Annotated in this window: 57 protein-coding genes, 7 pseudogenes and 3 riboswitches (1 of these 67 only partly in view); of the genes and pseudogenes, 56 read left to right on the forward strand and 8 right to left on the reverse strand. The window is 50.1% G+C overall.

Annotated features, from left to right (window positions below; all coding sequences use genetic code 11):
• The first annotated feature begins 250 nt into the window (after window positions 1-250).
• From ACGCCZ_RS09465 to ACGCCZ_RS09475, 3 genes are all read left to right on the forward strand, one after another.
• The gene (locus ACGCCZ_RS09465) at window positions 251-976 is read left to right on the forward strand and encodes an RICIN domain-containing protein (RefSeq protein ID WP_085532956.1); all 726 of its coding nucleotides are present in this window, start codon (window positions 251-253) and stop codon (window positions 974-976) included.
• A gap of 264 nt (window positions 977-1,240) precedes the next feature.
• Window positions 1,241-1,741, forward strand: a complete 501-nt coding sequence (locus ACGCCZ_RS09470) for a hypothetical protein (RefSeq protein WP_411655890.1) — start codon at window positions 1,241-1,243, stop codon at window positions 1,739-1,741.
• A gap of 25 nt (window positions 1,742-1,766) precedes the next feature.
• On the forward strand, window positions 1,767-1,964 hold the full coding sequence (locus tag ACGCCZ_RS09475; RefSeq protein ID WP_411655891.1) for a hypothetical protein: 198 nt from the start codon (window positions 1,767-1,769) through the stop codon (window positions 1,962-1,964).
• Window positions 1,965-2,046: 82 nt separating this feature from the next.
• Here ACGCCZ_RS09475 and ACGCCZ_RS09480 read toward each other — a convergent pair whose 3' ends face one another.
• On the reverse strand, window positions 2,047-5,298 hold the full coding sequence (locus tag ACGCCZ_RS09480; RefSeq protein WP_411655892.1) for a 5'-nucleotidase C-terminal domain-containing protein: 3,252 nt from the start codon (window positions 5,296-5,298) through the stop codon (window positions 2,047-2,049).
• Window positions 5,299-5,525: 227 nt separating this feature from the next.
• On the opposite strand from ACGCCZ_RS09480, the gene sdaAB reads away from it, so the two are divergent.
• Together sdaAB and sdaAA are read left to right on the forward strand one after the other, a co-directional pair.
• Window positions 5,526-6,197 (forward strand): L-serine ammonia-lyase, iron-sulfur-dependent subunit beta, encoded by a 672-nt coding sequence (gene sdaAB, locus ACGCCZ_RS09485; protein WP_054324244.1) that lies wholly within the window; start codon window positions 5,526-5,528, stop codon window positions 6,195-6,197.
• Window positions 6,198-7,067 (forward strand): L-serine ammonia-lyase, iron-sulfur-dependent, subunit alpha, encoded by an 870-nt coding sequence (gene sdaAA, locus ACGCCZ_RS09490; protein ID WP_054324245.1) that lies wholly within the window; start codon window positions 6,198-6,200, stop codon window positions 7,065-7,067.
• Between the two features lie 685 nt (window positions 7,068-7,752).
• Here the strand turns inward: sdaAA and ACGCCZ_RS09495 are convergent.
• Window positions 7,753-8,589 (reverse strand): hypothetical protein, encoded by an 837-nt coding sequence (locus ACGCCZ_RS09495; protein WP_411655893.1) that lies wholly within the window; start codon window positions 8,587-8,589, stop codon window positions 7,753-7,755.
• Between the two features lie 371 nt (window positions 8,590-8,960).
• Here ACGCCZ_RS09495 and ACGCCZ_RS09500 point away from each other — a divergent pair, with 371 nt between their 5' ends.
• A complete protein-coding gene (locus ACGCCZ_RS09500) occupies window positions 8,961-9,812 on the forward strand; it encodes an alpha/beta fold hydrolase (RefSeq protein WP_411655894.1) in 852 nt (283 codons plus the stop codon).
• Between the two features lie 156 nt (window positions 9,813-9,968).
• Here ACGCCZ_RS09500 and ACGCCZ_RS09505 read toward each other — a convergent pair whose 3' ends face one another.
• Entirely contained in the window at window positions 9,969-10,547 is a 579-nt protein-coding gene (locus ACGCCZ_RS09505; protein WP_143255277.1) for a folate family ECF transporter S component, read from the reverse strand.
• A 90-nt stretch (window positions 10,548-10,637) separates the two neighbouring features.
• A riboswitch (THF riboswitch) is annotated at window positions 10,638-10,735 on the reverse strand.
• Window positions 10,736-11,473: 738 nt separating this feature from the next.
• On the opposite strand from ACGCCZ_RS09505, the gene ACGCCZ_RS09510 reads away from it, so the two are divergent.
• The 3 genes and pseudogenes from ACGCCZ_RS09510 (at window position 11,474) to pdaA (ending at window position 18,041) form a co-directional block, all read left to right on the forward strand.
• The gene (locus ACGCCZ_RS09510) at window positions 11,474-15,943 is read left to right on the forward strand and encodes a GLUG motif-containing protein (RefSeq protein WP_411655895.1); all 4,470 of its coding nucleotides are present in this window, start codon (window positions 11,474-11,476) and stop codon (window positions 15,941-15,943) included.
• Window positions 15,927-16,961 (forward strand): hypothetical protein, encoded by a 1,035-nt coding sequence (locus ACGCCZ_RS09515; protein ID WP_411655921.1) that lies wholly within the window; start codon window positions 15,927-15,929, stop codon window positions 16,959-16,961. Before ACGCCZ_RS09510 ends, ACGCCZ_RS09515 begins: the two co-directional genes overlap by 17 nt.
• Window positions 16,962-17,235: 274 nt before the next feature.
• Window positions 17,236-18,041: pseudogene (pdaA, locus tag ACGCCZ_RS09520) on the forward strand (delta-lactam-biosynthetic de-N-acetylase).
• A 339-nt stretch (window positions 18,042-18,380) separates the two neighbouring features.
• Here the strand turns inward: pdaA and ACGCCZ_RS09525 are convergent.
• The 3 genes from ACGCCZ_RS09525 to ACGCCZ_RS09535 are packed head-to-tail and all read right to left on the reverse strand — an operon-like array spanning window position 18,381 to window position 19,574.
• A complete protein-coding gene (locus ACGCCZ_RS09525; RefSeq protein WP_411655922.1) occupies window positions 18,381-18,578 on the reverse strand; it encodes a divergent PAP2 family protein in 198 nt (65 codons plus the stop codon).
• Window positions 18,535-18,795, reverse strand: coding sequence for a divergent PAP2 family protein (locus ACGCCZ_RS09530; protein ID WP_411655896.1), 261 nt, complete (start codon window positions 18,793-18,795; stop codon window positions 18,535-18,537). The genes ACGCCZ_RS09525 and ACGCCZ_RS09530 overlap by 44 nt, the downstream gene beginning before the upstream one ends.
• Window positions 18,792-19,574: a TVP38/TMEM64 family protein gene (locus ACGCCZ_RS09535; RefSeq protein ID WP_411655897.1), complete on the reverse strand. Its 783-nt coding sequence runs from the start codon at window positions 19,572-19,574 to the stop codon at window positions 18,792-18,794. The genes ACGCCZ_RS09530 and ACGCCZ_RS09535 overlap by 4 nt, the downstream gene beginning before the upstream one ends.
• A gap of 136 nt (window positions 19,575-19,710) precedes the next feature.
• Between ACGCCZ_RS09535 and ACGCCZ_RS09540 the strand changes: the two genes are divergently transcribed.
• From ACGCCZ_RS09540 to ACGCCZ_RS09670, 27 genes and pseudogenes are all read left to right on the forward strand, one after another.
• Window positions 19,711-20,646 (forward strand): TIGR01212 family radical SAM protein, encoded by a 936-nt coding sequence (locus tag ACGCCZ_RS09540; protein WP_411655898.1) that lies wholly within the window; start codon window positions 19,711-19,713, stop codon window positions 20,644-20,646.
• A gap of 330 nt (window positions 20,647-20,976) precedes the next feature.
• Window positions 20,977-22,035: an alcohol dehydrogenase gene (locus tag ACGCCZ_RS09545; RefSeq protein ID WP_085532939.1), complete on the forward strand. Its 1,059-nt coding sequence runs from the start codon at window positions 20,977-20,979 to the stop codon at window positions 22,033-22,035.
• Between the two features lie 13 nt (window positions 22,036-22,048).
• Window positions 22,049-22,606, forward strand: a complete 558-nt coding sequence (locus ACGCCZ_RS09550; protein WP_054323439.1) for a hypothetical protein — start codon at window positions 22,049-22,051, stop codon at window positions 22,604-22,606.
• Between the two features lie 14 nt (window positions 22,607-22,620).
• Window positions 22,621-23,814 carry an alanyl-tRNA editing protein gene (locus ACGCCZ_RS09555; RefSeq protein ID WP_411655899.1) on the forward strand — a complete coding sequence of 398 codons (1,194 nt, stop codon included), beginning with the start codon at window positions 22,621-22,623 and terminating at the stop codon, window positions 23,812-23,814.
• Window positions 23,815-23,941: 127 nt separating this feature from the next.
• On the forward strand, window positions 23,942-24,961 hold the full coding sequence (locus ACGCCZ_RS09560; RefSeq protein WP_085532935.1) for an ATPase, T2SS/T4P/T4SS family: 1,020 nt from the start codon (window positions 23,942-23,944) through the stop codon (window positions 24,959-24,961).
• A complete protein-coding gene (locus ACGCCZ_RS09565) occupies window positions 24,882-25,208 on the forward strand; it encodes a hypothetical protein (protein WP_411655900.1) in 327 nt (108 codons plus the stop codon). The genes ACGCCZ_RS09560 and ACGCCZ_RS09565 overlap by 80 nt, the downstream gene beginning before the upstream one ends.
• A complete protein-coding gene (locus ACGCCZ_RS09570) occupies window positions 25,205-25,390 on the forward strand; it encodes a stage III sporulation protein AB (RefSeq protein WP_411655901.1) in 186 nt (61 codons plus the stop codon). The genes ACGCCZ_RS09565 and ACGCCZ_RS09570 overlap by 4 nt, the downstream gene beginning before the upstream one ends.
• A 58-nt stretch (window positions 25,391-25,448) precedes the next feature.
• Entirely contained in the window at window positions 25,449-25,643 is a 195-nt protein-coding gene (gene spoIIIAC / locus ACGCCZ_RS09575) for a stage III sporulation protein AC (protein ID WP_050698074.1), read from the forward strand.
• A gap of 37 nt (window positions 25,644-25,680) precedes the next feature.
• Window positions 25,681-26,070: a SpoIIIAC/SpoIIIAD family protein gene (locus tag ACGCCZ_RS09580; RefSeq protein WP_054323435.1), complete on the forward strand. Its 390-nt coding sequence runs from the start codon at window positions 25,681-25,683 to the stop codon at window positions 26,068-26,070.
• Window positions 26,071-26,191: 121 nt separating this feature from the next.
• Window positions 26,192-26,326 (forward strand): hypothetical protein, encoded by a 135-nt coding sequence (locus tag ACGCCZ_RS09585; protein ID WP_411655902.1) that lies wholly within the window; start codon window positions 26,192-26,194, stop codon window positions 26,324-26,326.
• 185 nt (window positions 26,327-26,511) lie between these two features.
• Window positions 26,512-27,204: pseudogene (locus ACGCCZ_RS09590) on the forward strand (stage III sporulation protein AE); the annotation flags it as partial.
• A 124-nt stretch (window positions 27,205-27,328) separates the two neighbouring features.
• Window positions 27,329-27,718 carry a hypothetical protein gene (locus tag ACGCCZ_RS09595; RefSeq protein WP_411655903.1) on the forward strand — a complete coding sequence of 130 codons (390 nt, stop codon included), beginning with the start codon at window positions 27,329-27,331 and terminating at the stop codon, window positions 27,716-27,718.
• Window positions 27,699-28,265: a hypothetical protein gene (locus tag ACGCCZ_RS09600; protein ID WP_054323433.1), complete on the forward strand. Its 567-nt coding sequence runs from the start codon at window positions 27,699-27,701 to the stop codon at window positions 28,263-28,265. The genes ACGCCZ_RS09595 and ACGCCZ_RS09600 overlap by 20 nt, the downstream gene beginning before the upstream one ends.
• Window positions 28,266-28,338: 73 nt before the next feature.
• Complete coding sequence (locus ACGCCZ_RS09605; protein WP_054323432.1) at window positions 28,339-28,923, forward strand: SpoIIIAH-like family protein; 585 nt, start codon at window positions 28,339-28,341, stop codon at window positions 28,921-28,923.
• 142 nt (window positions 28,924-29,065) lie between these two features.
• The gene (gene nusB, locus ACGCCZ_RS09610; RefSeq protein ID WP_054323431.1) at window positions 29,066-29,473 is read left to right on the forward strand and encodes a transcription antitermination factor NusB; all 408 of its coding nucleotides are present in this window, start codon (window positions 29,066-29,068) and stop codon (window positions 29,471-29,473) included.
• A complete protein-coding gene (locus tag ACGCCZ_RS09615) occupies window positions 29,466-30,401 on the forward strand; it encodes a peptidase M22 (protein WP_411655904.1) in 936 nt (311 codons plus the stop codon). Before nusB ends, ACGCCZ_RS09615 begins: the two co-directional genes overlap by 8 nt.
• Before the next feature lie 221 nt (window positions 30,402-30,622).
• Window positions 30,623-30,688, forward strand: a pseudogene (locus ACGCCZ_RS09620) (exodeoxyribonuclease VII large subunit); the annotation flags it as partial.
• 154 nt (window positions 30,689-30,842) lie between these two features.
• Entirely contained in the window at window positions 30,843-31,001 is a 159-nt protein-coding gene (locus tag ACGCCZ_RS09625; RefSeq protein ID WP_411655923.1) for a hypothetical protein, read from the forward strand.
• Window positions 30,949-31,698 (forward strand): exodeoxyribonuclease VII large subunit, encoded by a 750-nt coding sequence (xseA, locus tag ACGCCZ_RS09630; protein ID WP_411655924.1) that lies wholly within the window; start codon window positions 30,949-30,951, stop codon window positions 31,696-31,698. The genes ACGCCZ_RS09625 and xseA overlap by 53 nt, the downstream gene beginning before the upstream one ends.
• Window positions 31,673-31,882 (forward strand): exodeoxyribonuclease VII small subunit, encoded by a 210-nt coding sequence (gene xseB, locus ACGCCZ_RS09635; RefSeq protein ID WP_054323429.1) that lies wholly within the window; start codon window positions 31,673-31,675, stop codon window positions 31,880-31,882. The genes xseA and xseB overlap by 26 nt, the downstream gene beginning before the upstream one ends.
• 20 nt (window positions 31,883-31,902) lie before the next feature.
• Window positions 31,903-32,756 (forward strand): annotated as a pseudogene (locus ACGCCZ_RS09640) (polyprenyl synthetase family protein).
• 125 nt (window positions 32,757-32,881) lie between these two features.
• A complete protein-coding gene (rplU, locus tag ACGCCZ_RS09645; RefSeq protein ID WP_054323428.1) occupies window positions 32,882-33,190 on the forward strand; it encodes a 50S ribosomal protein L21 in 309 nt (102 codons plus the stop codon).
• A complete protein-coding gene (locus ACGCCZ_RS09650; RefSeq protein ID WP_054323427.1) occupies window positions 33,190-33,510 on the forward strand; it encodes a ribosomal-processing cysteine protease Prp in 321 nt (106 codons plus the stop codon). Before rplU ends, ACGCCZ_RS09650 begins: the two co-directional genes overlap by 1 nt.
• Before the next feature lie 3 nt (window positions 33,511-33,513).
• Window positions 33,514-33,798, forward strand: coding sequence for a 50S ribosomal protein L27 (rpmA, locus tag ACGCCZ_RS09655; protein ID WP_050698087.1), 285 nt, complete (start codon window positions 33,514-33,516; stop codon window positions 33,796-33,798).
• 155 nt (window positions 33,799-33,953) lie between these two features.
• Window positions 33,954-35,227: pseudogene (gene obgE / locus ACGCCZ_RS09660) on the forward strand (GTPase ObgE).
• Window positions 35,227-35,658, forward strand: a complete 432-nt coding sequence (locus tag ACGCCZ_RS09665) for a Mini-ribonuclease 3 (protein ID WP_411655905.1) — start codon at window positions 35,227-35,229, stop codon at window positions 35,656-35,658. The pseudogene obgE and the gene ACGCCZ_RS09665 overlap by 1 nt, the downstream one beginning before the upstream one ends.
• Before the next feature lie 15 nt (window positions 35,659-35,673).
• A complete protein-coding gene (locus ACGCCZ_RS09670; protein ID WP_411655906.1) occupies window positions 35,674-36,621 on the forward strand; it encodes a YitT family protein in 948 nt (315 codons plus the stop codon).
• A gap of 140 nt (window positions 36,622-36,761) precedes the next feature.
• On the opposite strand, the gene ACGCCZ_RS09675 is transcribed toward ACGCCZ_RS09670, so the two are convergent.
• A complete protein-coding gene (locus ACGCCZ_RS09675) occupies window positions 36,762-36,962 on the reverse strand; it encodes a hypothetical protein (protein WP_082402102.1) in 201 nt (66 codons plus the stop codon).
• A 110-nt stretch (window positions 36,963-37,072) separates the two neighbouring features.
• Here ACGCCZ_RS09675 and ACGCCZ_RS09680 point away from each other — a divergent pair, with 110 nt between their 5' ends.
• From ACGCCZ_RS09680 to ACGCCZ_RS09765, 18 genes and pseudogenes are all read left to right on the forward strand, one after another.
• Window positions 37,073-37,435: a CPCC family cysteine-rich protein gene (locus ACGCCZ_RS09680; protein WP_054323424.1), complete on the forward strand. Its 363-nt coding sequence runs from the start codon at window positions 37,073-37,075 to the stop codon at window positions 37,433-37,435.
• The gene (locus ACGCCZ_RS09685; RefSeq protein WP_054323423.1) at window positions 37,432-38,778 is read left to right on the forward strand and encodes an RsmF rRNA methyltransferase first C-terminal domain-containing protein; all 1,347 of its coding nucleotides are present in this window, start codon (window positions 37,432-37,434) and stop codon (window positions 38,776-38,778) included. Before ACGCCZ_RS09680 ends, ACGCCZ_RS09685 begins: the two co-directional genes overlap by 4 nt.
• 214 nt (window positions 38,779-38,992) lie before the next feature.
• Window positions 38,993-40,063, forward strand: a complete 1,071-nt coding sequence (locus ACGCCZ_RS09690; protein WP_054323422.1) for a branched-chain amino acid aminotransferase — start codon at window positions 38,993-38,995, stop codon at window positions 40,061-40,063.
• An 87-nt stretch (window positions 40,064-40,150) separates the two neighbouring features.
• On the forward strand, window positions 40,151-40,321 hold the full coding sequence (locus ACGCCZ_RS09695; protein WP_411655907.1) for a hypothetical protein: 171 nt from the start codon (window positions 40,151-40,153) through the stop codon (window positions 40,319-40,321).
• Between the two features lie 68 nt (window positions 40,322-40,389).
• Window positions 40,390-40,650: a pseudouridine synthase gene (locus ACGCCZ_RS09700; RefSeq protein WP_411655908.1), complete on the forward strand. Its 261-nt coding sequence runs from the start codon at window positions 40,390-40,392 to the stop codon at window positions 40,648-40,650.
• Window positions 40,651-40,712: 62 nt separating this feature from the next.
• A complete protein-coding gene (locus tag ACGCCZ_RS09705; protein WP_411655909.1) occupies window positions 40,713-41,072 on the forward strand; it encodes a pseudouridine synthase in 360 nt (119 codons plus the stop codon).
• Window positions 41,073-41,180: 108 nt separating this feature from the next.
• On the forward strand, window positions 41,181-41,945 hold the full coding sequence (locus tag ACGCCZ_RS09710; protein WP_411655910.1) for a basic amino acid ABC transporter substrate-binding protein: 765 nt from the start codon (window positions 41,181-41,183) through the stop codon (window positions 41,943-41,945).
• A gap of 92 nt (window positions 41,946-42,037) precedes the next feature.
• Window positions 42,038-42,763, forward strand: coding sequence for an amino acid ABC transporter permease (locus tag ACGCCZ_RS09715; protein ID WP_054323420.1), 726 nt, complete (start codon window positions 42,038-42,040; stop codon window positions 42,761-42,763).
• Window positions 42,750-43,484, forward strand: coding sequence for an amino acid ABC transporter ATP-binding protein (locus tag ACGCCZ_RS09720; protein ID WP_054323419.1), 735 nt, complete (start codon window positions 42,750-42,752; stop codon window positions 43,482-43,484). Before ACGCCZ_RS09715 ends, ACGCCZ_RS09720 begins: the two co-directional genes overlap by 14 nt.
• Window positions 43,485-43,575: 91 nt before the next feature.
• A complete protein-coding gene (locus ACGCCZ_RS09725; RefSeq protein WP_411655911.1) occupies window positions 43,576-44,430 on the forward strand; it encodes a zinc dependent phospholipase C family protein in 855 nt (284 codons plus the stop codon).
• An 80-nt stretch (window positions 44,431-44,510) separates the two neighbouring features.
• Window positions 44,511-44,969, forward strand: a complete 459-nt coding sequence (locus ACGCCZ_RS09730) for an S-ribosylhomocysteine lyase (protein ID WP_085532909.1) — start codon at window positions 44,511-44,513, stop codon at window positions 44,967-44,969.
• A 379-nt stretch (window positions 44,970-45,348) separates the two neighbouring features.
• Window positions 45,349-46,502: pseudogene (locus tag ACGCCZ_RS09735) on the forward strand (CapA family protein).
• 40 nt (window positions 46,503-46,542) lie between these two features.
• A riboswitch (FMN riboswitch) is annotated at window positions 46,543-46,673 on the forward strand.
• 79 nt (window positions 46,674-46,752) lie between these two features.
• Window positions 46,753-47,322, forward strand: coding sequence for an ECF transporter S component (locus tag ACGCCZ_RS09740; protein WP_054323416.1), 570 nt, complete (start codon window positions 46,753-46,755; stop codon window positions 47,320-47,322).
• Between the two features lie 83 nt (window positions 47,323-47,405).
• Window positions 47,406-47,503, forward strand: a riboswitch (SAM riboswitch).
• A 124-nt stretch (window positions 47,504-47,627) separates the two neighbouring features.
• A pseudogene (metK, locus tag ACGCCZ_RS09745) lies at window positions 47,628-48,813 on the forward strand (methionine adenosyltransferase).
• A 68-nt stretch (window positions 48,814-48,881) separates the two neighbouring features.
• Entirely contained in the window at window positions 48,882-49,220 is a 339-nt protein-coding gene (locus tag ACGCCZ_RS09750; protein ID WP_054323414.1) for a hypothetical protein, read from the forward strand.
• A gap of 233 nt (window positions 49,221-49,453) precedes the next feature.
• Entirely contained in the window at window positions 49,454-51,589 is a 2,136-nt protein-coding gene (locus ACGCCZ_RS09755; RefSeq protein ID WP_411655912.1) for an SF1B family DNA helicase RecD2, read from the forward strand.
• Window positions 51,590-51,595: 6 nt separating this feature from the next.
• Complete coding sequence (locus ACGCCZ_RS09760; protein ID WP_054323412.1) at window positions 51,596-52,285, forward strand: ComF family protein; 690 nt, start codon at window positions 51,596-51,598, stop codon at window positions 52,283-52,285.
• Between the two features lie 145 nt (window positions 52,286-52,430).
• Window positions 52,431-53,456, forward strand: a complete 1,026-nt coding sequence (locus ACGCCZ_RS09765) for a rod shape-determining protein (protein WP_054323411.1) — start codon at window positions 52,431-52,433, stop codon at window positions 53,454-53,456.
• 743 nt (window positions 53,457-54,199) lie between these two features.
• Here the strand turns inward: ACGCCZ_RS09765 and murC are convergent.
• Window positions 54,200-55,582: a UDP-N-acetylmuramate--L-alanine ligase gene (gene murC, locus ACGCCZ_RS09770; RefSeq protein WP_054323410.1), complete on the reverse strand. Its 1,383-nt coding sequence runs from the start codon at window positions 55,580-55,582 to the stop codon at window positions 54,200-54,202.
• A 290-nt stretch (window positions 55,583-55,872) separates the two neighbouring features.
• On the opposite strand from murC, the gene dpsA reads away from it, so the two are divergent.
• Both dpsA and ACGCCZ_RS09780 read left to right on the forward strand, forming a co-directional pair.
• Window positions 55,873-56,733 carry a dipicolinate synthase subunit DpsA gene (gene dpsA / locus ACGCCZ_RS09775; protein ID WP_242967278.1) on the forward strand — a complete coding sequence of 287 codons (861 nt, stop codon included), beginning with the start codon at window positions 55,873-55,875 and terminating at the stop codon, window positions 56,731-56,733.
• A gap of 5 nt (window positions 56,734-56,738) precedes the next feature.
• A protein-coding gene (locus tag ACGCCZ_RS09780) for a dipicolinate synthase subunit B (protein ID WP_085532899.1) crosses the window boundary here: on the forward strand, window positions 56,739-56,742 show its beginning. The gene runs 569 nt beyond the window's last position; the window shows 4 of its 573 coding nt (coding positions 1-4); its start codon is at window positions 56,739-56,741; its stop codon lies beyond the right edge, outside the window.

The following is a 56,742-nucleotide window of genomic DNA, read 5'->3' on the forward strand; positions in this document are numbered from 1 at the left end:
TTGATGCGATATTAACAAACGACTTCCATACTCGTGTAGTTTTCGCATTTATCGTGAAACGCTTTCGCGTTTTTCGTGCGCCGCTCATAAACCCGTGGGCAATATGACTGGTTTTATTTTTGGAAACAATTTACTTTCTGTGGTCTGTTCCAAAGATGAAAGACGTAGCGTTGACTTTCCCCGCCCACGTGCTATAATAAACATCATAGAATTAAAACTTAAAATTCTGTAGGCAGAAGGGGTGTTGAACATGAGTGGACAGGCGAAAAACACTTTCTCCAATAAAGTATACAGTATTCGATCGAAGCAGAGCGAGAAAGCGCTGGAAGCAGAACTCTGTGAAGGCAGCAACAAAGTTCAGATGAATCCGTATAATGGCGGCGACAATCAACAATGGCAGTTTGTAGCTAGTGAAGATCAATATTACAAGCTGCTCAATAAGAGCACTGGCAAGGCACTGGACATTATGCTGGGTGGCTCAGAAAATGGCACATGGTTGCATCAGTGGGACAGTGTATCTTCGGATAGCCAGCTCTGGTATGTGGAAGAGACATCGGATGGATTTTATAAGATCAAATCCAAAGTCTCTGGAAAATGTGTGGATATTGTGGGGATGTCCCAAGAGGACGGTACACGTCTGCAAATCTGGGAAGATCTGAATGGTGACAATCAACAGTGGAAGTTGGAACAGATTGTTGAAAAGAAGCCGGCAAAGACAACAGAAAAGAAGGAAGCATCCCCTGTAAAGGAAATGGTTCCAGAAGCGCCCAAAGCGGTCGTTAAGGCAGAAACCAAGACTACTGCAAAGACAAAGGAGGCTTCTGCGCCAGCCAAGAAAACCTCTACAAGAGCGACAAAAGCAAAAGCAGCGCAAGAGAAAAACGAGACAACCGCTCCAGTTGTTGAGGAAAAAGCAGCTGCAAAAACACCAGCTAAAAAGACACCGGCAAAGAAAACTACCCGCGCAAAGAAATAATGTATGATCGTGTAAAAGCCCATGGGCGGTCGATATTCCGCCTGCGGGCTTTTTCTTTTTCACATGGGGAGATTTTCCACCCGAAACGGGGCTGGACTTTTTGTAGGTTTTGGATATACTTATCTTTTATAGCCCTGCGTCAGAAGTAGGGAATTGGCGACTGGGTGGTCGGCAACCAAAAAGATGGCTGGGTAAGCTACAACCGTTGCGCTGGATTTGTATGACGATGATTTATAGGGCGCTGTTCCCTTTAGGAGGATTTTTATGAGAAAGATAAAGCAGTGGAATTGGAGTAAAATCCTATCGATGTTTGTTTTTGCGTCTCTGTTGGTTTCGGCAATCTTTGTGGCTGTTCGTTTGGTTCTGGCGCCTTCGCAGCCGGATGGCAGCAATTTTGAGCGGTTGAAAAGCGATTATGTTCTGATGTTGGTGCAATGCGTTTTGGGAATGGTAGTCCTTCTTTTGCCAAGTGTGATTGCAAGGCGTCTTAAAATTGAAATTCCTTCTGGAATGATGATTTTATTTGTCATCTTTCTCTATTGTGCAATTTATTTGGGCGAGGTCAGGAGCTTTTATTATCATATTCAGTCGTGGGATACCGTGCTGCACTGGTTCAGCGGAGCGATGATTGGCGCTTTGGGCTTCTCATTTGTTGCATTATTCAACAATTCTGAGCGAATTCCCGTCAATCTGGAGTCCATTTTTTGTAGCAGCATTTGCCTTTTGCTTCGCCGTGACGTTGGGTGTATTTTGGGAATTCTATGAATACTCTTTCGATGGCCTGTTGGGATTGAACATGCAGAAATTCGCGCTAGAAGATGGGACGCAGTTGGTTGGGCGCGCTGCCTTGCAGGACACGATGAAGGATTTGGTGGTAGATGCTGTCGGCGCGTTTGCAGCCAGTTTAATTGGGTATATCTCCTTGAAACACAAGAAAGGCTGGATTGAGAAATTTCAGATCATTCGGAAAAAGCATAGCGAAAAATAAAAAATCCAACCAAACAAACAGAGAAGGCTCCAGGACGAACCCGGAGCCTTCTCTGTTTTTATGTTTTTGGGAGGAGGTCCTTTTAATCGATAGTAACGCTGCAATGACGTTGTGGCACAGTGCCGGAAAGCTGTGTATAAACTCCCGCGCTCTGACCAGGTGTGCCGATCGCATAGACACGGAAATAAAAATCATTTCCAATTTGAGCGACAAACTGCGTTTTTAGAATGGAGCCGTCTCCAACTGTGAAATTAGGAACCAATCCATTCCCATTGATCACTGTCATTTTGAAGCAATAAGCAGAACCGTGCTTCAGAGAGAATGGCAGAGTCGTATCGCAGACTACATATGCCTTTGGAGCAGATGCACCAACAATGGCGGTTCCCTCTGCTCCATAAAGGGAAGCAGACGAATTCGACTTTGAGGAAGAACCGCTCTGATGGTGCTGAGAGGTCGAGAGGCTCTTCAACACAGTGCGTAGATTTTCCTCTTCGGCGGCAATCGCTTCTTCATCGGCAAACGGATCAGCAAGTGTGTTTAAAGCGCGGTCCAATGCGGATTCTAGACGAGCAGCATCCTTTGCGTTCAGACGATTTGCTGGAACCTGTTGTGCTTCTTCGATCAGGGCTTTCAAAGCATCTTTGTTGGGAATCTTGCGCAATTCGGCAATTGCCGTGTTTAAAGCAGAAGCCGCTTGATCGACCTGCTCTTGTAAACATTCCTCCGTAATTTTACAAGCAGCGGCGAGTGCATCCCGGAAAGCTTTGAATGAATCTTGATGAATGTCCACATACTCACTTTCGAGTTTTGGCTCAATTTCATTGGCTTTGTCGATCAACAGCTGCAATTGGTGGAGATCTGCTTTATATTGAAGGGTATCAATCGCAGAGGAAAGAGCCTGACGAGCTTCCTGAATCTCATCCTCCATTGCATCGGGGTTGTCATAGACAATCTGTGCGGCCTCTAGAGCTTTTTCAAACGCATTCCAACTGGATGTAGTAAAATCATCCTTTTGCAGAAGATCGGCGACTGCAAGGAGCTCTTCGAGAGCCGTTTTATCGCCAGCCTGGAAAGAGAGGTACTGGATTGCGTCCATCAATTTTTGCCAGGCGGTATCGATATCTTCTTGCGTGACATCCTGTGTATCATCGATCTGTTTAGCCTTTTCCAGGGCTTTATCGAAACGCTTTTGAACGGTGGGAACAGCGCCAGCATATTCCTCGCTATCCTGCAAGCCTTCCGCGATTTGGATCACTGTGCGCAGAATTTCTTTATTCACAACTGTGAATTGGAAATCCAGCAGAACGGTCCCGTTGGGCATATCAAAAGAGTGCGTGTACTCTTCAGAGCTATCCAGTACGAGGGACTCTCCATTCAATGTTGCAGAAGCAAGTTTCCGTCCAGAGACTGTGGGAGCAAAGGTCAGTTCAACCGACTCACCTGCCATGACGGAGGCTTGATAGTTGCCAGTGAGGTTTGCAAAGCCAACGTCGCCATCTGCCAGGGAGAGTTGTACCTTCTTGGGATCAAAGGTGGAATAGAGTGCATGCGCCGCATCCGGGACATCGCTTTCCCGCCCATAAATACGCCAGGTACTGGTAATTTCTGGGGAGATCGTTCCCTGCTCTCGGATATACTCTGCGAGCAAATTGCGAACCTGTCCTTCGTCCTCGCCAATCTGTTCCTGGGTGGAGAAAGTCACTCGGCTCTTGTCATCTGGCTGCATGGTAGGCACATGTGCGATATAGTCACCACCGCCGGTGAAACGATAGTTGTTCATTGCAACGGTAAAGATTTCATCGTCAGAAACGGGACGCCCCTGGTAGGTCATATTTTGGATGCGTTCCCCTTCTGGCGCATAAAGATGAATTTCGTAATCCATACCGTATAGGACGTCTAAATAGATACCGCCGCCGCTGACCGCACCGGTTTCCGGATTCACCCGGTACTTCGTTGCAGCAAACTCCATCCAGTCTTTAATTTCCCGGACAGACATTTTTACACTGTATAACCAGTTTTCATACTTGTAAAGACGGTACATCAGCCCCAGGGAAATGTCCCCTTTGGGGATCAAATTTTCGCCGCCTCCAGACGTCAGGGGGGCACAAATGGAAAGTTGCGCCCCAGTTGCCTCGATCTGAACCTTGTTTACCAAGTCCATAAAGGCGCTTGGCACCAATGCAAGATCTTTAGAGGAGAAATCTCCGGTTGCAGTTCCAAGCGGTTGTTCCAGATATTCCCATGTGCGGTCTTCATAGGGCTGTAAAGCAGCTTTTAACTCTGCATCTTCTTCAACTCCGCGCATGCTAATAATTTCCTTGGAGGCGACGGTGACCTTTTCGCCTTCTGCAGCATCAGGGTTTACCACCAAATCTACATAAGCTAACCCATTTGCCTTTGTGCCAGGGCTTACAACAGGGATTTCTTTTCCTTCCTTATTGGTGACAGTAGCATTGGCGTTGCTGATATGAAGATGGCCGCTGAATACCAAGTCGATGCCTGTTGTGTTTTCAATGAGTGCACGAACTTGGTTTTCCGAATTCTCCGGATGAGCGCCATCTTCCGAATGCTCACTTTCTACGCCGGCGTGTGCCGCGACGACAATGACGTCACAGCCCTCTTCCTCTTTCATAATGTCAATGTAATGTTCATAAGTAGGGACGAAATTACGAAAATCGATTCCCTCGTAGTTTTCGGCTTTTTCCCATTGCGGGATATTCGGTGTATCAACACCAAGGACGCCAACCTTGACGGTTGTTCCCGTTTCCGTATCTTCAAACTCTTTTACAATGTAGGCTTCGTTGCCCTCCCAAGGTTCCCACTCCGTTCCCTCTTGTACAAAGTTGGCGGCGAGGACCGGAACATGGCTTTCGTCTCCCGAAGAGGGCGCCTTGGCCTGGTCCATTTGGCGTGTCAGAATATCCAGGCCGTAGTTAAATTCATGGTTGCCTAGTACCCATGCATCATATCCCATAAGACGCAACGCCTTGATCGCTGGGTCAACTTCTTCCGGAACCTCGAAGGCGTGATAATACGTCAACGGTGTACCTTGTATGGTATCTCCCACGTCGATCAGAAGAGAATTGGGATTTGCCTCACGGAGCGCCTTGACCTTTGTGGCGACTCGAGTCAGACCACCACTTGTAGTCCCATGCGTTGAATAGTCGGTTGCTAAGATTGCGCCGTGAACGTCGGAGGTTGCCATGACCTGCACGTGCATCCCATCGAGATCCTCAACAGGAGCTGCCGCGGACGCTGTTGTCGGTACCCATACGCTAAACAGCATTGCGACCGACAAGGTTAACGCCCAGAATCTTTGCTTGATTTGTTTCATTTTGATTCCTCCTTCTCCTTTTTACGTGGCAACGAATTGCCTTCTACTTGTTCATATTAGCACAAGTTTCCAGTTTCATAAAGTGTTTTGTTATAAAATAATCGTAAAATTAAGGAAATAATAAAATATTCTGTTGGAATTGGAACATTTTTTCACAAGCCTTGTCATAATGAGGAATCTAAGATTACAATAAAGGATAGAAAGTTTTCTTGGAAGCAGGGGTATGAATGAGTATTTTTGATATTTTAGGACCAGTGATGGTGGGGCCATCCAGCTCGCACACAGCGGGCGCTGTGCGAATCGGGTATATTACACGGGAACTCTTGGGGGAAGAGCCAGTGGAGATTGCTATGTTTTTGCATGGCTCATTTGCAGAAACCGGAGAGGGCCATGGGACAGACCGAGCGTTGATTGCCGGTGTATTGGGAATGCAGCCCGACGATGAACGCATCCCTCATAGCTTTGAACTTGCACGGGAAAGTGGAATTTCGATTGAAAAAGCGAGCATTCACCTGCGCAATGTACATCCCAATACGGTTTTGTTAAAAGTAACGGGACAGAATAACCGGGTACTCGAAGTGGTGGGTTCGTCGCTGGGTGGAGGACGTATTCAGATCTGCCAAATCGATGGGATGAAAACCCGATTCAGTGGAGAAGCGCCTACTTTAGTGGTACGTAATTTCGACCAGCCTGGTCACGTTGCAGACGTCACAAGGCTTTTGGCAGAGGAGCAGGTGAACATCGCCTCCATGCATATTTCCCGCGATGTACGCGGCGGATATGCTGTGATGGTAATTGAGACAGATCATCCCATTCCAGAACCTCTGCTAAAAGACTTAAGAACTCTTGACGGAATTTTACAAGTGACCTGTATCAACCTTAGTAGGGAGGAGAAATAAATGAGCTTTCAATCCATTGAAGAGCTTCTGCATACAGCAGGAAGCGGTCCGCTGTGGCAAGCAGTCCTGAAAGAGGATTGTAAAGATCGCAACGTGGAAGAACATGCATCGTTTGAACGTATGAAGGGAATGTGGAACGCGATGTGCGCTTCAGATCGTGCCTATGATGGAGCGTTGCATTCGGCAAGTGGCCTAGTGGGTGGAGATGGAAACAGGGTTCAGTATTCTGTTGAAAAAGGGAGAACAATCTGTGGTACTTTTCTGGGCGAGGTTATCGCCAGAGCTTTAAAAATGGGGGAGTCCAATGCTTGTATGAAACGAATTGTCGCTGCGCCTACTGCAGGCTCTTGCGGCGTAATTCCGGCAGTATTGATTACCTATCAGAAACATTATGGGACAAAAGACGATGAAATGGTGCAGGCCTTGTTTGTGGCTGCGGGGTTTGGACAGGTTATTGCCGAACGTGCCAGCATCGCAGGCGCACAAGGCGGCTGTCAGGCAGAAATTGGCTCAGCGTCGGCCATGGCTGCCGCTGCCGCTACCGCCCTGCGGGGAGGAACTTCTGAGATGGCATCGCACGCTTTTTCTATGGCCCTGAAAAACCTGTTGGGCCTGGTATGTGATCCAGTTGCCGGTTTGGTCGAGGTGCCTTGTGTCAAGCGCAATGTAGTGGGAGCGGTCAATGCCCTCGCTTGCGCCGATATGGCCCTCGCTGGTGTGGAAAGTCGTATCCCACCCGATGAAGTGATTGACGCTATGCGCGAAATAGGAGATGCAATGCCGTCATCTTTAAAAGAGACGGGAAAGGGTGGACTTGCAGCAACGCCAACCGGTTGCCGAATTTGCCAGCAGATGAAGAACTTGTTTTAAACGGAAAGATTATCAAGAGCGAATTCGGAAGAAGGCCCCCAGCCGATTGTTGGCTGGGGGCCTTCTTCCGATCGTTTCTTTTGTATTAAAGATCGCTGATTTTATGAATGGTGATGTTAATCCCAGTATATAAAAATGATTGGCCATCTCCGACCACGTTGAGTGTAGCCGGTACAGTTGTAACGGGAAAAATCTGTGAGAATGAGAAATTGACGACTTCTCCGGAGGTTTGGAATGTGTGGCTAATATCAGTTCCCAATACTTGCGCCCCCTGCAATTGCAAATAAGACGATAATTACCATTGGAAAAGTAGGAGAACCAAAAGGGCTGATGGTTCCGTGGAAAGAAACCTCATAGTAACCGGTTTGCTGAATTAGAAAATTTGCGGTTCTGGGTGTATGAACAATTGCGCTACCCTGAATTGCTCCATCTCGGTCAAAAACGAAGGGGGTTCGGTTAGCTCCTGGTTGAGGAGGAGTGGAATAAGCTGTATACAGTTCAGAGGAAATCCCGCTACCACCGGTTGCCCCTCTGGGGATGACAAAGTTCAAAATTGCGTTTTGTTCAGTTCCTGAGTTGGTAACTTCTGCAGGTGTCCCGGGTTCCCCTGTAGTAACTGTTCCGATCTGAATCGTTGCAGCATTTCCTTGAGGCCCGGTTGCACCCGTTGGACCTGTATTACCAGCTATTCCTTGTGGACCCTGTGGCCCAGGACCCCTTGAATCCCCTGAACGCCTGTTGGCCCTGTAGCACCGCGTGGGCCGGTTGTACCGACTGGCCCGGTTGGTCCAGTAGGACCTTGTAAACCTCGTACACCAGTCGGCCCCATTGGCCCAACGGGGCCTGGAGCTCCTTCTGGTCCCTGCGGGCCGGTAGAACCCATGCTGCCGGTTGGCCCAGTAGGCCCAGTCGGTCCGGTGTTACCGGTAGGCCCAATGGGACCCGTAACACCTTGTAGGCCGCGTACACCAGTCGGCCCTATTGGCCCAACGGGGCCTGGAGCTCCTTCTGACCCCTGTGGTCCGGCGGGCCCCATGCTGCCGGTCGGTCCAGTAGGCCCAGCCGGTCCGGTGTTACCGGTAGGCCCAATGGGACCTGTAACGCCTTGTAGGCCGCGTACGCCAGTGGGACCAATGGGTCCAGCGGGTCCAGGGGCCCCTTCCGGTCCTTGTGGCCCTGTGGAACCCGTATTACCGGTTACACCAGTAGCGCCAGTTGGCCCGGGAATACCGGCGGGGCCCATCGGTCCCGTGGGACCTTGAAGGCCGCGTACGCCAGTGGGTCCGACTGGTCCAGCGGGCCCGGGAGCCCCTTCAGGCCCCTGCAACCCGGTGGGTCCTGTATTTCCGATAGGTCCCGGAACGCCTTGTGGGCCTTCTGGCCCAGGGACGCCTTGAATCCCCTGCGGGCCTGCGGGGCCGGTTGCACCTCTGGCTCCCGTGGGGCAGAGGCATCCGAGCGGTGGACAAGGGACCCAACAGGGTGGACAAGCATTGCAATTGTGATTTGAGTAGATATTCAAAAAATCACCTCCTGACCTTATCAGTGTATGCAGGGCAATCCGTAAGGGAATTTCGATCTTATTTGCATACATTTTGTGAACATCATTTCTTGACATATTCGGAAATACATGGTAGTGTGAAGCTGTCAATATTTGGCAAATTATAAAATATTTTGGAGATGATAAGATGAATCGTAAATGGTTGGCATGTTTTTTGGCAGGGGCAATGCTTCTGGCAGCCCTAGGCGGTTGTGGAACCCAGCAGGATACGGTATCGAGCGAACTACCAGATAGCAGCGAGATCTCTTCCAGCGAGATTTCCTCGCAGGAGGAAGTGTCGTCTGCTGCACCGGTCTCTGAGGGACAAGAGGATTGGTCTACACTGGTATCCGTTGATTGGGAAGAAAACAGTATGGATTCTGGATACGGGCATCAAGATGACCTACTTGACTTGTGGGCCAGAAGATGGAATTCCACTGTTGCTGATTCACGGAGCGACCGACAGCCGTATTTCCTGGTCGCAGGTGGCGCCAAAGTTGGCAGACGCCGGTTTCCGTTGCTATATTCCGGAATTACGCGGACATGGTAAGACAGATAAGCCTGAGGCAGGAGAAGAGGGATACACTGCGGAAATGCATTGTGCGGATGTCCTGAATCTCATGGACAAGTTAGAAGTTGAAAAATTCATTCCGGTAGGTCATTCTCTAGGTTCTCTGATTGCACAGGAGATTATGATTACGGCGCCTGAACGTGTAGAGCGTGGCGTTTTGATTTCCTCCAGCACCAAGATGGGCGGCAATCCAACGCTCGATTGGATTTTGCAGGGCGATGGGACCGATTTCTTAGGCGTTCGCGGGTATGATGAAGAACAGAAAATTCCGGATGACTTCATCAAATCTTGGACGGAAACCACCAATGAGGATGAAAATTTCTGCAAAGCGATCTATGAACATGCTTCTTCATTGCCTTATGCAGATTGGTACAATATCTTTGGAGGTTGTTCAACATTTGACAGTACGGATAGGCTTTCCGGCGTAACATGCCCGGTGGACATCATTTGGGGTTCGGCTGATGTATTCTTCTCACAGGAGGACGAGGAACAACTTCAGAAGGCCCTGAGCAATGCAGAAGTGAACTTCTGTCCGATCGAGGGCGCAAGCCACAATATCCACTGGGACAGTGCAGAAACCTGTGAGGCAGTTGCCTCTGAGATCATACGTTTTGCAGGGGAATCGACGCTGTAAGTGAGAAGGCGTTTTTTGGGAACCTCCTATTGACAAACAGAAATCTGTGATGCTTAATAAAAAAGCAACGCCAGTCCATTGGCGTTGCTTTTTTATTTTTCTCTTTTGAAAACGAAAATGCTTTCTCATCGCCTAGGGTTCAAAAATATTGGACCATTATGCAGCAAACACACGCCGGGAGATCTTTTGTACGGCTTTTCCAACGATATAGAGTAAAGCGATCTCCACAGGTAGTAGCATTAAATTTTTGGTTAGGCGCACAGGGAACAAAGCGGTAAAAGATTTTCCATACAGGATGACCATCCAAAACGTGTTTAACAAAACGTTTAACAGAAGGCTAATGGACGCTTTTGCAACGATCGTACGTGGTAAAGAAATGGGACGACGATACAGAAAAAATCCGTAAATCAGGCCGCCCAGCGCAGCCGTGATGGTAAAGCCAGGAAAATAGGCGCCATCCGGCCGAATCAGATAGGACAGTACATCTCCCACCGCACCCGCCGTAGCTGCTACCACAGGGCCATAGAGCATACCGGTGATTGCATTGGTCAAGAAGCCGAAACCGACGCGCATCTGTGGGGTCAGATACACATGGACGCTGGCCAATGCAATGTTCATAGCGATCATCATGGCAGTTACAACGATGGTCTGGGGCTTCTTTTGCTCAGCAGCAGATTCACGAAGTAGGGTAGCAAAGCGAGGGGGATTCAGAGAGTTGTTGGTCAATTTGGACATAAAAAAGACACCTCCATCAAATTCATCGCGGAAAAGCAGGCACGTCAAAAAACGCACATATTGCCGCAAGATGGGATGTCCCAATGATGCAGCAGCGGGATGCGGAGGTCGCACCGCAAGCAAATGCTTTTCGTTCAGCGGCAACTCCCCGTCCGACTGACACTTTACGCGCGAACCCCTACTCTGCTTTATTCGACTGTAAACCAGATTATAGCATACTTTACAGAGAAGTACAAGTGTTGCATGGCATCACATTCATGAACAAAATGGTCAGATTTTCTTAATTGTTGGAATCACAATCGAAATGAATAAGGCGGCCGTATATTATAACATTATCAAATTAATCCAAAATATTTTATATTTAAATTATATCATTTATAAAGAGAATAATATGTATTGAGAAAATTATTATCTTCATCACAGGAAAAAAGGTGCATGAAAAGGGAATTAATGTACACTTTTGCATACTCATAAGGGTTGGTGCTTGCGAAAAAATTCCATAAAATGTTATAATACACATATTAATTAGGAGACAAATATGAGGGAATATTGTGCAAAATGCCCTTTTTAAAGGCGGAAGTTTCATCATACTGTCTCTAAATTCTATATTTCCATTGAAATATAGAAGAAATAATAAAAAGGGGGAGTGTATGAATCTGCCGGGATGAAAAAGGCAGAGAACCAAACTGAAAAGTAGTGGGAAGAAATAAAGAAGGAGGTCTAAAAGTAGATGAGACAAAAACGTTCGACGAAGATCTTATCTTTGCTGCTGTCACTGACCATGGTCCTGGGAATGTTCACAGGAAATCTTGCATTTGCGGCGGAAAAAGACGTGAAAGACTCGACAACATCTTTCCTGTCTGAAGACTTCGACGGAAGGCGAGACTCGTACGTATGTCCTGCATCCCTCTGGATTAACAAAAGGAATGTCGGTTGTCGTACCGATCGGTGAAACAGCGGTTGTCAGCTGGGAGTGGGATCAAGAGGAAAACGGCTATATCCCTCACATCAACGGCGTAAAAATGCGCGATGATCTGACGTTTGATGCGGAGGCCATTGCCCCGATTGTATGTAATCCGCTTAGCGATGACGGCAAGCAGGTTGTCGGCGGCCTTCAGAAAATTCGTTCTGTCCCGGATCAGGAATATGTCCTGGCGCCGACAGAGGAGACGACGGATGAGGAACTGGATATCCTTGTGGGGAGACACTCTCCGGACGTACCGTATACGATCCAGTACATAGACCAGGACGGCGTCTTGGTGAAAGAAGTCGAGAAAGTAGCCACACTGTTTGACGATGAATTCTTTGTGAGCTCTTCCATGAAAGATCTTAAGGATTTGGAAGACATCGATGAAATTGAGATCCTTCGTCCAACCTACACAACGATCAATGTGACGAAGGATGAATATGGCAATAATGTCGCGATTCCGGATGTCGTACAGTTTAACGTGAAGGTTACCCGCTATTCGGCGACAAGGGATATCACCATCCGTTATATGATGGGTAACACAGAGGTTGGAACGGGAACGGTTACCCTGAACCGCGGCGACCCTACGGTTACAATCCATGCCGAAAATCCACCCGAGGGTTATTATTTTAGCCCAGAGGATCAGTCTTATAAAGCAGAATACACAGATGATGGTAAAATTAAAATTGACGGCAGAGTCGTTACAGGCGATCCGGTGATTACCTTTACGGTGAAAAAGACGCCGCCTCCGAAGGCCTATTACGACATCGTTGTCAATGGAGAAAAAGCGTTTACCCTGGGGATTGGCGAGGGAACCTCTGCAACCTTACAGTGGAAGAAATACCAGCCGCCGTATGTTGACGGATATCCGCAGAAGCCAGCCTACAACCGTCTGGAATTGGTAACGGGCGGAAAGACCTATTATCCGGAAACGGTAACAGATTCGGATGGGACGGAAACAAACGGCTTTAAGTCTCATGAAATTGTTTTGAACGGTAAAAACATCGACGTGACCGGCGCATACAATATGCCGCAGGAAGTCCGCGATGTTCCCCTTGACAGTACCATCGAGCCTATGGTAATTGACCTGACCACGGAAAAAGGCGATGCTGAAAAGTATCCGAAGAGCGCTCCAAAACAGATGGCTGTGACCATCACGAATCAGGTTCCGGTTGTCACAGGAGTCAAGATTTCTCATCCAAATGAGAAGATTGAAAAGGGAACCACCGAACACTTTACGGCAACGGTGGAGGGCGAACATGTATCGCAAGAAGTCACATGGTCGGTGATCGGAACAAAACACAGCTCCATCGATGCGGACGGTGTCCTGACTGTTCCGGAAGAGGAACCTTATGATATTTTCCGGGTTCGTGCAACGTCGGTAGATGATCCAACGAAGTATGCGGAGGTTGAAGTAAGGCTCGTCCCAGCCGGCATGCCGCAGGGAGCCGGCACGGAAGAAGATCCTTACATCATTACGACCGCCAAGGAACTCAATGCAATGCGCGAGCTGTCCAGTACGTATTCGCCCGAGTATTTCAAAATTGCCAACGACATCGATCTGTCGGAATATGCAGATACCTGGACGCCGATTGGCGACGATTATAACCAGGAATTCGGCGGCATTGTCGATGGCAATGGAAAGACCATCCGCGGCCTAAATGTGGATCAGGCGGATGGAAGATATGTGGGGCTTTTTGGCTATCTCAGAAATTCTACCATTAAGAATTTAACCGTCGAGGTTGAGAAAGTCAATGGACGTACGTATATGGGCGGTTTGGCCGGTTATGCCAATGATTCCATTATCGATCATTGTGCAGTGCGTGCGGCGTCTGAGGATAGTATCATTTCCGGTTCCAGCAACGCTGGCGGCCTGGTTGGTACGGCCCTGGGAACAACGGTTACAAATTCCTATGCAGAAGTTGACGTGAAGGCGGCTAAGTTGGTCGCAGGCCTGATCGGCAGCTTTAGCGGCGATACTTCCGTATATGTAGAGAACTGCTATGCGACCGGCGACGTCACTTCGACCAATACCGATTTGAACACCCATATTCACGCGGGCGGTCTGATCGGCAACGCACAGAAGGCGGACATCCGCAACTGCTTTGCAACAGGTGACATTACAGCAACCGGTATTCGCATCGGCGGCTTGACTGCAACGCTTGCAGCGGCAACCAAGGGCGTGGGCATTGAGAACAGCTACGCATCCGGCACAATCCATGCGGGAGAAGGCTCTACATGGGTTGGCGGTTTGGTTGGTTCCCTGCAGAGCAGTGCTGTTCTTAAAAATACATACTATAATAGCGAGTGCGGTGTAGAGGCCGGCTGTGGAACCGTTTCCAGCGGTCTGGAGGATACGTCTGTCGGCAAGACGGAAGCAGAACTCAAGAGCCGCGATTTTGCATTGTTGCTCAATGCAAATACAGCCTCGGAATCCTCATGGGCAAAATGGGGCTTTGACGCGAATGTCAACAACAGCTACCCGGTCCTGACTGGGATCGGCGTCGGTACAGATGTCGATGAGGTTACAGAGGAAGATCAGTATGTCCACTACAACGTTATGCTGGACAATGTCGGCGGACTGCTACAGACCAATTTTGAAATCGATGTCAAAGTAGGCGACACACTTCAGCTTGGCTATGAATATGCGGTAACGGCAGATTCCAGAGACGACTTTGGTTATTGGCTTACGATCAATGGTAAGAAGGTGTCTCCTAACAAAAACAACGGAAAATTCTATTTTGAATATAATGGAGAAACCATCCAGGTAGGCGCCAATATCGGTTGTATCACTTCGAAGTTGCCGCCAGAGAATCCTCCGGCGCTCGTTCCGACAGAGGACATGGTTGGGGAAACGCAGAATGTCATCATGCCGCTGCGCGACTTTACCCAGAATGTAATCACCATTCCGATCGTAGCAGGTAACTGGTATGACGAGCAGGTCGGTTCGTTCACCTTTGAGGTGGATCATTATACCAAGAGCGACCGTTTCCAAGTGAGCAAGCTCACGCAGTCCAACATTGACGTCACAATGAATGAGGGCTATACCATTGAAGACTGTGTACCGGAAAGCTCAATGGGCTATGCTGTGGTCATGGGTGCAGATGGTGTCGCACGTTTGGGGACTACATCCCCGGCGTTGAATCAGTTCCGCGTGGAAGTCACAAAGGAAGAGACGGTCACCTTCAAGAGCGCAGGAAATGGCTTCTTGAATGATTTGACGAATGCACAAACGCCAGTAATTGAAACAGGAGCGATTGGTTCCGAAGTTCCGGTTCCGACAACTCGTCCGGCCAGCGGCTGTGAGTTTGTTTACTGGACCAATAGTGAAGGCGAAAAGGTAGAGCTCGGCGAAACGGTAAAGGTTCCGCTTGGAGGAGAAACCTATACGGCACACTTTGCAAAGGTGAAGTATACTGTACGCTTTGAGATCACAGATCCGAAATATGGCACCTTGGTAGCCAAAGGAAGTGGCGGCGCACAGGTCGATCCACAGACCGTTGAAGCGACAGGCTATGACTATAATACAGCCAGCTATCCAGAGGTTAAACCTGCAGATGGCTATACATGGTCCGGTTGGAGAGACAAGAATGATCCGGATGGTGAGATTCACAAGTGGGTAGGTACCTTCCAGTTCAGAGAGAATATCACCTATGAAGCGGTCATTGTTCCGGAGAACCATATTGACATTCAGTATCAGTTTGTAGCTCCTGGCGTAGAAAAACCGATTTTGAAGTATAGTGGTAAGCTGTTCTTGAATGAACCCAAGAATTTCATTACAGAAAAGACGATCGAAAATCTGGCAAAGAAGGGCTATCGTCTGGAACCGGCCGAGCAGGCAAATTGGGAAGTTCTTTACAGCGATGTCGGAGTCATTACGCTGAATGGCGAACCGGTTGAATGGCAAGGGCAGGATACCCTGATTACCTACACGGTTGTTCCAACGGCGCCACAGAGCTTGACGGTTTCGTATGGCAAGAACGTCAAGTTGGAAGTCAACGGCGTAAGCCAGCCGATAGCGGATCTAATCGGCAAGTATCAGTTAGATGAGGTGGAGAGCGGCACGGCATTCACCTTTACCTTTACACCTCGTGTAGACGGACAGGCGTTCCGTTCTGTTCAGATTGGCGACGCAGAACCGATTCTCATCAGTGGCACGTCCTATACGTATGAGTTCGAAATGCCGGTAACAGAGACCAATCTGAGCTTTACCTTTGAAATGACCGATAAGACGACGTTGCAGCAGGTTTATGATTATGCGAAGACGTATGTCGAAGATGGAACCGTTGACAAGCTGATTGAAAGTGTAAAGACCGCTTTCATGGAAGCTTATAACCACGCCAAGACTGTTTTGGACGACCCGGCTGCAACCCAGACAGACATCAATGAAGCATGGGTTAGGTTTGCTGGATATGATCCACTATCTTGAGTTTACCCCTGGCGATAAGGCAGACTTGCTGGAACTTTTGAAAATCGCCAATAGCCTGAATTCAGAAGATTACACAGCATCCAGTTGGGACGCCCTTGTTAAGATGCGTACCGCGGCTCAGTCCGTCGCAGACGATGCAGAGGCATTGGAAAATGACATTCAGAAGGCTCGTGATAACCTTTACAATGCGCTCATGGCGTTGGTATATGCGGCCAACCGCAGCCAGTTGGATCTGCTGATTGCAGAAGCAGAAGAAATTCTGCCGCAGTTGGAATCCAAGTATCGCCCGGATGGTCAGGAAGAATTCAAGGCAGCTTTGCAGGCTGCAAAGGACTTGACGGACGAAGCAACGCAGAGCGAGGTCGATCAAGCAGCGCTTCGCCTTTCCAATGCGATTGCAGCTCTGCGGTTGATCCCCAATCGAGATGAACTGAAAGCATTGATTGACGAAGTGAAGCGCTTGGATATGAGCGATTACACGGCTACGAGTGCTTCTGCTTGCCTGGCGGCATTGCACATCGCAGAAAATGCCTACAACAATGCGCAGGCAACTCCAAAGGAAATCATGGAAGCGTTTGATCTTTTGGAAGATACAAAAGCAAATCTGAAGATCAATAACAACCATAATAGTTCCAGCGGTTCCAGCAGTTCCGGCGGTAAGGGCGGCAGTTCTTCCGGTAGCACTGGTGGGACGGCAATTGCGGCGACGTCTCCAGTTGTAAATGCAGCTCAAAACGTCACCGTACAAGCTTCGGTTCGCAGTGATACCACCCTTCCGTTTACGCTCAAGAGAGGTAGTGCTTATTGCTTCAAGATGACAGTTACCAACGGCAGCACCGCAATGCCGAGCTTTACGGTGGGCAATGGTAGTGTATTGAAGACGCAATTCGTTGCAAAGAGCGGGAACGACTATTACTTCCGCGTATGGGCAATCGGAACTCCTGGACAGCAGACGGGCGTGTATACGCAAATGCCTGGTGAAAACCCACAGTTCCATTGCGCAGTTACGATTGGATGATCTTTTAAAGGATTATTCGAAAGGATAGAAAGGCCCCCAGCCAGTCTTTTGTGATTGGCTGGGGGTCTTTTGTGATTTTCTTTACAACGGGGGTATTCCTATGCGAATGGACGCATATGTATAGAATGGCAAAAGTGGATATGATGAAAGCAGAATTTTGATTAAGATGTAACCGGTCTACCTTTAACCGTTATATCTACAACGATTTCGTACGTTTTCGTAATGGTTCGCTTTTAAAAGATCTACAATACCATATAGAAATGGCGGTGAAACGATGGTTGTTGTAATCCGAAAGAAACAAATTCTTGCCGTGCTCCTTTGCCTGTTGCTTTTGGCAGCGGTCCCGGGAATTTTTCATCATGCTTCAACAGCAAGTGTGACAGCATCTGCACAGGCGAATACCAACTGGGGATTGAGTTTTCAAGAAGAGGGAAAAACGCCAGTCGGCAATGCATCCGCTGATTTTTTAAAGCAATATAATGCTTACTATGCGGGAGATCCGGCAAAAAAGACAATTTATCTCACATTTGACGCCGGGTATGAAAATGGCTATACCCCAGCCATTTTGGATACGCTGAAAAAGCACAACGTAAAAGCTGCCTTTTTTGTTGTGGGAAATTACATAGAAACCAGTCCCGACCTGGTCAAACGAATGGTAGAAGAAGGACACATTGTTGGTAACCACACCTACCATCATCCGGATATGTCGAAGATTTCTGCGATGGAGGATTTTCAGAAAGAGATCTCCTCCCTCGAGGCTTTATATAAGGAAACAACTGGGAAAGAGATGGAAAAATTTTACCGGCCTCCCCAGGGAAAATATAATGAGAGCAATTTAAAACAAGCACAGGAATTGGGATATAAAACGATTTTTTGGAGTTTAGCATATGTGGATTGGTATGTCGATAAGCAGCCCTCGAAGGAAGAAGCCTTTGATAAGCTGCTCCACGTATCCATCCAGGGGCGGTTGTCCTATTACATAGCACGTCCAAGACGAATGCTGAGATTTTGGATGAACTTTTGAGCAAGTGGGAGGCAGAGGGTTATACCTTTGGAACCCTGCACGATTTGTGTGGATAGCCATGTGTTCCCCAGCTTTCGATAAAAGAGGACGCTCCTTTTTATGCAGAGAGCCAGGGGCCGGCTGATACCTATTTTTGCCATTGCTCTCGTTCTTGAGACGATCGTTGGAAAAGAGGGTGTCCCAAAACTGCGAATTTTTCGATTCATAGGAAAGGGGCGTCCTCTTTCTGTTTGGGAAAATATCTGCGTTTCTAAAAAAGAGGGTATCCTTCCGTCATTTCATGACTTTTGGGATACCCTCTTTTTTATTTGTTCTATAGATCGTTTGGGGATTTATAAAATAGCTATGCAGAAAGTAAGGAAACACAGATGCCCAACAGAGCGCCACATAACACTTCAAATGGCGTTATGCCCCAAAGATACCTCCAGGGTACCGATGGATTCTTTGATCTCAGCCATTTTTCCTGTTTTGTCGGTTTCCTCCAGATAATCCGCGATTTGATTGATCGCCTTTGCTTGCTCGCCAGCGGCGCGCCGTACGCCCATCGCGTCATATAGAACAACCGCAGCAAACGTCAGGGCGAGTGCAGCAATTGGGGAGGCAAAGCCGACCTCCTGCTACCGTGGCGATTGCCACGGAACATCCCAGAGCGGAATGTGCGCTGGGCATTCCACCTGACTCAGACAACCGTTTTAGGTTGATCTTCTTGTTTTGTAATAAGAATATCCCCGTTTTAATCAACTGGGATAACATCCATGAGATAAATCCCACATTGATAATTCGGTTGCTGATCAGGAGCTGCCAATTCATTCAATTTCCTTCTTTCCGTCTGAATGTACGGTGATTTTTCGATAGATTAACAAACCAATCCCACTGATGATTGCAGTGGCAACGAAAACCAAAACCGCGAACGTATAATTCTGCATCCCAAGCGCTTCCCCGCCAATTGTGGATGTGATGACCGAGGGGATGCGAGCAATGCTGGAGAGGATCAGAAAGGTGCGCAATTTCATGGGAATGAACCCAATAAAATAGGTAAACAGATCCTTGGGTGTACCAGGAATAAAAAACAAAATAAAGATTAATAGGTTTAGCTTTTTTGTATTCTGTAGAAACTTCAAAGATTGGAGTTTTTCCCTTGAGATGAAGGCCTCTACCATCCGGATTCCAAAGGACTTCGTAAGCCCATAAATGATAACGGACCCCACGGCTGCGCCGGCCAAACAGAGGAACATACCGGGTATTGCTCCAAATGCGTATCCCGCGCCGATCTCTACCGCTTCGCCGGGGATGATAGCAATGACCACCTGCAAAGCCATGATCCCTATCAATGTAAGCGGCCCCCAAATGCCTTGTTGCTCCACCCATACGCGAAAGGTTTTTCCATCCGCCAGAAATTCCATCAACTTCTGCCCGACGGTCGCTGCAAATACAATGGAAAATAGGAGAAATCCAATGAAAGATACCAAACTGACAATCCGTCTGCGCCGCAGATACGCAGAGTCCCCCTCCTTTTGGACATGCTTTAACGGCTTGTCCTTCGAATAAGAGGAAACGGTTTTGCAATACAATGGCCCTTCCTTAATCATATCGATACGCCCCTTGCACTTTTTGATTCTGCGTGCTATTCTACAAGTAAATTCTTACAAGTCTCCCCATGAATTTCTTAAAGAAATCTTAAAATGGGACAAGAAAAAACCTGTAAACGTGCAAGGAAGGGATGAAATGGAACATCCATTTCTCTATGCGGACGACAATAAACGATACCATACGCTCGCTTATCATTTGAAAAGGCGATTTGGAAGGCGGGTATTTAAAGCCTCTATCGATGCCGGTTTTACATGTCCGAATTTGGACGGTACACGAGGAACGGGCGGCTGTACCTATTGCCAGGGAGGCAGCGGCGCTTTTGCGCCTGGACCAGCTTTTTCGATCACAAGACAGATTCAGATCGAGCAGGCCCGCATTCACCTCAAGTGGAAGGATGCCCCCGTGATTGCCTATTTTCAGGCACACACCAATACATATGCGCCCCTACCCATCCTCCAGAAAAAGTACGAAGAAGCGCTTGCAGTGGAGGGGGTGTGCGGCTTGAGCCTCGCAACGCGGGCAGACGCATTGTCCCCAGAGACAATCGATTATCTCGCAGAGCTTTCTCAACGGACGTATCTCACGGTGGAGTTAGGCCTACAGACAATCCATGACGAAACCGCGGTGAGAATCCATCGAGGGCACTCTTATACGGAATTCAACCAGGCTTACCAGGCTTTGAAACGACGTGGAATTCGTGTCTGTGTTCATTTAATTGACGGGCTTCCAGGAGAGACGTTCCCCATGATGTTGGAAACAGCACGCGCTGTTGGACAATTGCGGCCAGATGCGGTAAAGCTGCATCTGTTGCACATCCTGCGCGGAACACCCCTTGCCGAAGCGTATACGGCTGGACGGTTTACCCCTATGACGCGGGAAGCTTACATCCATACGGTTTGCACACAGCTGGAATGGCTTCCGCCAGAAACTGTGATTGAACGTGTGACTGGTGATGGACAACGTGAAATGCTCTTGGCGCCGCTTTGGAGTCTTGATAAGATTGCCGTACTCGGCGGCATTGACCGCGAGCTGGCACGGCGCAATACGGTTCAAGGGGCGCGCTTTTCCTAAAAAGCTTCTTCTAAGAGTGTACGAGTGTTGGGAAAAAAAGTCAAGCGAATAAAGAGGAAAACACGAAAACCTGATCGATGGAAAGTAAGATCGAAAGAGAGAAATCACATAGGATTCTCATACAATCGGGAAAATCGATCCGATAGAGGTGTAAATATCGGAGGATTTGGGCCGCGCGCCCTTTCGAGACAGGTGGGAGATGGTGCCTTCGGAGGATCTCTAGAGGGAAATGGTGTGGGAAATACGCTATATTCCTGTGGAATGGGCAAGTCGAATGGGATGAAATGTACTTATAGAAATTTATTTATCTAGGAGAACAGGAGGATATCGATGCAAAAAACGATGTTAGCGGCGGTTTATCATGGGTTCGAGGATTTGCGCTTGGAAGAGCGCCCGATTCCCAAACTACAGGACCCGCGGGATGCCATTGTAAAAGTAACTCTTTCCACAATTTGTACCAGTGACTTGCATATATTGCATGGAGCGGTTCCGAGGGCTGTGCCGGGGACCGTATTGGGGCATGAATTTGTCGGAGAGATCGTTGCTATTGGAGAAGGTGTGAAAAAGCGGAAGGTGGGTGAACGTGTGGCAGCCAACTGTATCACTTTTTGTGGGGATTGTTGGTTTTGCCGCAAGGGATTTATCAACAACTGTACACATGGCGGTTGGGAGCTCGGCTGCCGAATAGATGGCTGCCAAGCAGAATATGTCCGCGTACCCTATGCAGACATGGGATTGACCAAAATTTTAGACAATGTTAAGGATGACGATGCATTGTTTTTGGGGGATATCCTATCCAGCGGCTATTTTGGTGCAGAGTTGGCAGAGATTCATCCAGGCGACACGGTTGCAGTGATTGGCGCTGGACCAGTGGGGCTTTGCGCTGCAATGTGTGCAGGTCTATTTGGCGCCGGAGATGTGATTATGCTCGATATTGACCCGGAGCGCTTGGAACTCGCCAAACAGCTTGGGCTTGCTACCTATGGGATTTGCCCTTCGGAGGTAAACGCGGAGGAGGCTGTTCGTTCTTTGACACAGGGCCGCGGCGCGGATGCGGTGATCGAGGCCGCGGGAGGGGCGGATAGTTTCCAGACCGCTTGGCAGATCGCCCGGCCCAATGCGGTTGTTGCGTTGGTTGCCATGTATGAGCAAGCGCAATCGCTTCCTCTGCCGGATATGTATGGAAAAAATCTGATCTTCAAAACAGGAGGAGTGGATGCGGTTCACTGCGAGCAACTGATGAAGCTGCTTTCTTGTGGAAAACTGCACACAGATTTCCTCATTACGCATCGCGCACCATTGAACGACCTTTTAGAAGGATACCGTATATTTGGCGGCAAGCAGGATCACTGCCTGAAATGGGCGGTTACACCGCCAGTCAGCCGATAGGGGGGAGTAAACGATGATTCCGACAATAGAGCAAGCGCAAGCACTGCTGGAACAGTATAACCGGGAGGCGTTCCACCTTCGTCATGCTAAGATTGTCTCCGGTGTGATGGGCTGGTTTGCGAAGGAACTAGCGCCGGACGAAATTGCATTTTGGAAAGTGGTCGGTCTGTTGCACGACCTCGATTTTGAACGGTATCCAGAACAACATTGTATCAAAAGCCAAGAGATCATGCGGGAGAATGGAATCGATGAGCGCATAATCCGGGCCACCGCCAGCCATGCCTATCCGGCGGTAGACATCCGGCCCGAACATATCATGGAGAAGGTTCTCTATGCCACGGATGAACTCACTGGGCTAATCGGTGCAGTTGCATTGATGCGGCCCTCAAAAAGTGTTTCGGATCTAGAGGTGAAATCGGTTAAAAAGAAATTTAAGACGCCAAACTTTGCAGCGGGCTGTTCCCGTGAGGTGATTCAGGCGGGGGCGGACATGCTCGGTTGGCCGCTGGATGAACTGATACAAAAGACCATACTTGCCATGCGCAGCCTACAGGATGAGATGGAACTCTGAGGAGGACAACAACAATGGGACAGATACCGACACAGCGGCTTTATTATGAAGATGCTTATTTACAGAAGTTTACGGCAACGGTCACTGGGTGTGAGGCGCAGAAGGATGGCTTTACCGTTACCCTGGATCGCACCGCCTTTTATCCGGAGGGCGGCGGACAGCCCGCAGACCATGGGATACTTGGGGACGCCAAGGTGTTGGATGTCCAAGAACAGGGTGGCCGGCTGCTTCACACTACGGACCGCCCGCTCGAAGTAGGAACAACGGTGGAAGGGATAATCGACTGGCCGAGACGATTCCTGTTTATGCAGCAACACACCGGAGAACATATCGTCTCCGGAATTACCCACCGCCTGTTTCAATGGAACAATGTGGGGTTCCATATGGGTGCGCAGGCGGTCACGGTGGACTTCAATGGGGAACTGACCACAGATCAAATCGCGCAGGTAGAGCATCTGGCCAACCAGGCGGTCTATGAGAATCTGCCCGTGCAGGCGGAATGGCCCTCCAAGGAGGAGCTGGAGCAAATCGACTACCGCAGTAAAAAAGAGCTCGCTGGGGAAGTGCGGATTGTGACGATACCCGGTTATGATTGCTGTGCCTGTTGCGGCCTTCATACGGCACAGACCGGAGAAGTAGGCGCAATTAAAGTGGTTGCGATGCAGCGTTACAAAGGCGGCGTCCGGGTGACGCTACAGTTTGGAAGCCGTGCCTTGGCAGATTACGACGAAAAGTTGAAAAGCGTCACAGATATTTCGGTTCTTCTTTCGGCAAAGCCAGAGGAAGTGGTGGGCGCAGTAGAGCGCCTGCTTTCGGAACGGGACCATCTTCGGCAACAAGTTTATCAATTGCAACAGGAGATCTTTGCCCAGAAGGTTGCTGCGGTTCCAGAAGGCCAGGAGCGCGTCTGCTTTTTTGAGGAAGGACTCTCTCCGGATAGTCTGCGGAATTTCTGCTTGGCGCTCTCCGAGCGCGCAAGAACAGCGGTTGTTTTTTCCGGAACGGATGCAGATGGCTGGAAATATGCGATTGCAGGAAAGGAGGACGTCCGTTCCCTGGGGAGAGCACTCAACCAGAGGTTTTCTGGGCGCGGGGAGGAAAGGCAGAGCTGGTCCAAGGGTCCGTACAGGGGACGCGGCAGGCCATTGAATCCTTTATTCTTAAGGACTTGCTGCCGTCCTAATGGCTATCAGCCGGAAAATTCATAGATAAATAGGGATCGATAAAATTCGATACATTTCGGTGTGCCCTCGGCAGGGATTTTCCTTCCGGGGGCCTTTTTTGTTCTAAGGAGTGGCACTTGTCCATAGATATGTATGGAAAGGAGGACAAGAGATGGAAAACAATTTTGAATCCAGATTTGATTCGGCAGCGCGTGCGGTCTGCGACCGTTTGCGGAAATATCTGTGCCTGCTGCCAACCGATATGAAAGAACAGGCGCAGGAAATCCGTTTTCGTGTGAATCAGCCGGTCTCCATCTGTTGTACGGGCGGTGTATATTTTTTGAATCGAAATGGACGGCCCTCTTGCAGGCCGGAACCGGACGGGATGCGGGCAACTCGCGAGGACATCGACGAGACTTTTCGAGGGATTTGCAGTTACTCCGTATATAGCCATCAGAGTGAGATCAAAAACGGATTTATTACCCTGAGCGGAGGCCACCGCGTAGGGCTTTGTGGCACAGCGGTGATCTCCGGAGGAGAAATCAACAGCTTGCGCGACATCAGCTCCATCAATATCCGTATTGCCCGGCAGGTTTACGGATGCGCCAGCGGCGTGCTACAGGCAGTGGGAAAAAACCTACGGGATGGAGTACTGGTGGCCGGAGCGCCTTCCAGCGGCAAAACAACCATCCTGCGCGATATAGCCAGGCAGCTGTCCTCCGGCTTGTGCGGGGATGTCCGAAAGGTGGCAGTGGTGGATGAACGAGGTGAGTTGGCAGGAACGTATCGCGGTGTACCGCAGAACGACCTGGGGCCGTGTTGTGATGTTCTGGACGGCTATCCAAAGGGGGAAGGCATTTTGCAGGCAATCCGTTCGCTTTCCCCCGAATTTATCATCTGTGACGAGATGGGAGGTCTGGCCGATGTGGAAGCCGCCGCCCAGGGGCTTAATGCCGGGGTGGGAATGATTTCCAGTGTACATGCGGGGAGTGTGCGGGAACTCCTTCGCCGGCAACAGGCGCTCAGTCTATTACATACCGGCGCTTTTGGATATGTAGTTCTTCTGGAAGGCAGCCGAGAACCGGGCCGTGTCGCAGGGGTCTATAAGGCAGGTGATTTGCTTGCTCAAGGTTTTGGGAATTCTGCTTCTGATCGCAGCAGGGACCATAGCGGGATATGTACAGTCGCATAGGCTTTCACAGAGGGTACAACAACTTGAGGAAATGCTTCGATTCCTGAATGCAGCACAGACAGAAATCCGTTATTCCGCGGCGTCTGTTGCAGAAATTGTTCAGAGACATGGGAGGAGTCTTGCGTTTTTACAGGAGTGCGCGGCACATTGCGAAGAGGGGGGAGGATTTCCACACAGCTTGGAAGAAAGGGGTGCAGGCTGGTTCGAAAGGGACGGGCCTCACAGAAGCGGGACCGGCTCCTTTTGAGCGACTTCGGGGACGGGTTTGGAGCCAGCGATGTAGAGGGCGAGCTTTCGCATTGCCGCCTGTATACGGAACTTTTCAGCGACCGGTTGGAGAATGCGCGATCAGAAAAGACTCGAAAAGGAAAGCTATACCTGATGCTGGGGTCCTTCTCGGGGATTGCCGTTGCCCTATTTTTATGCTGAACAGCGGATTATCAAACATAGCCCTGTACACAACCAGGGTGTTGGGGAGGAACAGAAAATGGATGTGGATCTGATCTTTAAAATCGCCGCGATCGGTATCATCGTCGCCGTACTCAATCAGCTTTTAGTGCGCTCCGGCAGGGAAGAACAGGCTATGATGACGACATTGGCCGGGCTGATTGTTGTGCTGATGATGATTATCCAACAGATCGACGTGCTGTTCCGGTCCATCAAATCCATTTTCGGGCTGTGACGGTGCAAAACGTCCACCCCGGCGGGGAGGTGCAGGGATGAACATCATCGGCATTGTGGGAGCGGCGCTGATTGCAGCGATTCTGGCCGTGACACTTAAGCGGTACAATCAGGAATATGCGGTCATTATCAGCATCATCGCCGGGGTGGTCATCCTGGTAGAGATTTTATTAAACCTCACCCCAGCCGTGCGCGAGATTACGACCTTGCTCTCCGGGGTAGGACTTTCGCAGGAATACGGTTTGATTCTGTTTAAAACACTGGGAATCTGCTTTTTGGCACAGTTCGCGGCCGATTCCTGCCGGGATGCCGGGGAGAGCGCCTTAGCGTCTAAAGTGGAGCTCGCAGGGAAAATATCCATTCTTGTGCTCTCCTTGCCATTGTTTGAGGACATTGCGCAGACGGCTCTTGGACTGATTGGCGGATGATAAAAAAAGGATGGATGTCGCATGAAACGGATGGTTTGCCTCATGCTGGCGCTTTTTCTGCTGGCGATCCTTGCACCCATAGCGCGGGCAGAAACAACGGAGGATTACTGATGCAGAACAGATGGAGGAAAGCGGCGCAGCCGACTTGCCGGAAGAACTTCCCATGGAGACGCAGAACGCATTGGAAGGAACTCGGTATCCGTGGGACGGATTGGCAGGCGTTGACAGCAATTACACCGGAATCCCTCTTCTCTGAAATCGGAGGAATGGCGGAGGAAAGCGCGCAGGGCCCCCTGCAGGCCGCGACTTCGGTGATTGCAGTTCTGCTGCTTTGCGCATTGTGCAATGGAATGAAGCTGTCCCTGGGGGATAAACCGCTCGGCGGCGTGATCGGTATGGTTGGCGCGCTCTGTGTCTGCACAACCGTGGTCAGGGCCGGTAGTGGCGTGTATAGAACATGCAGCACAGGTCGTACAGGCTGCGGCGGGCTTCCTGCTGGCTTGTGTGCCGGTACTGGCGGGAATCATGCTGGCGGCGGGACAGCCGGCTTCTGCTGGTTCTTACAATCTACTGATGATGGCGGTGGGCAATGTGATTTCGATTCTATCCGCCAGCATTTTGGTCCCAGGATTGAACATCTATCTGGCCCTTTCCATCGTTTCCGCCATCTCCCCGGGGGTAAACTTGGGCGGTATCTGCAACGCCTTTCATAAGGTGGTCAAATGGGTGCTGGGGTTTTGTATGACCGTATTTGCCGGTTTACTGACAGTACATAGCATCGTGGCGTCCTCTATGGATGAGACGACAGCAAAAGCGGCCAAATTCGTGGTAAGCAGTTTTGTCCCCGTCGTCGGCAGCGCCTTGGGGGATGCTTTACAGACAGTAACCGGCTGTGTCAAACTCCTAAAATCCGGTGTAGGAGCCTTTGGCCTTTTGGCTGGCGCTTTGATTTTTTTACCCGTCATTTTGCAGTGCCTGCTCTGGATGGTAACGCTGAATGTGTGTGCAGGAGCAGGGGACATCTTTGAACTCAAAGAAATCACTTCTCTGTTGCGAGCAGTTGCCAAAGCCGTCGAATTGATTCTGGCGATTGTGCTGTGCTGTTTGACCGTCCTGACTGTCTCCACGGCAATTGTCCTGCTGATGGGAAAGGGGGAGGATAATGGGGGCGGTCCGAGAATGGAGCGCGGCGATCTGCTTGGTGGCTTTGGCAGCCGCCCTACTACAGGGGTTGGTGCCGAACGGCTCGATGGAACGGATGGTCAAACTTGTCCTGGGGGCCTTTGTGCTTTGTGCGATGGCGATGCCCCTGAAAAACTTAGGGGTGCAAATTGCCTGGAATTTTCCGATAGAAGGACATACACAGGAGAATACACAACTGCAAAGTACGGTGGAAACGCAAATGGAAACTGCGGCAAGGTCCAGCATTGAGAACCTGGTGGCGGCAGAGCTGAGCAAAATGGATGTGAAAAGTGAAAAAGTTGTGGTGCGGATGGATACAAACGCGGACAACAGCATAGGTATTAACAGGGTGGAAGTCACGCTGGCCGAGGGGTACGGCGGCGACTGTGCCCGGGCCCAAGCGCGCTTACGAGAGACGCTTGGGCTGGAAGTGGAGGTAACGGCGCATGGCGACGGCGGAACATGAAGGAAAGAGCTGGTTTGAAAAGCTCGCAGAAAATGAAACCTGCCGAAAATGGGTTGTGATCGCAGGGGTAGCAGGGATTGCACTGATCTTCCTGTCGGGGTTGCTCAGTCCGGGAAAGGAAAAAGAACCAGAAAATTCCTCTCAACCGGCGGCACAGTCCGCACAGGCGTACACCGAGGAGCTGGAACAGAGCCTTGCGGAATTGGTCACGCATATTCAAGGGGCGGGCAATGCAAAAGTGATGGTGACTGTGGAACGAGGTGCAGAACAGGTGTACGCCCAGGAGGAGAAACGCAGTACCCAGACCACCTCGGACCGCGGTTCCAACGACAGTACAGAAACCAATTACATCTTGGTGAAGGATGCCGATGGTTCCCAACGCGCGTTGGCCATCACAGAAGTACAGCCGGTGGTCAAGGGGGTGGTGGTCGTGTGCGATGGCGGGGACGATCCCGTGGTACAGCAGCGCATCATCGACGCAGTAACCACGGCGTTGGATATTACATCGGTCCGAGTCTGCGTGGTCAAGGCAGCGGACACCGGATAGCCCCGTTTCGATCACTGCTGTGCCCGGCGTTGCAGTACAGGGCGAAAATTTACAACAGGAGGAGTACATACTTATGGGTATCGGAAAACGTCAGCTTGTTCTTGCGGCCTTGGTCGTCGCGCTGGGGGCAGCCGTCTATTTGAATTGGCAATTCTCAGGAGATAATCAGCTGCTTGCAACGAACACGGTCACCTCGCAGAAGGAACTCGGAGAAGCACAACTGGTCAATGCCTCCGTGCCGTCCTCCTCGGCGCCGGCAGAATCGTCCAGCGCACCGGTTTCCTCTGGGACGGAACAACCGGCGGATACAAACGATTATTTCACACAGGCGCGTTTGAGTAGACAGAAAGCGCGGGATGAGGCGGTCGAGCTCTTGGAAAAGGTGCTACAGGACGCGGAGCAGAGCGATGCCGCGAAGAAGGACGCGGTTGCACAGGCAGCGGTCGTAGCGCAAAATGTCTTGAAAGAAAGTAATATTGAAAATCTCATCAAGGCCAAGGGCTTTGAGGACTGCGTGGTATTCCTGCAAAATGGGGAGTGCAACGTGGTGGTAAAGGTCAAGGAATCTGACCCGAACAATGCGGTCGTTATCAAGGATATTGTGGCCGGGCAGGCGGGCGTCTCCTACGATAAGATCAAAATCGTGGAGAACCAGTAGGATTTCTTTGGCGCTTCCCTTGTGCTTTTCTTCCATCCTGTGGTATAATAACCACGTGGAAGTTTGAAAATCGAACGAATCTTTTGAACCCTCCACGACTGTGGAGGGTTTCTTATTTTGACAAGATACGCGGAGGAAGCTTATGAAACGAAGCGAAGCCAGAGAGCAGGCGTTTGTCCTGACTTTTGAAAGGACCATCAATCGGGACTCCGTCAGCCGGATTATCGATGCGGCCGGCCTGTCCAAGGATGTCATCGTGGATGATTTTGCAGAGCGTCTTGCAGAGGGCGCAGAGCAGCATGAGGCGGAGATCGACGCACAGATTGAAAAGAATATCCGTGGTTGGAAGATGACCCGCTTGTCAAAGGTTTCCCTGTCCCTGCTGCGGCTTGCAATTTATGAGATTTTATTTGAGCAGGAGATCCCCATCAGCGTTTCGATCAATGAGGCGGTTGACCTGGCAAAGAAGTATGGGACGGCAGAGGATGCGCCATTCGTCAACGGCGTATTAGCCTCTGTTGCAAAGGAATTCGGTGAAAAGCATGCATAAGGCTTTGGGCATCGATACGAGCAACTATACGACGTCAGCCGCATTATATACGGACGGGACCGTACGCCAGCAAAAAATGTTGTTGCCGGTGCGGAAGGGGGAGCTCGGCTTGCGGCAGAGTGACGCTGTTTTTCACCACGTTCAGCAGCTTCCGCAGGTGCTGGAGCGGTTGTTCCAGGAAACAAGCGGAGCGGTTACGGCGGTAGGGGCGTCTGCCCGGCCGCGTGACCAGGAAGGGTCCTATATGCCCTGTTTTACAGTGGGAACCGGCACGGCGAAGGCGATGGCAATGGCGCTTTCCGTGCCTTTCTTTTCGTTTTCCCATCAAGCGGGACACATTGCAGCTGCACTCTACTCTGCTGGAAAGCTCTCTTTTTTGAAGAAACCATTTTTGGCGTTCCATGTCTCCGGCGGTACAACCGAGGCGGTGCGGGTTGTGCCGGATCGGGAACATCTCTTTCAGACCGAAATTGTCGCCCGCTCGCTTGATTTAAAAGGGGGACAGGCCGTGGACCGTGTGGGAGGTATGTTGGGGTTGCCATTCCCGGCTGGAAAATACCTTGAGGAGTTGGCGATGCAGTCCGACGCCTTGTTTTCTATCCGCCCGTCCATGAAAGGGGCGGACTGTTCGCTGTCCGGAGTGGAAAATCAATGCCGAAAGATGCTCGAGGAGGGCTGTCCACGGGAGGACGTGGCACGGTATTGTCTTCTCTCCATTCTGGCAGCCTTGGACGGTATGGCGGCTGCCTTGCAGAAGGAATACCGCGGGCTGCCCATGCTCTTTGCAGGCGGAGTGATGTCCAATGGGATCATTCGATCTGCGCTCACAGAAAAGTATGGCGCTGTATTTGCCGAACCTGCATTTTCCAGTGATAATGCGGCTGGGATTGCCGTACTCACAGAGATGAAATATTCCGGAGCATATTAAATGTCCGTATCCTATATCCCGAAATGGGGGTGGAGCCATGGTAGAGCCGATCGTATTGACCGTTACACAACTGAATACGTATATCAAGTCCCTGCTAGAAGGCGACGCGCATTTGGCGAGCGTCTTTGTCAGCGGGGAAATTTCCAATTTTACGAACCATTACCTGGTCGGGGCATTTTTATCTTTCTTTGAAAGACAGTCAATGTGTGGTCAAGTCGGTGATGTTTGCCACTTATGCGCGGCGTCTGCGTTTTGTACCGAAGGATGGTATGAAGGTGATAGCGCGCGGGCATGTAGGCGTATACGAGCCGACTGGACAGTATCAGCTCTACATCGAGGATCTCCAGCCGGACGGCGTGGGGGCCTTGAACCTCGCTTTTGAGCAATTGAAGGAAAAATTGGGCTGCGGAAGGACTTTTTCGCGCAGACCGCAAAAAGTCGCTGCCTCCCTTTCCGATGCGCATCGGGGTGATTACCTCCCCGACAGGCGCGGCCGTACACCGATATGGTCACGATTTTGGCGCGGCGGTGGCCGCTGGCGGAAATCATCTTTTGCCCGTTTTGGTACAGGGGGAGGGGGCTGCGCCCGCAGATGGTTGATGCCCTTCGGCGGATGAATCGCCTTCGCTGTGCTGATGTCATCCTCTTGGGCCGTGGCGGCGGATCTTTGGAGGACCTGTGGCCGTTTAACGAAGAGACGCTTGCCCGAGCTGTGGCAGCTTCGAAGATTCCAGTGATTAGTGCGGTCGGCCATGAGACAGACTTCACCATCTGTGATTTTGTGGCGGATCTGCGCGCGCCAACGCCATCTGCGGCGGCGGAGTTGGCCGTCCCCGATCAGGCAGATTGGCTTTGCAGCCTGCGCGGCCAAGAGGCGCGAATGGCGTCCCTCATGCGTGCAAAGTTGGCACGGCTCCGTCAACAATTGGACGCCTTAACGGGAAGTCGCATCCTGCGCAATCCACAGGAGCTATTGGCGGTTCAACGTATGCGGATAGATGGACTGTCGGCCCAGCTTTCCGGGTGCATGGGACGGAAATTAGCGGACAGGGAAGCCTATTTGGCGGAACTGTGTGGGCGGTTGCATGCGCTCAGCCCGCTGGCGGTGCTTTCCCGCGGATATACAATTGCCTGTGGCGCGGATGGGCAGGTGGTCACCAGCGCCGGACAAGTACATCAGGGGGACAGGCTCTCCTTACAAACTTCAGATGGAACGATCGGCTGCCTGGTGGAACAGGCGGCATATGGTTCAGAACAGGAGGAATCAAAAGATGGCAAAAAAGGCGATGACATTTGAGGCGGCGGTTTCCCGGCTGGATGAGATCGTTCAGCTGCTGGAAGCGGGAGGAGAACCGTTGGATTCCTCGATGAAACTGTTTGAAGAGGGGTCCGCGCTGGCAACACTATGTTACGACAAGCTCAAACAGGCGGAACAAAAGATCACCCAGCTTTCTGCGCTGGAAAAGGAGGAGCTGGTATGAAGCTCGACGCATATCTCCCCATGGTGGAACAGAAATTGGAGGAGTTTCTTCCAAAGGAACATTGCCGCTATGAACGGTTGATCGAAGCTATGCGCTATAGCCTTTTGGATGGAGGAAAGCGTGTACGGCCAGTACTGGTGCTGGAATTTTGCCGGCTGTGTGGCGGCGATGTACAGGCGGCTCTGCCATTTGCTTGTGCAGTAGAGATGATTCATACCTATTCCCTCATTCACGATGATCTCCCCTGTATGGACAACGACGATATGCGCCGTGGAAAGCCCTCTAACCACAAAACCTTCGGGGAGGATACTGCACTGTTGGCAGGGGACGGCCTTTTGACATTGGCATTTGCAGTCATGCTTTCGCCGGAGAGTATTGCTGCAGTAGGAGCCGGGCGCGCTACAGAAGCAGCTTTTCAGTTGGCTTCTGCGGCGGGAATTCATGGAATGGTCGGCGGGCAGGAAATCGACCTTCGTTCCGAAGGAACGGCTGTTTCTTTGGAGACGCTTCAAGAGATGGATGAGAAAAAAACCGGGCTCTCATCTTGGCTGCCACGCGAATGGGCTGCGCGCTGGCAGGGGCGGATGAACGCCAGCGCCGCGCGGCAGAACATTACGCGCGCGCAATTGGATTGGCTTTTCAGATTGTAGATGACATCCTGGACGTGGAGGGCGACGCAGAAACGCTTGGTAAGGCGACTGGAAGCGATGCGGAAAACCAGAAGGCAACGTATGTTTCTCTTCTGGGGTTGGAACCTGCAAAGAAGCGGGTGAAAGAGTTGACCCATGCGGCAGTGCGCGCTTTGGAACCCTTCGGAGAAGAGGGAATTTCCCTGGCGGATTTTGCAAAAGATTTGGCATTGCGCCGCTGTTGAATGGGGAAAGTGATTGACTTTTTTGACAGGATGTGCTAATATTGATAAGCCGCATATTACGGGCTATAAGTGGGTTTCCCCGCCCGATAGTAGCGAGACTAATGTAAAGGTAGGAACAGAAATTCATGTTTGCAGTGATTGAAACTGGCGGCAAGCAGTACAAAGTACAGGCTGGCGACACCATCTTTGTTGAGAAGCTTGCTGTGGAAGCGGACGCAACCGTTGACTTTAAGGTCATTCTGTTGGACAACGATGGCGACGTCAAGGTCGGCGCACCGTATGTGGAGGGCGCATCCGTGTCCGGTAAGGTCTTGAAGAACGGCAAGTCCAAGAAGATCACGGTCTTCACCTATAAGCCCAAGAAGGGTGAGAAGCGTAAGATGGGCCACAGACAGCCCTACACCAAAGTGCAGATTGAAGCTATTAATGCGTAATGATCTGCGCTGAATTTTTCACCAGGCCCGACGGCGATTTGGTTGGATTTCGCATCAGTGGTCATTCTGGCAGCGGAGTAGAAGGCAACGATGTCATTTGTGCAGCCGTTTCTTCTGCGGCATATATGACGGCCAACACGGTGACAGAGATTATCGGTGTGGAGGCGCAGGCGGTAGCCGAAGAAGGTTATATGCTTGTGCGGATTCCGGCCAAGGCGGCGAGGGACTGCCGCGTTTTGTTCGCGGGTTTCAAGCTTCACATGTTGGGGCTTGAGGAACAATATCCAGAAAATATCAATGTAAGCTATGTGGAGGTGTAAGGTATGTTGAAGATAAATATTCAGCTGTTCGCACATAAAAAAGGAATGGGTTCTACCAAGAACGGCCGTGATTCCGAGTCCAAACGCCTTGGTGTGAAGCGTGCAGACGGCCAGTTTGTTTTGGCTGGCAATATCCTCGTGAAGCAGCGCGGTACACACATTCATCCGGGCGAGAACGTGGGCAGAGGTTCCGACGATTCCCTCTTTGCGTTGGTGGATGGCCGCGTCAAGTTTGAACGCTTGGGCCGTGACCGCAAAAAGGTCAGCGTTTACGCTGTGGAACAGTAATTTTACCAGAATGACAAATCCCTGCCGGAACCATTCGGCAGGGATTTTTTCGGTTTCCTGTGAAAAAAGATGGCATACTAAATCAGTCAGCGTCAGAAAGTTTTTCTACGCGCAGTGCTGTTTCTTGACAGCTTGATTTGAGGAAAGGGATTCGTATGTTTATAGATCATGCCAAAATTACCGTGAAAGCGGGCAATGGGGGCGACGGTGCCGTCGCCTTTCATCGGGAAAAATTCGTGGCTTCCGGCGGTCCGGACGGCGGCGATGGTGGAAAAGGCGGAAATATTGTCTTTCAGGTGGATGACAACCTTTCCACATTAGCAGATTTTCGTTATAAAAGAAAATATGTTGCTCCCAGCGGGGAAAATGGCCGCGGGTCCCGTTGCAACGGGAAGAGTGGAAAGGACTTGGTTGTTCGAGTACCGCGCGGGACCTTGGTCAAAGAGGCGGAAACCGGCCGTATTCTAGCAGATCTCTCGGGCGACGAACCGCAGATCATTGCAAAAGGGGGGCGCGGTGGATGGGGGAACATGCACTTTGCCACGCCTACCCGCCAGACGCCCCGCTTTGCAAAGCCAGGCACGCCGGGCGAGAGTTTTGACCTTGTGTTCGGAATTAAAACTTTTGGCGGACGTAGGACTTGTGGGCTACCCGAACGTGGGAAAATCCACGTTGGTTTCTGTGGTGAGTGAAGCGAAGCCGACCATCGGGAACTATCATTTTACCACGATCACACCGGTTCTTGGCGTAGTGCGTCTCAAAGATGGCCGGTCCTTTGTGATGGCCGACATCCCCGGACTGATCGAAGGGGCGGGTGAAGGTGTTGGCTTAGGCCATCAATTCCTGCGGCATGTTGACCGCTGCCGCCTTCTGGTCCATATGGTGGATGTGGCGGGCAGTGAAGGCCGCGATCCAAAGCAGGATTTCGACATCATCAATGCAGAGCTGAAAAAATTTGATCCAGATCTGGCTGAACGCCCCATGCTTGTGGCGGGCGACAAATGTGACCTTGCAACAGAGGAGCAGATTACAGAGTTTAAAGCTTTTGTAGAGGCAAAGGGGTATGAATTCTTCCCAATTATGGCTGCAATTCGCTACGATGTAGACCCGCTTTTGAACCGTATATCTGAACTTTTGAGTAAACTACCGCCGGTCAAGCGCTACGAGCCCGAACCGTTGCCGCAAAAGCCTGTGGAGGATTACGAAAAGCATGCGGTCAAAATTACTAAGCAGGATCACCTTTATATGGTGGAGGGCGAGTGGCTGTTGCAGGTCATCAATTCCGTCAATTTCGATGACTATGAATCGCTGCAATATTTCCAGCGCGTTCTCATTCAGACCGGTGTGATTGACGCCCTTCGTGAAGCGGGCATTCAAGAGGGCGACACGGTCCAGCATTTATGAGATCGAATTCGACTTTGTGGAGTGATGAAAGTGAAACGGCTGTTTGGCGCGGACTGTAATCCAAAACAACTCAGCCCCTTGACTTTGGCATTTGTGGGCGACGGCGTGTTCGAATTGTTTGTGCGGGAAAAATTGGTTTGTCAGGGGAATTGCCCAGTCAATGCGCTGCATAAACGCTCGGTTGAGCAGGTCTGTTGCGGCGCCCAAGCGGTTGCAGCAAAAAAGCTTCTGCCTTTGTTGACAGAGGAAGAAGCTGCTGTATACAATCGCGGGCGCAACGCCCATGTGGGCCATGTTCCCAAAAATGCCAAGGTGGCGGACTACCATGTTGCTACGGCGTTTGAGGCATTGTTTGGTTATGTTTACTTATCGGGAGACCTGGAGCGGCTTCGAATGCTGTTTCAGATTGCCTGTGAAGCATTAGAAGGAGCGGACGAAACGCATCCGCTGGTCTAAGAGGGAGGACTATCTATGAAGGCTCCATTGACCCAAGAGCGGGCGAAAACTTTGACAAAGGATCTCCTATTTTTTGTGGCGGGCAGTTTGATTTATGCTGTATCGGTTAAGATGTTTACAGCGCCAAATCACATTGCGTCCGGTGGTGTGACCGGCTTATCCATTGTGTTGAACTACTTGTTCCATACGCCGATCGGTGCTACGGCTTTTCTCATCAATATCCCGATTTTTATTTGGGCCATTGTAGAAATTGGCTATAAATTGGTTGCTAAAACCTTTGTAGCTACCCTTTTATCTTCGGCGGCGATTGACCTTATGGGGGTTGTCATCCCTCCATATGAGGGAAATCAGATGTTGGCGGCAATCTTTGGCGGTGTATTGGAAGGAGTTGGCCTTGCTCTGGTCTTTACAAGAGGGGGCACTACAGGCGGCACAGATATGGTGGCCCGCTTGTTGGGAAGGCATTTCCGTCATCTTTCCATGGGCAAGTTGATGTTGGGTGTGGACTTTGTTATCATCGTATTCTCCGGTTTTGCTTTCCAGAGTATGGAGAGTGCTTTGTATGCACTTTTGACGATCTTTGTCTCCACCCGTCTAATTGATGCTATCCTCTATGGTACGGATATGGGGAATGGCAAAGTGCTATTTATTATCTCCGAAAAAAATGAGGAGATTGCCCAAAATATTCTGATTGGGTTAGATCGCGGCGTCACGGCGCTGAAATCCCGCGGTGGGTACAGCGGACGCGAAGGGGAAGTACTTCTCTGTGCGGTGCGGCGCTATGAAGTCAGCAAGGTTTACGACATTGTGCATTCAGTGGATACCAATGCATTTATCATTGTCGGGGAAGCGGGCGAAATTACGGGTGAAGGGTTCCGTGAGATCAAGCCGGATGACAAATCTCTGCGGCAGATCTTGAAAGAGAACCGTAAGAAGAAGGAACTCCCACCCGAAAAGACATAAAAAAACAGGCGGCCTTGTCGGAAAACAAAGCCGCCTGCTTTTGCATATAGCCTGGATTTTCCTGGACCCATACCGCAGATACCGCCTTTGTGGACCGTGGGCGATCTCTGCGGAGGATGGGCCATCGTCAGGATTGGGTGTTAGTTGTGGCTATTCTGGCTGTTATTCTGACTGCTGCACTGATTGGTGCTGTTCTTGCAGTTCTGGCTGTTGGAGCTGGTGCGATTCTGTGTGCTGTTCTTAGCGTTCTGGCTGGAACGGTTCTGAGAATTGTTCTGTGTGCTGTTCTGGCTGGAACGATTCTGGGAACTGTTCTGGCTGTTATTGTAATTGCTGTTCATTTGTATTCACCCCCTTTGCGTTGTTATTATTGGTTTTGCAAGGGAGAATTATGCGATTTTCTATTTAAAAAATACATTCCTCTTAAGGAGAAGGGAAGGGGACGATCATCTTGAAAAGGACAAAGGATTTTTTCCTTCCGGATCGAAATGGTAGAGTAAATACAGAAAGTCAAGAGCCTCTGATTGTGAAAAACGGTTCGCCCTGTCCCTGCTGTGGGTACCGGACAATTCCAAATAACGGGGACGCAATCGCTTATATTTGTCCAATCTGTTATTGGGAGATCGACGTGTTTTTGTCTGGAGAAGAGGAACCAAGCGACGAGAACCACGGTTTGTCGCTGAAAGCGGCCAGGAATAACTACAAAACATATGGTGCCGTCTTACCGAGATTGAAGCGATACTGCCGCTTGCCAACGAAGGAAGAACAAGAAGACTTTGAAAATCATTTTGAAGAAGGGAAGAATTCGACATGACGACATTGCCGCTGGCCTTTTGCGAACGGATGCAGGACATGCTGGGTGGAGAATATCCTGCGTTTCTTGCCTGTTATGAGCAGTCCTATCGGAGAGGAATCCGCTTAAATATCGAAAAGTGTGAGGAAGAACGTTTGCATGCGGCTTTGCCGTTCTCGATCACGACCGCTCCATTTTCGCCGCTCTCTTATTATATCCCGGAGGGAGTGGAACACCTTGGCGCCTTACCGTTCCATCATGCGGGGGCATTTTACGTGCAGGAGCCCTCGGCAGCTTCCGCGGTTACAGTGCTGTCGCCGCAGCCAGGCGACCGGGTATTGGATCTCTGTGCGGCTCCCGGGGGAAAATCGACCCAAATTGCCACTTTATTGGCAGGGCAGGGGTTGCTTTGGAGCAATGAAGTCGTGCGGAATCGAGCGAATGTGCTTCTATCCAATATCGAGCGGATGGGGGTGCGCAATGCCGTGGTCTCCTGTTGCCGGCCCGAAACTCTTTGTGATGCATTGGAAGGCTTTTTTGATAAGGTTTTAGTCGACGCCCCTTGTTCGGGAGAGGGAATGTTCCGGCGGGACGAGCGGGCGATACAAGAATGGAGCCCAGAACATGTAAAGATGTGTGCTATCCGCCAGCTGGCTATCTTGGAAACAGCTTCTCAAGCGTTGCGTGAAGGGGGAATTTTAGTCTATTCGACCTGTACGTTTTCCTTTGAAGAAAACGAAGGGGTGGTTGAAGCCTTCTTGAAAAAGCGTCCAGATTTTGCGTTGTTAGACTGCGGCGTTTCCTTTGGCCGGCCGGGAAGTATTCCACAGACGCGGAGAATTTTTCCCATGGATGGCGGCGAGGGACATTTTGTGGCAAAGTTGCAACGCCTATCGGAGAATGGGAATACTCCATCGCCGTACAATTATGCAAAGCCCAGTGAATTGGCGAAAGCATGCTGTGAAATGCTGTACAAGCAGATGCCGTCGGGAGTATTGGAACAGATTGGGGACAATTTGCTGTTGCTTCCAGATGGGTTACCGCAGATGAAAGGACTTGGCGTCCTGCGTGCCGGCGTATTGTTGGGAACTTATCAAAAGCGTATCGAACCTGCACACGCAGCGTTTATGGCCGCGAGGCCAGAATCTCTGTGCAATGTTTTAGAACTGACGCATGAAGGACCCCAGATTGCGGCATTTCTCCACGGAGAAGAACTGGATGTGCCGGAGTCGTTGAAGGGATATACCGGTGTGGCTGTTGACGGCATTGTGACTGGATTTGGAAAATGTTCCGGGGGACGATTAAAAAACCGTTATCCCAAAGGATTGCGCAATCATGAGATTCACTTTATGCAGGACTTCTGATATTCCTGTGCAAAACAGGGGATCAACGCCCCAAACAGCAGGATGCTCCTTTTGACGGTTACAGGCAGAAAATTTTGGTAGTATTTCTAAAAAGTGAGAAATATCCTGTCAAATGTGTGGGGATTTTGGCTATGCCTTTCGCGCGCTAATAACTTGAAATCCCTGAAAAATGATGGTACAATAAGCAGGAATAATCAGAAAGAGGGCATTTACCATGCAGGAAATCAGAGTGGAACTTACAAAACATCCCAAACAAAAGCCGGCTCCGGGCGCGCCCCTTCCGTTCGGAACCATTTTTACCGACCACATGTTTTTAATGAACTACGACGAGGGGCAAGGTTGGCACGATCCCCGCATCGTTCCATATGGGCCGATTGAAATGGACCCCTCCGCTATGTGCCTTCACTATGGCCAATCCGTATTTGAGGGGATGAAGGCTTATCGCGCGCAGGATGGCAGAATTTTGCTGTTCCGCCCGGATAAAAACATGGCCCGTTTGAATGTCTCCAATGAACGTCTGTGCATTCCGCTGATTGATGAGGAATTGGCAAAGGCAGCAATTGAAAAGCTGGTTTCCATTGAAAAGGATTGGATTCCCAGTGAAGAAGGGACATCCTTGTACATTCGTCCATTTATCATTGGCGTAGATCCGCACATCGGCGTACATCCGGCGCGTCACCTGCTGTTTATGGTGATCTGCAGCCCGGTTGGCGCTTATTATCCAGAAGGGCTCGATCCCGTAAAAATTTATGTAGAGACCAATTATGTCCGTGCAGTACGCGGTGGTATGGGCTTTACAAAGACAGCAGGCAACTATGCAGCTTCTCTTAAGGCACAGGATGAGGCGGAGAAACAGGATTATACCCAGGTGCTTTGGCTCGACGGTGTGGAACGTAAGTACATCGAAGAAGTGGGGACCATGAACGTATTCTTTGTAATTGACGACGAAGTGGTTACGCCGGCCTTGCAAGGCTCGATTTTGTCCGGTATCACGCGCATGTCCTGCATCGATATGTTAAAGTCCTGGGGGCTGAAGGTTTCTGAACGGAAGCTTTCGATCCAGGAGGTTGCAGATGCAGCGGCACAAGGCCGTCTGAAAGAGGCGTTTGGCACGGGGACTGCAGCTGTCATTTCTCCGATCGGCCATTTAAAATGGGGCGATGATATTATGGAGATCAACCATGGCGAGATCGGACCGCTTTCACAGAAGTTGTATGACACACTGACTGGCATTCAGTGGGGAAAACTAAAGGATGAGTTCGGCTGGACGGTCGAAGTAAAATAAGTGCATTTGCGGAACAGAGCGGCGGCACGCGGAAGGATTTTGCCTCCGCTCTTTTTCTTTGCCCGCAGGGAGGTTCTATGAGAAAGCTTGACGTTTACGGTGCCAGCGGAATACGGAGATGCACAGCTTAAAGGATTTTTACGCCATTTTTGTGGGGTATCTGCACGGCTTCTGACAGATTTAAAGAAGGAACCACTGGGAATCACCGTAAATGGCGCTCATGCGACCGTGCGGAAGACTGTGCAGGCAGGGGATTGAGTACAGTTGATGCTTCCAGAGGATTCTGCTGCTCCGGAACCTGTGGATCTCCCATTCGGTTCCCCTCTATGAAGACAGCGATCTGCTGGCAGTTGACAAACCGACCGGTATGCCGGTGCATCCCTCGTTTGGACATGCCCGGGATAGCTTGGCCAATGCTGTTGCGGCGTATTTTCAGAGAAAGGGCGAATCCTCTGGCGTTTCGCCCGATTTACCGGCTGGACCGGGACACCACCGGGGTTCTGGTCTTGGCAAAAAATCCTTATGCAGCGGCACGTTTGGCACAGGGTATCTCTAAAGTTTACTTGGCGGTTTGTGAAGGGGTGTAGAGGGAAGTGGGACTGAGGATGGGCCAATTGAACGGCTGCCGGGTCACACCATCCAGCGTTGCGTGTGCAGAGATGGGATTCGCGCTGTAACACACTGGCGCACATTGTGCCACTCACAGAGCCACACGCTTTTGGCCTTTCGCCTGGAAACCGGTAGGACGCACCAAATCCGTGTACATATGGCGCACAGGGGAAATCCCTTGGCGGGGGACGATCTGTACGGTGGAAGCCGGATATACATCGACCGGCAGGCATTGCATTGTGTGCAAGCCTCTTTTCGACATCCAGTGACGGGAAAGGACAGGTGCATCATTGCGCCGCTTCCAAGGGATTTTTGTACACTTTTGGAGATTTGTGGCTTGCAATTTCCACAAAACCTTTCCGGCGATGCGCGTGAAGTTGACAGGTTTTACGAATTTTAGAAGGTCGCATAAATATGCTTGAAATATGAATATTTATGCTATAGAATGGTGAAGAAGGTACAGTATAAAATTTGGGGGTACGATTTATGAAAAACAGGGAAGAAGATTTTGGCATTCCTTCTGGCAGCAGCGATGATGGTCCCGATGGCTGCTTGTGGCAGCAAGGCCAAGACACCGGAGGACATTCAGAATGCTGGAAAGCCGGTTATGGCGACCAATGCAGAATTTGAGCCATTTGAGTTCAAAGACGGCGACGAAGTCGTTGGAATCGACATTGAAATTTCCCAAAAGATCGCAGAAAAACTGGGGGTTGAGCTGGAAGTCAGCGATATTGCATTTGACACTTTGATTACCGCGTTGCAGTCTGGCAAAGCGGACATTGTGGCCGCTGGTATGACAGCAGATGAAGACCGTAAAAAGAATGTGGATTTTTCAGATCCGTATTTTAACGCTTCTCAGGCGATCATTGTTGCCAACGACAGCGACATTGTTTCTCGAACCGATTTGAACGGTAAAACGGTTGGCGTTCAGTTGGGCACTACGGGCGACAAGTATTGCACCAATGAAGATGGCGAGAACGATATTACGGTAGCGGAAGTCAAGCGCTATAGCAAGGGGATGGAAGCGGTTTCCGATCTGATTGCAGGACGCATCGACGCGGTGGTCATCGACAATTTCCCGGCGGAAAAGCTTGTGGAAAAGAACAGTGATAAGGTAAAGAAGCTGGACGAAGCGCTCACAAGCGAGGAATACGCCATCGCTATGCCCAAAGGAAGCACTGAACTGCAAAAGATGGTCAATGAAGTCCTCAAAGAGATGCAGGATAGCGGCGAGATGGACGAGATCGTCGGCAAGTACATCAGCGCAGAATAAAATCAAACAAATGATAGGCAGCAGAAGAGCCGCCGGACCCTTTTGGGGGCAGGCAGTTTTTCTGCCTGCTTCTGTTTTATGGGGAGGTTGGCATGCAGACGCTCTTTGCATCGGTTCCGCTGTCCTTTTTCTCTGATTTAGGCCAGCAGTTCTATGACGATTTTATTTTAAAAGACCGGTATATGTACATCGTGCAGGGATTTGCCAATACAGTGGTGATTACCCTAGTGGCGGTTATCATCGGTATTATCCTGGGGACATTGGTCGCCTTAGTGCGCATCACACATCAGAATAACCCCAAAAAGTTGCGGATTCTCAATAAAATCTGCGGCTTGTATCTGACGGTCATCCGCGGAACCCCTGTGTTGGTTCAGTTGATGATTATGGTGTATTTTATTTTTGCCAGCGGCGAAACCCTTTTGGTGGCGATGTTGGCGTTCGGTATCAACTCCGGCGCTTATGTCGCGGAAGTAATCCGCAGCGGTATTCAGTCTGTGGACCGCGGCCAGATCGAGGCAGGACGTTCGCTCGGCTTAAACAGCCGGACAACCATGAGCAAGATTGTTCTGCCCCAGGCATTTAAAAATGTTGCGCCAGCGGTTTTCAACGAGTTTATTGCCCTTTTGAAGGAGACTTCTATCGCAGGTTATGTCGGCATTCAGGATTTGACCAAGGGCGGCGACATTATCCGCAGCATTACATACGATGCGTTCATGCCCTTGTTCTTAGTGGCGGCAATCTATCTGGTGTTGGTAATTTTGTTGACCATGTGTCTGTCCAAGCTCGAAAGGAGGTTGCACCAGAGTGATAAGCGTTAAGAATTTGGAAAAGACGTTCCACACCCAAAGGGGCGACCTTCAGGTGCTCAAGGGGATCAACCAAGAGATCCAGAAGGGAGAAAAGGTGGTTGTTGTCGGACCGTCCGGTTCCGGAAAAAGTACCTTTCTCCGTTGTTTGAATCTGTTGGAGATGCCGACAGGCGGGGAAGTCTGGTTTGAAGGAACACAGATCAATGCGCCTGGTTGCGACGTAGATCAGCTTCGCCGGAAAATGGGCATGGTGTTTCAGCATTTTAATCTGTTTCCCCATCTGTCGGTTTTGAAGAACATTACCCTTGCGCCTGTAACATTGAAGCTGAAGTCCGAGAAAGAGGCGGAAGATAAGGCCATGCAGTTGCTAAAGCGCATTGGTTTACAGGATAAGGCAAATGCCTATCCCTCCCAGCTTTCCGGCGGCCAGCAGCAGCGCATTGCGATTGTACGTGCGTTGGCTATGGAGCCGGATGTTATGCTCTTTGATGAGCCGACCAGCGCCCTGGACCCGGAAATGGTCGGAGAGGTGCTCCAGGTGATGAAAGAGCTGGCTCACGAGGGGATGACCATGGTAGTTGTTACCCATGAGATGAACTTTGCACGCGAGGTTGCCACGCGCGTCCTCTTTATGGACGAGGGGCTTGTTTTGGAAGAGGCCAAACCGGACGAGTTTTTCGATCATCCCAAAAATCCGCGTCTACAGGACTTTTTGTCCAAGGTCCTTTAAAATGAATTTTAAGTGTGATAAAATGAGAGGCAACCCAACAGGGGCCTCTCATTTTTTGCTGGAAATGAACTTTTAGAAAGCGAGGGATGATATGCCTGCCGCAATTACCCATTATTATCACGCCTTGCGCGTGTTGGAGCTTTGGAAACCGAACCATACGGAGGTGGAACGCGACGCATTTTTATGGGGGGCTCAGGGACCGGATTCTCTTTTTTACCATCGGGCGCTTCCTTGGCAGAAAGGGGAAAGCCTCTCTTCCTTTGGCGAACGGTTGCATCAAGAGTCGGTTTCGCGGACAGTTTCTATCCTGCATGAATACGGTGAAGCGCATCCGTCGGAATGTGTGTGGAGCTGTATTGCAGGATTCCTCTGCCATTACGCGGCAGATCGAATTTGCCATCCGTTTATAGAGGCACAGGCGCGAGAGCTTTTAAAGATACAGCCCGATCAGGATGCACAAATTGCCCATCATGAGATGGAGTCGGCGTTGGATGTTGTCCTTCTGCGCTATGAAGCGGGGGCTCTTCCGATTGAGTTCTCCTTAAAAAAGACCCTTCCCAAAAATCAAAAGGTACAAGCAGAGATCGTTTCTCTCTATGCGTTTTTATTACATGTACGGTTTGGGGTCTCGCATGCGCTGCCATTGGTAGAACAGGCGGTGAAGGATGCCCGGACTGCTATGGGGTGGCTCAATGACCACACCAGCTTGAAAAAGCCGTTGGTGGAACGGTGGGAGAAGAAGCACGGCGGAAAGCATACTCTATCCTGTCATATTCGTGGCGTGGGAGAGGGGGATGACTTCGATTATGCGAACACTCTATTACAGACATGGCGTTCACCAGAGGATGGAAGAGAGAACAACGAGAGTTTTTTGGATGTTTATGAACGTTCCATTGTAGAAGCTTTGGAGCAAATTAAGAGCTTTTTTTCTGGGGAAACGCTATAGGATATGTTTGTAAATCGTTCCTTTGAGGATGGATAAAAAGAATTTGTGTTATTATTTTGCAGAGTTATGGAGGAAATGAAATGGACAGAATTGCAAGTTTCTGTATCGACCACGATCGGTTGGTTCCAGGGATCTATCTTTCCCGTATCGACGGCGATGTCAAGACATATGACATCCGGATGCGCCGGCCAAACACACCGCCCTATATCGAGAACGGAGCGCTACACACATTGGAGCATCTGTTTGCAACCTTTGCCCGCAATTCAGAATGGAAAGATCATGTCATCTATTTTGGGCCAATGGGCTGCCGGACCGGATGCTATTTTTTGCTCCGCGACATGGAAGAGGCGGACGCGGTACGCCTGGTTCGTTCGATTTTCCAGCAGATTGCCCAATATGATGGAGAGGTTCCAGGAGCGACTGCCAAGGAATGTGGGAACTATTTGGAACATGATCTGGAAGGTGCGAAGAAGGAAGCACAAGAATTCTTGACCATCATAGAAGGCTGGGATGAGCGAAAGCTGGTTTATCCGGAGTAATCTTTTTGGGACTTTGCCGGAATATATGGAAGGATTGCTAAAGCCGCTGTGGTTATTGTTCTACAGCGGCCTTTTCTGTCAGAATCCGTCCTACGGTTTTCATAGCTCCATACGGCTTTTTGTTGTATAATCTTTGTATAAAGACCTATGGGGCAAAAGGAGCCCTGCTTTACAATAGAAGTGGAAGAGTTATGTGGATGGAGGAACGGATATGAGGAAGGCAAGACATTACCAAAAAAGGCCTCGCGTAAAACCTGTGCGTTTAGAGACAGTCATCCTGCGCATATCGACCGCTGGTTTCGCTGTGATGTTGTGCACCGCGATGTTACTTCTCATGCCTGCGGCAGGACGGATGGAACATATGGAACCGGTTCCGCAGATGGGTTCCTCGCAAGGGGAAGCGAAAGAGAAACCATCCGTGCCGGAGTGGGGGGCACAGCCCTCGCCTTCCTTGGACAAGCCCTCGGACAGTGCACCCTCGTCAGAGCCAGAGATAGCCTCCATCACCATCCTGGGAGTGGGTGACAACCTAATTCACGATGGCATTTATAAGCAAGCTAGCCGTCGCACAGGTGGAACCGGATACGATTTTTCCCCAGTATATGCGCGGGTAGCACCGTATATCGAGCAGGCAGACATCGCCATTATCAATCAGGAAACACCTTTAGCGGGAGCTGTTCGGCCGCTCTCCGGGTATCCTCGCTTCAATTCGCCGACGCAGTTGGGGGATGAATTGGTACGGGTTGGCTTCGATGTCGTCAATCATGCGAATAATCATATCTTGGATCAAGGAGAAGAGGGTCTGCGCGCTACGCTGGATTATTGGGACACCAAGAAAGTGGCAGTGGTCGGCGCATACCGAAGCGATAAAGATTTGGAAAACATCCGGATTGTAGAGCGCAATGGGATTACAACTGCGCATATCGGCGTAACAGAGATGACAAATGGCCTATATCTACCAAAGGACTCCCCTTACCATGTCCTTTTGACCAGCGAGACGGAAGAACTGGAGCATCTTGTGCAAAAGGCGGATTCTATGGCGGACATTGTAGTGGTGTCTGCACATTGGGGAGAAGGTATACACATGTTCCAACGAAGAAACAGGAGGAACTCGCGCAAAACCTGGTGGACTGGGGGGCCGATTTGGTGATCGGCAACCACGCCCATACGTTACAACCCGTCGTGATGCTGAAACGTGCGTCGGACGGAGCGCAATGTCCAGTGGCTTATGCCCTGGGAAATTTTGTGTCCGCGCAGGACCGCGCCTTGAGCATGGTGGGTGGGATGCTCAAAGTAACCGTGGAAAAGAATCTGGAAAGTGGAGAAACGGCGGTATCCGATGTCGATTTTGTCCCCATAGTTACCCATTATGGGGCGAATTTCCGGGATATAACGATTTATCCCCTTTCGCAGTATTCCGCTGCGTTGGCAGAACAACACGGGGTTCGGCAATATGATTCCATTTTTAGCCTCTCGTACATAGAGCAGATGGTCGCGCAGAACATTCCGGAAAAATATGTTTCTGTGGATTGACAGGCGTTGGGGAGAGTGTTATACTATTAACAAATTTAAGAGCTGTCTTCGGGGCGGGGTGCAATTCCCCACCGGCGGTAATGCGGCGTTTAGCCGACAAGCCCGCGAGCGAAAGCTGATTTTGGTGTGATCCCAAAGCCGACGGTATAGTCCGGATGGAAGAAGAACCGCGCATCATGCGTATTGGGGCCCCGTGGCATTTGCCGCGGGGCTTTTTTCGTAGACAGCCGGACAAAAAGGAGAGGTTTCTATGAAAACAAACACCAAAGACAACGTAGTCCGCATGGCGCAGATGGGAATGCTCGCTGCAATTGCAATCGTTCTTGTGACCGTCACACAGTTTCCGATTATTCCTGCTGCTCCGTTTATGAAATACGATATGGCGGACGTGCCGATTTTGCTGGGGACTTTGCTATTTGGCACCCTTCCCGGTTTGGTGATCCTGGTGGTTGTTTCTCTGATTCAAGCGTTTCTATTGGGAGGCGACGGATGGATTGGCCTTGTGATGCATGTTGTCGCCTCCGGCGCTCTGGTGGTCCTGGTGGGACAATTCAGCCGTTGGCACAACAAATTCCGTGAAACGGTCGTCGGAATGGTCCTTGGAACGTTGGCCATGACCGCTCTGATGATTCCGTTGAATCTTGTACTCACCAGTTATTTTCAGGGGGTTCCCATGCAGGCGGTTGTGGATATGATCCTTCCGGTCATCATACCCTTTAATCTCATTAAGGCGTCTGCCAACTGTGTGATTACTGCGGTAGTCTTTAAAGCGCTACAACCTTTTATTCGCCGTCATAAGGAACTCGTTGGGCAGCCCTAACAGAAATTTGTAAGAATTTTTCTTATTTTGTCCCTTTACAGGGAAAGCAACTCGTGCTATAATATATCTGTTAACAGAATATGTCCTTATCAAGAGTGACGGAGGGAACAGGCCCTGTGATGTCCGGCAACCTGCTATGCAGCAAGGTGCTAATTCCTGCGGGTAAGCCGAAAGATGAGGTTGCTTTATAGACCGCTCGGTTTTCCGAGCGGTTTTTCTATGACCTGAAATCTTGAAGTAGGAGGCGGTTGCTTCCAAGGATATGGACAAGAATGGTAATTTTCAAACAGGAGGATTTATAAGACATGGCAAAATACTTTTTTACATCCGAATCGGTGACAGAGGGACATCCCGATAAGCTCTGCGACCAGATTTCTGACGCTGTATTGGATGCAATTTTGGAGCAGGACCCCCATGCACATGTAGCTTGCGAGGTGACAGCGACCACCGGGATGCTGCATATCATGGGAGAAATCTCTACGGAGTGCTATGTGGACATAGCATCCATCGCCCGGAATGTGGCCATCGATGTCGGCTACAGCAACAATAAATATGGATTTGATGGGAACACCTGTGGTGTCAGTTACATCGATTGATATGCAGTCGCCCGACATTGCAATGGGCGTAAATAAGTCCTACGAAGCGCAAAACGGTGCAACCGACGCCTTGGATAGCATTGGCGCCGGAGATCAGGGAATGATGTTCGGATTTGCCTGCGACGAGACCCCCGAGCTAATGCCTTTGGCGATTTCCTTGGCGCATAAGGTTTCTAAAAAATTGAGCGAAGTGCGTAAAAGCCGTAAGCTCGCTTACCTGCGTCCTGACGGAAAATCACAAGTTACTGTGGAATATCAGGATGGCGTTCCGGTGCGTGTGGATACCGTCGTAGTTTCCACCCAGCATAGTCCGGATGTTACTTTGGAACAGATTCGCGCTGATGTAGTGGAACACGTCATTAAGGCTGCGATCCCGGAAAGGTGGCTGGATGAGCGTACAAAGTTTTATGTCAATCCGACGGGGCGTTTTGTCGTAGGAGGCCCTGCGGGAGATACCGGCTTGACAGGGCGAAAGATCATCGTGGATTCCTATGGCGGGTATGGACGCCATGGCGGCGGTGCGTTTTCCGGCAAAGACCCGACCAAAGTGGATCGTTCTGGCGCTTATGCTGCTCGCTACGTTGCGAAAAACATCGTTGCTGCAGGTTTGGCGAAGAAATGCGAAGTCCAGCTTGCTTATGCGATCGGTGTAGCGCGGCCTGTTTCCATCGCAGTGGATACCTTTGGGACGTCTGCGTATACCAGTGAAGAGTTGGAAAATGCGGTGCGCAAGGTATTTGACCTGCGGCCAGCCGCCATCATTCAGAATTTTGACCTCTGCCGTCCGATCTATCGTCAGATTTCCAATTATGGTCATATGGGACGAGAGGAACTGAATTTGCCATGGGAGCAGCGGGATCAGGTGGAAGCGCTCAAGGCGGTACTGCGCGCTTAATGGTACGATTTTAGAAAAAATATGAGCGGAAATCACCTTATCACATAAACTGTGATGAGGTGATTTTTATGTGGGGCATGTTTCTAAAGACCATCCTGATCCTGCTGGCGATTGTAGGATTGACCGAAATCTTCCGTCTGTTGTCCTTCCGTTTTCTGCGAACCCGCAACCGTGGAACGCTGTACTGGGTGATTTCCTTCAGTGGCCACGATGAAGAGGCAGAACTTGCACTGAAAAATGCATTGGAGCATCTGCGTTGGCTGGACAGTACGCAAGAAAAATGGGTGCTGTGTGTCGATCGTGGGATGGATGAAGAGACGCGAAAAGTTTGCCGGATCATCAGCAGTGAAAATTTGGATGTTCACATCTGTAAACCGGAGGAACTGGCAGAAATCCTGGAACAATAGTTTGCAAATACATACAAAATCGTCTATACTAAAAGCGTAGCTTCCCGGGGCCGGGATGGGAAAACCCGTCCAGGAGCCCGGCGGGAAGTCGATCGCAGGGGAAGCAGGTATCTATTAAGAATCGACAAAACCCGACATGCGGGAGGAACCGAAATGTACGAAGAAACTCTTCTGGAGATGACCGGCTCTGTGGAGCGGGTTGTCTTCGGAACGAAAAAAATGGATATACGGTCTTGGAACTCAACAATGGGCAGGAGCTGGTCACCGTGGTAGGGACGATCCCTTGGGTGAGCGCTGGCGAAGAGCTTCGGGTGATAGGCAATTGGAGCAGCCACCCAAGTTTTGGAACGCAGTTTAAAGTGGAAGCCTTTGAGCGTTCCAAGCCAGCCACTGCAGTGGCGATGTTGAAGTATTTATCTTCTGGCGCGATCAAAGGGATAGGAGCGGCGACAGCCGCTCGGATTGTTGACACCTTTGGGGATCATACGCTGCAAATTTTGGAACAGGAGCCGGAGCGCTTGAGCGCGATCAAGGGGATTACACGGGAGAAAGCGCGCAAGATCGGAGAGGAGTTCCAGCGTGTACATGGTATCCGAGAGATGATGCTCAGCCTTAGCCAGTATGGGATTTCGCCGGAGGAGGCTGTTCGTATTTGGAAACAATTCGGTCCCCAAGCGGTCGAATGTGTGCAGGAAAATCCCTATTGCCTGTGTGGGGAGGGATTGAATATCGGATTTAGCCGTGTGGACGATATTGCCGCTTCTTTAGAGCGGCCACAGGATGACATTTGCCGCTTGCGTGCAGGGGTGGTCTATGTCTTAAAACACAATATCGGAAATGGGCACACCTGCCTGCCTGCGGAAAAGCTCCTTGCCGCTGCAGCCGGGATGCTCGGCGTGGAGGTATCGCTCACGCAGGAGGCGTTAGAACAACTGAAGCAGGATGGCTCTGTCGTTGCACAACGGTTTAACGGAAGAGAATTCCTTTTCACCCCCAAGCTACACCGCTCTGAAGTCTATGCGGCAGCACGTATCGGGATGCTTTTACGGTACCCTGCACAATCCATTGTGGGAATCGATCATTATATTGCTGTATTGGAACAGGAACTTTCCATCCGTTATGCAGAGATGCAAAAGCAAGCCATTCGCAAAGCGCTATCCCAAGGAATGCTCATTCTGACCGGCGGCCCTGGTACTGGCAAGACGACAACCCTCAACGCGATTATTCAGATTTTGGAACGTAAGGGAGAAAAGGTACTCCTAGCCGCGCCAACAGGCCGTGCTGCCAAGCGAATGTCGGACTTGACCGGGAAAGAAGCCAAGACCATCCACCGTTTGTTGCAGGTAGAATGGGACGAAAATGACCAGCCCACGTTTGCCAAAAACGAGAAGAATAATCTGGATTGTGACGCTTTGGTGATCGATGAGCTATCCATGGTGGATGTCACGATTTTTGAAGCGGTATTGCGCGCATTGCCACTCGGCTGCCGCCTGATTCTGGTGGGAGATAGTGACCAGCTTCCCAGTGTGGGGCCGGGAAATGTGTTGGGGGATCTGATTGCATCGGAGATGCTTCCCGTCGTGCGTCTAAACGAGATTTTCCGACAGTCCATGCAGAGCCTCATCGTCACCAATGCCCATCGAATCGTGGCGGGCGAAATGCCCGATCTTTCTGTGCGGACAAGTGACTTCTTCTTTTTGCCTGGCAACAATGCTGTGGACGTAGCGGAAACCATTGTCAGCCTTTGTGCCAAGCGGTTGCCCGCCAGTTATGGATATTCTCCCACCGCAGATATTCAGGTGCTTTGTCCGGGAAGGAAAGGCGACCTGGGGACCAATGAACTGAATAAGCGCTTACAGGCGGCACTCAATCCGCCGGACCGCTCCAAAAATGAGATCACGGTCAATGGCGTTCTGTTTCGCGAAGGCGATAAGGTCATGCAGGTTAAAAACGACTATAATCTGCCTTGGAATAAATCGGATGGAACCACCGGGGAAGGCGTATTCAATGGGGATATGGGCGTGTTGTGTGGCGTAGATCGCCGGGCCTCTGTTTTGACGGTATTGATGGACGACGACCGGCTGGTTTTATATGAACTCGAAGCGGCTTCTGAACTGGAACTGGCCTATGCAATGACGGTACATAAAAGCCAAGGAAACGAGTTCACGGCTGTGGTGATGCCCATGTTCCCCGGACCGCCACAACTCTGCTACCGAAATCTTCTCTATACGGCTATTACACGCGCCAAAACTTTGTTGGTGATGGTGGGAATGCGGCGTACCGTTCAGGCAATGGTGGAGAATGCCCGCAAGACCCGGCGCTATTCCGGCCTTTTGTATTTTTTGACGGGCGCCGATCAGGAGGAATAAAAAAGCATGGGGCTAAAAGCTGTTTTCCAAACTTTAGGGGATATGCTGTTTCCACCGAGATGCCTGTTCTGTGAGGAACCCATCTATCCGGGATGGGAAATATGTGATTCCTGTGAAAAAGCCGTAGTTGTTTCTTCCGTTATCCGCCGCATGAAACTGGGACCAACTGGGGACACTGTAGGGTGTTTGACGCTGTATCCATATGAAGGTCTGGTGAAGGAATCGCTTTTGCGATTTAAGTTCCACGGAAAGCGGGAATATGCTGCGTATTACGGACGTATACTTGCAGAGGAATTGCAGAGAAGTGTACCGTTGAATCATCCGTCATTTGTGACGGCAGTGCCTCTTTCCATACGCCGTTTACGGGAACGCGGATACAACCAGTCGGAACAGATTGCCCGGAGAACGGCAGAGTGCTTGAAGCTACCATATGAAGAAGTACTTCTCAAAATCAAAGAAAATCGGGTGCAGCACGAACTTTCGGGAGAAGAACGCCAGAAAAATGTGCGGGGTGTTTATCGGGTTCATGAGGGAATAGAACTGGTTGGAAAGGCGGTACTCTTGGTAGATGATATTGTCACCACAGGCGCCACACTTTGTGAATGCGCACGGATGCTGTACAAGGCTGGTGCATCTCAGGTGTTCTGTGCAGCAATCGCAGATGTACACCGGAGTGAATCGCAGAACAGCGGTTGAAAAGCTTTCATGAATGTAATATAATAAATTGGTACACTGAAAAACAGGACTTACATGTTTTATTTTGCGGCAATTTCAAAGCATCATTCTGTACACTCCACTTTGAAATTGCCGGAAAATGGATTTAGATTGGAAGTGATGATGCATGCTTGGAACCGACATTGCAATTGATTTGGGCACGTCCACAGTGAAGATTTATTTGGACGGAAAAGGGATTATTTTGAAAGAACCGGCTGTTGTGGCATACAATGTAGAAACGGACGAAGTTGTTGCCATCGGCAGTGAAGCTTATGCGATGGTTGGGCGGACTTCGGATCGTATCGATGTCGTTCAGCCGCTCTGCAATGGTGTAATCTCAAACTTTGACTTAGCGCAGTATTTGATTAGCCATTATATGAAAAAAATCAGCGGCAGCAAGGTGTTTATGCCGCGTGTTGTAGTGAGTGTCCCTTGTTTGATTACCGAGGTGGAGAAGCGCGCTGTGGTGGATGCGATCAGTTCGGCCGGCGTACGCAAAATTTGTCTGATCGAGGAACCGGTTGCGGCAGCCATGGGTGCGGGTGTCAAGATTGACGAGCCGCATGGGACGTTGATTGTAGATATTGGCGGCGGTACAACGGACATGGGCGTGTTGTCTTTGAGCGGAATTGCCATTTCACGGTCGATCAAAACAGCGGGCAATGCATTCGACGAGGCGATTATCAAGTATATACGCCGGAAGTATAATTTGATTATCGGCAAGCGTATGGCAGAGGAGGCAAAAATTGCGATTGGTTGTGTCTATCCGCGCAAGGAGATGGTGAAGCATCGGGTAAAGGGACGCAACGCCATGACCGGTTTGCCGCAATGGGCGGACATCTCCTGTGACGAGATGTTGGAAGCATTGATTGAGCCGGCGATGCAGATTATTCGCACCGTACAGGAGATGTTAGAGAGAACCCCGCCGGAGCTGATGGGGGATGTGTATTCCGATGGAATCATCCTGACAGGGGGATCGGCACAATTGTTTGGCTTTGATAAGTTGATCTCGAAAAAGGCAAAGATGGCGGTGCATATCGCGGAGGAACCGGATATGTGTGTTGCGCGCGGTGCTGGCCTTGCAATCAAGTATATTGACGACATTGAGAACAAAGCCTATGGTGTGCTGAATCCGCTGAGTGCAGCGTATTAAAAGGCAACGGTATGTCTCTTTAGGCCGTATTGACGAGGAACCCTTTGATGGGAAAAATCGATAAAGAGATAGATATTCTGTGAAAGCGCGAGAAATAGATTCCAAGGCTCGAAGAGGTTTCGGATTTCCAAATGGAGTGAATCCATAAAAAGGGAAAAGAGGGTGTCCCAAAACTACGAATCTTTCGATTCATAGGAAAGGGGCATCCTCTTTCTGTTTGGGAAAATATCTGCGTTTCTAAAAAAACAAGGGTATCTAAAAGCCATTTCATGGCTTTTGGATACCCTATTTTTATTTTGGACTTCTTTTAAAAATCAGAGATAGAGAACCTTGCTTTACAGACTCGTACCATCATAAGGGATAGCTTTTTTGAAAGGAAACAATCCGATAAATAAGGAGCTAATACATGGCGGATGCCCTGTTAGGAGGGGCCAATTCCTTTGATAAGGAATCGAAAGGATGCTGTGATGGCCATATCCGCATTCCTCTTTTTCCCTTTTGGTGAAGATGGAACATACGGTTCTTTTTCAAAAAGCTGCAACCTGCATTCGATTGGTATGAATTGTCTATGAAATCCGGCTTGGATAGGGGCCATACCAGAGAGATGATCCGTAAAATCCGACGATAGCGAACAGTACCGAGGAGCCAGGTTTTCTGCCAATGCAGGAGCATGGCTCCCCTATCCAACGGTACGGTTGTCGGATTCACACGCAACCTTGTATTACATACAGAAAAGCAATTTTCTATTTTCCCTGCGCCTGATATTTCTCCACAATCCGATTGGCGCATTTATAGACGTCGCCGCCACCGAGAGTAAGAATCAAATCCCCTTCCTGCGCTTTTGAAAGTACATAGTCGCTGATTTCCTCAAAGGTTGGAAACCACACGCAACCTGGAATCTTTTCAGCAAGGTCCTTCGCGTAAATATGGTAGGTGTTGACCTCACGTACAGGAAGAATTTCCGAGAGCACAGCATGATCGGGAATCGACAACGCTTTGGCAAAATCGTCCAACAGCATATAGGTGCGTGAGAAGGTATGTGGCTGGAAAACCGCCCACACTTCACGGAACCCCATCTGCATAGCCGCGGTTAGGGTAGCGGTCAGTTCTGTGGGGTGATGGGCAAAATCGTCAGCAACGGTCACACCGTCAAAAGTACCGAGAATCTCAAAGCGGCGATGTACCCCTGTGAATTGGTGGAGACTTTCCGCAATCGTCTGCGCATCCACCCCCATAAAGTCTGCGACAGCTACCGCAGCCAATGCATTGTAGATATTGTGCTTTCCTGGAATCCGCAGGCTTGCTTCACAAAGTGGGACACCTTTTTTCAAGACAGTGAAACGTTCACAGGCACGCTTGGTATCCGCGACATTTACTGCGCGGTAGTCATTGCCTTGTTCAAAACCGAAGGTCAGGAGCTTCTCGGATGGGATTCCCTCGACTGCCTTGCGGGTGTTGACATCGTCGCCGTTTACCACAAGCAGGCGGGAAGTTTGAAGGGCAAACTGGTGGAACGAGCGAATGATATTTTCCAGAGTTTTAAAATAATCCAGATGGTCTGCGTCGATATTTAAAATTACGGACAGCGCAGGTTCCAAATGCAGGAAGGTATCCACATATTCACAGGCTTCGCAGACAATGGTTTCTGATTTGCCGACACGGCCATTTCCACCGATAAAGGGGAGTTTGCCGCCGATGATGGCAGAGGGATCGATCCCCGCATTGACAAAAATTTGTGTGATGAGCGCGGTGGTGGTGGTTTTTCCATGTGTTCCAGAGACCGCCACAGAGTTGGGATACCGCCGGGTCACCATGCCGAGCATGACCGATCGCTCCACCGTTGGAATGCCCTTTTCACGCGCGGCCACAAGTTCCGGGTTATCTGCTTTCACCGCCGCCGTGTAGACAACCAATTCGGCATCGCCAATGTTTTCTGCTTGATGCCCCATAGACACGGGAATGCCATAGGAACGAATCCGTTGTAAAGTGTCGGATTCGTTGGTGTCGGAACCCGTGAGATGATAACCTTTGTGGTGCAGGATCTCGGCGATTGGGCACATGCCAGACCCACCGATCCCTACAAAATGAATTTTCTGAACCTTTGCTAAAATGTCGTTGCTGTCCATTCTATATGATCTCCTTAGTAGATGTTAAAAAAGGAAACGCTTTTGGCCGGTTGGGCCGTATATAAGGGAATGTCCGCCATTGACAGACTTAACTAATTTATTATATTGCAAAATCCCAAAAGAATAAACAGTTTCTTGAAATTTTGACAAGAAAAATCTTTGGTGGGCTTTGGGGGGATTTTGTCTAGGATAATCACATAGTAAAAAAATCCCCATACTATAGATTACAGCCATATTTCCTAGGGAAGAGGGAACGATCGGCTGTTCAGTCCGTACAGGAGGTTTGAAATATGATCGATTATAACAGTTTCGGCGTAGTCGGCGGCGACCGGCGGCAGATTGCTCTGGCCGAATCCATCGCTTCAGATGGATACACCGTGTACGCATTCGGTTTTGACACCGTAGATTTTAAGAAAGGCGTCATCAAAGCCGAATTGGGCGAGATCGCTGCCAGATGTGAAAATATCATTCTGCCCTTGCCAGTGACAGCGGACGGAAAGTACTTAAATACGCAGTATAGTGAAAAAAAGACCCTGCTGGACGATGATTTTGCGGAGTATATGCGCAACAAGACCGTTTTTGGCGGGATGATGGGAAAGTTGTTCCTCACCAGTGAATTATGGGATGGCATCGACGCCTATGACTACTATACCCGTGAGGATTTCGCGGTAAAGAATACGGTTCCCACAGCGGAAGGGGCGCTCGAAATTGCCATGCGGGAATACGCGGGAACCATCAATGGCAGCAATTGCCTGGTGGCCGGATACGGCCGGATAGGGAAGGTGCTGGCTTGGATGCTGCGTGGGATTGGCGCCAAGGTCACGGTGAGCGCCCGTAGAACAAGCGACCTTGCCTGGATTGAATTGTTCGGATATCAGGCGATCAAAACGGACGACATCTGCGACCGGGACCAATACGACTTGATCTTCAATACCATTCCCGCCATGGTTTTTAACAGAAGAATGCTTTCCAAGGCGCGGGAAGGCACCATTTTGATCGACTTGGCCAGCGCTCCCGGCGGCGTGGACTATGAGGCGGCCGACAAGCTGGGAATCCGAACGATCAAAGCGTTGTCTTTACCCGGCCGGGTTGCACCAAAGGCAGCTGGAGAAATCATCAAAAACACCATCTACAACATCATGGAGGAGTGAGGACTTTGA

It is taken from the genome of Anaeromassilibacillus sp. SJQ-1 (assembly GCF_046693725.1).
Lineage (GTDB): Bacteria > Bacillota > Clostridia > Oscillospirales > Acutalibacteraceae > Anaeromassilibacillus.

What these genes read in the sequence shown, in the direction of transcription:
- ACGCCZ_RS09465 (WP_085532956.1), top strand. Translation starts at nt 251, where the DNA reads ATGAGTGGACAGGCGAAAAACACTTTCTCCAATAAAGTATACAGTATT.
- ACGCCZ_RS09470 (WP_411655890.1), top strand. Translation starts at nt 1,241, where the DNA reads ATGAGAAAGATAAAGCAGTGGAATTGGAGTAAAATCCTATCGATGTTT.
- ACGCCZ_RS09480 (WP_411655892.1), bottom strand. Translation starts at nt 5,298, where the DNA reads ATGAAACAAATCAAGCAAAGATTCTGGGCGTTAACCTTGTCGGTCGCA.
- sdaAB (WP_054324244.1), top strand. Translation starts at nt 5,526, where the DNA reads ATGAGTATTTTTGATATTTTAGGACCAGTGATGGTGGGGCCATCCAGC.
- sdaAA (WP_054324245.1), top strand. Translation starts at nt 6,198, where the DNA reads ATGAGCTTTCAATCCATTGAAGAGCTTCTGCATACAGCAGGAAGCGGT.
- ACGCCZ_RS09505 (WP_143255277.1), bottom strand. Translation starts at nt 10,547, where the DNA reads ATGTCCAAATTGACCAACAACTCTCTGAATCCCCCTCGCTTTGCTACC.
- ACGCCZ_RS09510 (WP_411655895.1), top strand. Translation starts at nt 11,474, where the DNA reads ATGTCGGTTGTCGTACCGATCGGTGAAACAGCGGTTGTCAGCTGGGAG.
- ACGCCZ_RS09515 (WP_411655921.1), top strand. Translation starts at nt 15,927, where the DNA reads ATGATCCACTATCTTGAGTTTACCCCTGGCGATAAGGCAGACTTGCTG.
- ACGCCZ_RS09530 (WP_411655896.1), bottom strand. Translation starts at nt 18,795, where the DNA reads ATGAATTGGCAGCTCCTGATCAGCAACCGAATTATCAATGTGGGATTT.
- ACGCCZ_RS09535 (WP_411655897.1), bottom strand. Translation starts at nt 19,574, where the DNA reads ATGATTAAGGAAGGGCCATTGTATTGCAAAACCGTTTCCTCTTATTCG.
- ACGCCZ_RS09540 (WP_411655898.1), top strand. Translation starts at nt 19,711, where the DNA reads ATGGAACATCCATTTCTCTATGCGGACGACAATAAACGATACCATACG.
- ACGCCZ_RS09545 (WP_085532939.1), top strand. Translation starts at nt 20,977, where the DNA reads ATGCAAAAAACGATGTTAGCGGCGGTTTATCATGGGTTCGAGGATTTG.
- ACGCCZ_RS09550 (WP_054323439.1), top strand. Translation starts at nt 22,049, where the DNA reads ATGATTCCGACAATAGAGCAAGCGCAAGCACTGCTGGAACAGTATAAC.
- ACGCCZ_RS09555 (WP_411655899.1), top strand. Translation starts at nt 22,621, where the DNA reads ATGGGACAGATACCGACACAGCGGCTTTATTATGAAGATGCTTATTTA.
- ACGCCZ_RS09560 (WP_085532935.1), top strand. Translation starts at nt 23,942, where the DNA reads ATGGAAAACAATTTTGAATCCAGATTTGATTCGGCAGCGCGTGCGGTC.
- spoIIIAC (WP_050698074.1), top strand. Translation starts at nt 25,449, where the DNA reads ATGGATGTGGATCTGATCTTTAAAATCGCCGCGATCGGTATCATCGTC.
- ACGCCZ_RS09580 (WP_054323435.1), top strand. Translation starts at nt 25,681, where the DNA reads ATGAACATCATCGGCATTGTGGGAGCGGCGCTGATTGCAGCGATTCTG.
- ACGCCZ_RS09585 (WP_411655902.1), top strand. Translation starts at nt 26,192, where the DNA reads ATGGAGGAAAGCGGCGCAGCCGACTTGCCGGAAGAACTTCCCATGGAG.
- ACGCCZ_RS09595 (WP_411655903.1), top strand. Translation starts at nt 27,329, where the DNA reads ATGGTCAAACTTGTCCTGGGGGCCTTTGTGCTTTGTGCGATGGCGATG.
- ACGCCZ_RS09600 (WP_054323433.1), top strand. Translation starts at nt 27,699, where the DNA reads ATGGCGACGGCGGAACATGAAGGAAAGAGCTGGTTTGAAAAGCTCGCA.
- ACGCCZ_RS09605 (WP_054323432.1), top strand. Translation starts at nt 28,339, where the DNA reads ATGGGTATCGGAAAACGTCAGCTTGTTCTTGCGGCCTTGGTCGTCGCG.
- nusB (WP_054323431.1), top strand. Translation starts at nt 29,066, where the DNA reads ATGAAACGAAGCGAAGCCAGAGAGCAGGCGTTTGTCCTGACTTTTGAA.
- ACGCCZ_RS09615 (WP_411655904.1), top strand. Translation starts at nt 29,466, where the DNA reads ATGCATAAGGCTTTGGGCATCGATACGAGCAACTATACGACGTCAGCC.
- xseB (WP_054323429.1), top strand. Translation starts at nt 31,673, where the DNA reads ATGGCAAAAAAGGCGATGACATTTGAGGCGGCGGTTTCCCGGCTGGAT.
- rplU (WP_054323428.1), top strand. Translation starts at nt 32,882, where the DNA reads ATGTTTGCAGTGATTGAAACTGGCGGCAAGCAGTACAAAGTACAGGCT.
- ACGCCZ_RS09650 (WP_054323427.1), top strand. Translation starts at nt 33,190, where the DNA reads ATGATCTGCGCTGAATTTTTCACCAGGCCCGACGGCGATTTGGTTGGA.
- rpmA (WP_050698087.1), top strand. Translation starts at nt 33,514, where the DNA reads ATGTTGAAGATAAATATTCAGCTGTTCGCACATAAAAAAGGAATGGGT.
- ACGCCZ_RS09665 (WP_411655905.1), top strand. Translation starts at nt 35,227, where the DNA reads ATGAAAGTGAAACGGCTGTTTGGCGCGGACTGTAATCCAAAACAACTC.
- ACGCCZ_RS09670 (WP_411655906.1), top strand. Translation starts at nt 35,674, where the DNA reads ATGAAGGCTCCATTGACCCAAGAGCGGGCGAAAACTTTGACAAAGGAT.
- ACGCCZ_RS09675 (WP_082402102.1), bottom strand. Translation starts at nt 36,962, where the DNA reads ATGAACAGCAATTACAATAACAGCCAGAACAGTTCCCAGAATCGTTCC.
- ACGCCZ_RS09685 (WP_054323423.1), top strand. Translation starts at nt 37,432, where the DNA reads ATGACGACATTGCCGCTGGCCTTTTGCGAACGGATGCAGGACATGCTG.
- ACGCCZ_RS09690 (WP_054323422.1), top strand. Translation starts at nt 38,993, where the DNA reads ATGCAGGAAATCAGAGTGGAACTTACAAAACATCCCAAACAAAAGCCG.
- ACGCCZ_RS09700 (WP_411655908.1), top strand. Translation starts at nt 40,390, where the DNA reads ATGAAGACAGCGATCTGCTGGCAGTTGACAAACCGACCGGTATGCCGG.
- ACGCCZ_RS09715 (WP_054323420.1), top strand. Translation starts at nt 42,038, where the DNA reads ATGCAGACGCTCTTTGCATCGGTTCCGCTGTCCTTTTTCTCTGATTTA.
- ACGCCZ_RS09725 (WP_411655911.1), top strand. Translation starts at nt 43,576, where the DNA reads ATGCCTGCCGCAATTACCCATTATTATCACGCCTTGCGCGTGTTGGAG.
- ACGCCZ_RS09730 (WP_085532909.1), top strand. Translation starts at nt 44,511, where the DNA reads ATGGACAGAATTGCAAGTTTCTGTATCGACCACGATCGGTTGGTTCCA.
- ACGCCZ_RS09740 (WP_054323416.1), top strand. Translation starts at nt 46,753, where the DNA reads ATGAAAACAAACACCAAAGACAACGTAGTCCGCATGGCGCAGATGGGA.
- ACGCCZ_RS09750 (WP_054323414.1), top strand. Translation starts at nt 48,882, where the DNA reads ATGTGGGGCATGTTTCTAAAGACCATCCTGATCCTGCTGGCGATTGTA.
- ACGCCZ_RS09760 (WP_054323412.1), top strand. Translation starts at nt 51,596, where the DNA reads ATGGGGCTAAAAGCTGTTTTCCAAACTTTAGGGGATATGCTGTTTCCA.
- ACGCCZ_RS09765 (WP_054323411.1), top strand. Translation starts at nt 52,431, where the DNA reads ATGCTTGGAACCGACATTGCAATTGATTTGGGCACGTCCACAGTGAAG.
- murC (WP_054323410.1), bottom strand. Translation starts at nt 55,582, where the DNA reads ATGGACAGCAACGACATTTTAGCAAAGGTTCAGAAAATTCATTTTGTA.
- dpsA (WP_242967278.1), top strand. Translation starts at nt 55,873, where the DNA reads ATGATCGATTATAACAGTTTCGGCGTAGTCGGCGGCGACCGGCGGCAG.